The following is a 57,671-nucleotide window of genomic DNA, read 5'->3' as shown; positions in this document are numbered from 1 at the left end:
ATTATCAATAGCATCATTAGCTGGAAAGGAAAAAACTCCAATAGTGCTTACACAAAAAGATGGTGTAGACAATGAAGCTGAACAGTTTATTAAATCAAATAAGGTGTCAAATATATATTTTATTGGTGGAGTGGAAAAAATATCTAATAAAGCCATTGAACAAGTTGGGAAAATAGTAGACAAAGATATATCAAAAAATAGAGTTGCAGGGCAAAGTAGACAAGAGACAAATGCAAAAGTAATAGATAAATTCTATTCTCAATCTAAACTTGATGGAGTTGTAGTTGCAAATCAAGACAAGCTTATAGATGCTTTAGCAGTTGGTCCATTGGCAGCTAAGAATAATTCGCCAGTTGTGCTTGCTACAAATACGTTAGATAAATCACAAGAAATTTCGTTGAAAAATAAAAATTCATCAAAGCTATTTGAAGTAGGAGGAGGAATAGCTTCATCTGTAGTGGATAAGATTAAGAGTTTAATTGAATCAAAATAAATATCAAATTAAATATAAATAAGTAAGTTTAAAATAAGAATGTATTTAGATATAAATCATATGTCTAAGTACATTCTTATTTTTATTTATATTGTCTTAACAATATTATAGTGAAATATGTGTGATAATTTAAGTGAAATTAAATTCAACTTATAAAATGATGTGAATTATTTTTATTGATGAAATATATTTTATAAACATTAAAAATATAACTAGAGATAGTTTTTAAATTTTTAATAAAATAAAATATTAATATATAGACGAGATATATTTATATAAGATATACTTTATAATATACAAAAAATAACAAAATAATTAAAAAAAGGTAAAAATAATATAAATATAAAATATAAAAATCATCAGGGGGATATGAAAGTGAACAAAAAAATATTATCATTAGGTCTAGCAATATCATTAATCTTGGTAAACTTCAAAAGTGTAAATGCATCATCAGTAGTAGAAAAAATATATGGTAAAGATAGATATGAAACAGCAGCAAAGATAGCTGATAAACAAACTTATGAAACAGTAATTTTAGTAAATACAGAAAAATCACTTGCAGATGGATTGAGTGCAAGTGGATTGTCAGGTGCTACAAAAGCACCAATATTATTTACACAAAAAAATAAGATACCAACAGAGACAAATAGATGTTTAAAAAATATCAAAAAAGCATACATAATAGGTACAGAAGATACTATAAGTAAATCAGTAGAAAAAGAACTAGATTCTAAAAATATAGAAGTAAAGAGAATTGGTGGAGAAGATAGACTAAAAACAAGTTATCTAATAGCTAAAGAAATAGCAACTATAAAAAAAGTGGACAAAGTGCTATTAACTAATGCATATAGTGGAGAAGCAGATGCAATGAGTGTATCATCAGTAGCTAATAGAGATGGAGCTCCAATAATACTTACAGATGGAAAGAGTGTACCTTTTGATGTAAAAAATATTCTATCATATTGTATAGGCTCAGAAGAGATAATGAGTAACTCTCTAGTTAAAAATACAAACTCAGTAAGAATAGAAGGAACTGACCGATTTGAAACTAATAAAAAGGTAATAGACTACTTTTTTAAAAGTACAGATGGGTTTTATGTGTCAGATGGCTATCAGTTAGTAGATGCTATAGCAGCTGCACCACTTACTAAAGACTATCCAATGGTATTAGTAAATGATGGTAGTGATAAGAATATATTAGAAGGAGCTAAACATATAACTTCTATAGGTGAATTGAGTAATAAAGTGATACAACAATGTGTAAGTGCATCGGAATCAAATGGACAACCTCCAACAATCACAGTAGGGACTACAGAGATATATAAAGGCGAAAAGTTTGATAGTGGGAAATTGAATATAGTAGCTAAAGATAATACTGGGAAGGTATTGCCAATAAAAATTGATGGATTTATAGACACAAATAGAGTAGGTGCATACATATTGACATTAAAGGCTACAGATGAATGGGGAAAAAGCACAGAAAAAAGAGTAGAAATAAAAGTGCTAGATGATAAAACTCATGATTATAATAGCCCAGAATTTAAAACAATGGTGTCTACTGAAATGTATAACTTAATTAATTCTTATAGAAAAGAAAAAGGTAAAGTAGCTTTGGTAGTGTCTAGTAAGCTAGAGGGTATGGCAAATGCATGGTCTAAGTACATGATGGATAAAAAAGTTTTTGCACATTATATAGATGGTAAAAATGCTCCACAAGTATTTTCTGATTTTGGAATGAGAAGTGAGGAAAATATAGCATATATTTATATCAACTCTAAAAATGTCCAAACTACTCAAGATGCAAAAGATTTAGCAAAGGCTATATTTGAAGTATGGAAGAAGTCTCCTGAGTATAATGCAAATATGCTTAGTAATGAGTTCTATAGTACTGGATTTGGGATTTATATATTATCTGATGGTCAGGTGCATGCTACTCAAGAGTTTTTAAATGGCAATTAAGTCGTTTTGTAAAAATTTCCATAAATCTTGTTTTTTTATTAATTTACTGATATCATAAAATGAAAATCACATCTAATGTACTTTTTATAATCTGCTTTGTTATCATCTTACAGATTATGGTATCTTAGATGTTTTTTATTTTAGTAATTTATAAATTTTGAGGGAATCACTACTGAGGATGTAATTTATGATTAGCTGAATTATATAAAAAATTAGTAGGAGGGGTTCGATGAAAGCAAATAAGAGAATATTATCAATAGGATTGGCAGTATCATTAATAATGGCAGGAGCACTAAACATTAATGCACTTTCAAGTATAGAAAAGATACAAGGGAAAGATAGATATGAAACAGCCGCAAAAATTGCACAGAAGCAAACATATGAAAATGTGGTATTAGTAAACACAGACAATACTCTAGCAGATGGACTTAGTGCAAGTGGATTAGCAGGGGCAGTTAAAGCACCTATATTGTTAGCACAAAAAAATAATATCCCATCAGACACAGAAAATATGCTAAAAGATGTAAAGAAGGTCTACATAATAGGAACTGAAGATTCAATAGGGAAGTCAGTTGAAAATAAGTTAAAACAAAAAGGGATAGAAGTTAAAAGAATAGGTGGTAATGATAGAATAGAAACAAGTTATCTTATAGCAAAGGAAATAGCTTCAATAAAGACTATAGATAAGGTTTTTATAACTAATGGGTATAAAGGTGAAGCAGATGCTATGAGTGTATCATCAGTAGCATCAAGAGATGGTGCCCCTATAATTTTAACTGATGGGAAAAGTATTCCATTTGAGAAAAAAGAAGGTGTACAATGTTATGCACTTGGTTCAGAAGAGATAATAAGTAATGATTTAGTTAAGAAAGCCAATGCAGTTAGATTAGCTGGTGAAGATAGATTTGAGACTAATAAAAAAGTTATAAAACATTTTTATAGTTCAGCAAAAGAGTTCTATCTTTCTAAAGGATTCCAATTAGTAGATGCAGTTGCTGGTTCTTCTATAGCTAAAAATGCACCAATTGTATTAGTTGATGGAAGTAGTGATAAGTCTGTACTTAGAAGTGCTGATAAAATCACAGCACTAGGAGGCATAGATGAGAAAACACTACAACAATGTTTAAGTGCATCATCATTGGATGCAAGTGCACCAACAATAACAGTTGGAAATTTAAATGTATATCAAGGAGATAAGTTTGATATAGGTAAGTTAAATATAGTTGCGAAGGATAATAAGGGAAATGAATTAAAACCAGAACTTATAGGAGAAGTTAATACTGATAAGGTTGGTAAATATAAAGTTACTATAAAAGCTACTGATATTGGTGGAAAAACTACATCAATAAGTGTAGAGATAAATGTACTTGAATATAAGACTAATGACATGAATAGTGCTGATTTTAAAATGATGGTTTCTAGTGAAATGTACAATTTGGTAAATTCTTATAGAAAAGAAAAAGGGAAAGAGCCATTACAAGTATCTAAAAATTTACAAGGAATGGCAAATTATTGGTCTAAGTATATGGCTGATAAAGGAGAATTCGCGCATGTAATAAATGGTAAAAATGCTGCTGAAGTATTTTCTGGTGGAATGAGAAGTGAAGAAAATATAGCTTTTGTTCCACTTACTACAAAGAGTACTTATACAACAAAAGATGCTAGAGAAGTGGCAAATGTAATATTTACAGTTTGGAAGAAGTCTGATAAATATAACGAAAACATGTTAAATAGTAACTTTGCGTACACTGGATTTGGATTATATATATTACCAGATGGACAAGTGTATGCTACTCAAGAATTTCTAAATAAATAAAATTAAATTTATTAGGTTGTTACATCTTGAAGTTTTGGGTATAAAAATTCATATATCTGGAGAAAATAATAATTTAAAAAAATAGCTTGCAAAAAGAATAAAAATGGATTATTATAGAGATGTGAGAAATATTAGGAATATATGGATGATTATTCTATGTACATAATAAAGAGATGTAATTTTAATATAATGTTGGGAGGAATTTAAGAAATGAATAAGAAAAATATAGCAATAGCTATGTCAGGTTTAACAGTTTTAGCTTCGGCTGCTCCTGTATTTGCTGCAGTTGGAACACCAAGTAAGGAATATATAACTGTTCAAAAAGATTACAAAGATACACTTAAAAAAATACAAGCAGGTATTACAAGTGGTGCAATAACTGACTTAGTAGTAACTTATGACAAAGATAAGGTAGTAGGAACTTTTGATTATGCAGCTGCTACTACAGCAACAGCTAAAAAAGATGCAGCTACTCAATTACTTAATCTTGTTGATTCAAAATTAGATAACTTAGGTGATGGGGACTTAGTAACATTTACAGTGAAGTATGATGCTGCAGAAACAGTTCATACTGAAGAAGAAATTGATGCACTTCAAACTAAACTTGAAAATACAGTAGTTGCTAATCCAGCGACAGAAACTACAGCTGGTGTAGTAGTAGCAAATTCTACTAATACAAAAGCAGCAGATAGACCTATCTATCTTAAAGATTTATTTGGTTTTGTAAAAGCAGTTGATGGAGCAGGATATAAATTAACTGCAACTCCAAAGTCAGATGTAACTGCTATAAGTGATTATAAATATGCAGACAATACAAAAGGAACATGGGCAGCTGCTAAAGCTTTCGCTGCTGTTACACCAAGTGCTGCTGTAGATGTTGCAAAAGGAAAAGTATACAATGCTAAAGCATCATTTAAAGTTGATACAACAGGATCAGATGTTACTGTATCTACTCTAGTTGTTGATTCGCTTGATGAAGCAGCGACTGTAGATGTAAAAGTTATAAATGCAAAGGAAACAACTGTAGATATAGATTCTAGTACTAGCACAAGTGCTGAAGATTTAGCTAAAAAATATGTTTTTGATGAAGATTATTTAGATAAAGTATATAAAGAATTAACTAGTGATGAGCAGTATGGAAATCTAGTACAACTAGTAAGTGGTAGATACCAAGTAGCTCTTTATCCAGAAGGAAAAAGATTAGAAACTAAGGGAGCAACAGATGTAGAAAATACTCCTGTTAAATTCCTTCTTAAATCAGATAAGATAAAAGATATGAAAGATTATATAGATGATTTAAGAACATACAACAATAGTTATTCAAATGTTGTAACTGTAGCTGGAGAAGATAGAATAGAAACAGCTATAGAATTAAGTAATAAATACTATAACTCTGATGATAAGCATGCTATAACTGATTCAGCAACTGATTCAATAGTTTTAGTTGGTTCTCAAGCTATAGTTGATGGTCTTGTTGCATCACCTTTAGCATCAGAAAAACATGCTCCATTATTATTAACTTCAAAAGATAAATTAGATTCTAATGTTAAATCTGAAATAAAAAGAGTTATGGATTTAAAATCTACAAGTGGTATAAACACTTCTAAAAAAGTTTATTTAGCTGGTGGAGTTAACTCTATATCTAAAGAAGTAGAAAATGAATTAAAAGATATGGGACTTAAAGTTACAAGATTATCTGGAGATGATAGATATGAAACTTCTTTAGCTATAGCTGATGAAGTAGGTCTTGATAATGATAAAGCATTTGTAGTTGGTGGAACTGGATTAGCAGATGCTATGAGTATAGCTCCAGTTGCTTCTCAATTAAAGAAATCTAATGGAGATTTAGATGCTACAGATGGTGATGCTACTCCAATCGTAGTTGTAGATGGAAAAGCTAAAACTATAAACAATGAGACAGAAGATTTCTTAAACAATGCACAAGTTGATATAATAGGTGGAGAGAACAGTGTATCTAAAGATATAGAAAAAGCTATAGATGATGCTACTGGAAAAGAGCCTAATAGAACAAGTGGAGATGATAGACAAGCTACTAATGCAGAAGTAATGAAGGAAACTGATTACTTCGAAAAAGGTAGTGTAATAAACTACTTCGTAGCAAAAGATGGTTCTACTAAAGAGGATCAATTAGTAGATGCTTTAGCAGCAGCTCCAGTTGCAGCTAACTTTGGTTCTACTTATGATGGTAAAGATGCTAATGGAACTGTTTCTCCAGCTCCAATAGTATTAGCTACTGATAGCTTATCTGCAGACCAAAATGTAGGTGTAAGTAAATCAGTTCATGATGATGGTGGAAAGAACTTAGTTCAAGTTGGTAAAGGTATAGCTAGTTCAGTAATAAGCAAAATGAAAGATTTATTAGATATGTAATATAAGTTTTAATAAAACTTTAAATATAAAAAGACTTCTCTTATGAGGAGTCTTTTTTCGATAAAAAAATAAATGTAAAATAAAATAGAGGCTATAAATAGCCTCTATTTTATGTGAGAAATACCTAAATAAAAAGATGTTTAATTTATTTAAGTAAAATCATTATACTATAAATCAAAATAATTGTCTACTATTATGGATTTTTAATGTATAATAGTAATTGGACAATAGAAAAGGAGGTGCTTATATGTCAGTTATAGATGCAATACTTGACAAAGCAGATGAACAAGAAATAAAGAAATTAAATGTTATAGTAGATAAAATAGATGCTCTAGAAGACAGTATGAAAAACTCTTCAGATGAAGAATTAAAAAATATGACAGAGTTGTTTAAAAATAGACTTAAAAATGGAGAAACTTTGGATGATATACTTCCAGAAGCATTTGCTGTAGTTAGAGAAGTATCAAGAAGAAAACTTGGGATGCGCCAATATAGAGTACAGTTAATTGGTGGTATAGTAATACATCAAGGTAAGATAGCAGAGATGAGAACTGGTGAAGGTAAAACTTTAGTTGAAGTAGCGCCAGTGTACTTAAATGCTCTTACAGGCAAAGGGGTACATGTAATCACAGTAAATGATTATCTAGCAGAACGTGATAAGGAGCTTATGCGACCAGTTTACGAATCTCTTGGTATGACAGTAGGAGTAATTATAGCTAACCAAGACCCAAATATAAGAAAACAACAATATAAATGTGATATAACTTATGGTACAAATAGTGAATTTGGGTTTGACTATTTAAGAGATAATATGGTACCAGATTTATCTTATAAGGTACAAAGAGAACTAAATTTTGCCATAGTAGATGAGGTAGACTCAATATTAATAGACGAAGCTAGAACTCCACTTATAATTGCTGGAGATGGAGATGAAGATTTAAATCTTTATGAGCTAGCAAATAACTTTATAAAAACTGTCAAAGAAGAAGATTTTGAGATGGATAGAAAAGATAAAACTATAGCATTAACAGCAAATGGTATAAGTAAGGCAGAGTCGTTTTTTGGTATAAAGAATATTACTGATATAAAGAATATAGAATTATATCATCATATAAATCAAGCTTTAAGAGGTCATAAGCTTATGGAAAAAGATGTTGACTATGTTATTTCAAATGGAGAAGTAATGATAGTTGATGAATTTACAGGAAGAGTAATGGATGGAAGAAGATTTACAGATGGACTTCACCAAGCTATAGAAGCTAAAGAAGGTGTTGAAATAAAAAATGAATCTAAAACCATGGCTACAGTTACTTATCAAAATTTCTTTAGATTATATGGAAAACTTTCAGGAATGACTGGTACTGCAAAGACAGAAGAAGGCGAATTTGAGTCAATTTATAAATTAAATGTTGTTCAAATCCCAACTAATAAACCAGTTATTAGAGCTGATTTACATGACAAAGTATTTAAAACGGAAGAAGAAAAATACAATGCTGTTGTAGAAGAAATAATAAGGATACATAAGACTAGACAACCAATACTTGTTGGAACAGTTTCTGTTGAAAAGTCTGAAAAGTTATCTAAAATGCTTAAAAAACAAGGTATAAAACACCAAGTCTTAAATGCAAAACAACATGATAAAGAGGCAGAAATAATCTCTAAAGCTGGTAAATTGGATGCTATAACAATTGCCACAAATATGGCAGGTAGAGGAACTGATATTTCTTTAGGAGCAGGAGATAAAGAAGAAGAACAAGAAGTTAAAAATTTAGGTGGTCTTTATGTTATAGGAACAGAAAGACATGAATCAAGAAGAATTGATAACCAGCTTAGAGGACGTTCTGGTCGTCAAGGAGACCCAGGTACATCAAGATTTTTTGTAAGTCTCGAAGATGATGTAATAAAACTTTATGGTGGAAAAACTATAGAGAAATTAATGAAGAGAACAAGTTCAAATGAAAATAAAGCTATTGAAAGTAAGGCACTTACAAGAGCTATAGAAAGAGCACAAAAAGGTGTAGAAGGTAAAAATTTTGAAATAAGAAAAAATGTTCTTAAATATGATGATACTATAAATGAACAGAGAAAAGTTATATACAATGAAAGAAATAAAGTTCTAAATGATGAGGATATTCAAGAAGATATCCAAAAAATGGTTAAGGATATTATACAAGAAGCAGGAGAAACTTATTTAGTTGGAAGAAAAAGAGATTATTATGGATATTTTAAATATTTATATAGTACATTTATGCCAGCAGATACATTATTAATTCCTGGAGTAGATAAAAAAAGTGTTCAAGAAATAATTGATAGCACTTATGAAATTTCGAAAAGAGTTTATGACTTGAAAAAGATGATGGTTGGTATTGAAAAGGTTGCAGAGTTGGAAAAGACAGTACTTTTAAAAGTAGTTGACCAATACTGGATAGACCACATAGATGCTATGGAACAATTGAGACAGTACGTAGGTCTAAAAACTTATGCTCAAAAAGATCCATTTAAGGAATATGCTTTAGAAGGATACGATATGTTTGAAGAACTAAATAAAAATATAAGGGAAACAACAGTACAATATCTATATAAATTTAATTAAAAATGATAACTTAGATTACCTTCATTAAAAATAGGTAATAATAAGTATTTTGATTTATATATGATAAGATTATAATTAAATTAATAAATTCATATAAATGAAAAAGAAGCTGAAAATCAGCTTCTTTTTCTGTGTGAGAAATACGGAAAAAAGAGATGCTTGAAATTTCTTTCTTCCATTTAATATTATACTATAAAGAAGATGAAAAGTCTATCAGTTATAAACTGGATTATAAAAAAAAATTACAATTTTGTTACTTTTTTGTATACATAAATGTTTAAAAAATAAAGTATAAAAAAGAATTTAATACTAAATGGTTAATTATTACAATACAGCCTATTTATTGAAATAATATCAAATATATATTATAATTGGTAAATAAGGAAAAATTGAATTTTTTAGGGGGAAAATACTATGAATAGAAAAAATTTTTCTATAGTTATGGCAGCTGCAATGATAAGTACATCAGTAGCTCCAATTTTTGCTGCAGAAACTACACAGGTAAAAAAAGAAATAATAACTAAAAAAGAAGCTACAGAATTAGTTTCAAAAGTTAGAGACTTAATGTCTCAAAAGTACACTGGAGGTTCTCAAGTTGGACAACCAATATATGAAATAAAAGTTGGTGAAACTTCATCACAGTTAAAAATAATAACTAATATAGATGAATTAGAAAAATTAGTAAATGCCTTGGGAGAAAATAAAGAACTTCTAGTAACTATAACAGATAAAGGGCATACAACAAACAGTGCTAATGAAGTAGTTGCTGAAGCAATTGAAAAATATGAAAACTCAGCAGACCTTTCAGCTGAAGCTAATGCTATAACAGAAAAAGCTAAAACTGAAACTAACGGAATTTATGGAGTTGCAGATGTAAAGGCTTCATATGATAGTGCTAAAGACAAACTAGTTATAACTTTAAGGGATAAAAAAGAAACAATAACTTCTAAAACTATAGAGGTAAGTATTGGCGATGAAAAAATTGATTTAGTAGCAAATCCAGTTGATTCAACTGGAACAAACTTAGACCCATCTGTAGAAGGATTTAAAGTAAATAAAATAAATAAGTTAGGTTTAGCAGGAACTAAAGACATAGCTGATGTTAAATTAGCTGAAATAACTATAAAAAATAGTGACCTAAATACAGTTTCACCACAAGATTTATATGATGGATATAGATTAACTGTTAAAGGTAATATGGTAGTAAATGGTACATCAAAATCAATTAGTGATATTTCAGCAAAAGATTCAGAAACAGGAAAATATAAATTTACTGTTAAGTATACTGATGCATCTGGAAAAGCTATAGAGCTTACTGTGGAAAGTACTAATGAAAAGGATTTAAAAGATGCTAAAGCTGCATTAGAAGGAAATTCAAAAGTTAAATTGATAGCTGGAGATGATAGATATTCAACTGCTGTAGCTATAGCAAAACAAACAAAATATACTGATAATGTAGTTATAGTTAATTCAAATAAACTAGTTGATGGATTAGCAGCTACACCACTAGCTCAATCTAAAAAGGCTCCTATATTATTAGCATCTGATAATGAAATACCAAAAGTAACTTTAGACTATATAAAAGATATAATTAAGAAAAGTCCATCAGCTAAAATATATATAGTTGGAGGAGAATCAGCAGTATCAAATACAGCTAAAAAGCAATTAGAATCGGTAACTAAAAATGTTGAAAGACTAGCTGGAGATGATAGACATACAACTTCTGTAGCAGTAGCAAAAGCTATGGGTTCTTTTAAAGATGCATTTGTAGTAGGTGCGAAAGGTGAAGCTGATGCTATGAGTATAGCTGCTAAAGCTGCTGAACTTAAGGCTCCTATAATAGTAAATGGTTGGAATGATCTATCAGCAGAAGCTATCAAATTGATGGATGGAAAAGAGATTGGTATAGTTGGTGGCTCTAACAATGTATCTAGCCAAATTGAAAATCAACTTATTGACATTGATAAAGATAGAAAGGTTCAAAGAGTTGAAGGCGAAACAAGACACGATACTAATGCCAAAGTCATAGAAACATATTATGATAAATTAGATAAACTATATATAGCAAAAGATGGATATGGAAATAATGGTATGCTAGTAGATGCATTAGCAGCAGGTCCTTTAGCAGCAGGAAAAGGACCAATACTTCTAGCTAAAAATGACATAACAGATTCACAAAAAAGTGCTCTTGATAAAAAATTAAATCTTGGTGCAGAAGTAACTCAAATAGGTAATGGGGTTGAATTGACAGTAATACAAAAGATAGCTAAAATACTAGGTTGGTAATAATCTATACTGTGGAGAAGATTCCTTAATATATAGGAATCTTTTTCTACAGTTTAGCTATTTATTGTAGATTATAACATTTTATGAAATAGGAGGACATAATAGTGGTAGATGCAACTTTATTTTTTACACCACATCAAGATGATGAAACTTTAAGTATGGGTAGTGCTATAATTGAGCATGTTGAAAAAAGTGATACACACGTAATTTTGTGTACAGATGGTAGTAAATCAATAATAAGAAAAGTTTTAGATGATGGAGGTACATGTTCCTATCATATTAAAGATGTGCATAAGTATTCTCTATCAGAAAGTGAATTTTCAAAAAATAGAGATGAAGAATTCAAAGATAGTTGTGAAGCAATGGGTGTAAAAGAAAGCAATATACATATAGAAGATAATAGAGCTCATGATGGTGAGCTAAATAAAGAAAAAGCAAGAGAAATAATTCTTAAGTATCTAAAAGAATATCCAGATGCAAAAGTAAAGACAGTGACTCCATTTAAAGCTAGTGGAATACATGAAGACCATAGAGCATTAGGTGAAGCAGCTTTAGAATTATATGAAGAAGGTAAAATAAAAGACTTAAGATTTTATGTAGAGCCATATGACTACAATGATTTTAAAAAAGTTAATCCAAATGTAGAAGTATGGGAGGTATTACCTAGCCAAGAAGAGAAGTTATTAAGTGCAATGAATTCATATAAGAAATGGAATCCGGAAAGTGGGCATTATGCTATCGGGTATCATTCAGTAAAATCTCACTTTGATGAACTAGCTACAAGTAAAATACAGTATGTACATGCTCCATAAAATATTATTAAAGAATTAGGAGGTAAGAATTAATGAAAATATCAAAAAAGATAGTGTCATTATTAACTATAACATTTTTATCTATTACATTATATGGAAATACGTCTAATGCGTCAACCAAAGATACACTAACAGGTTCTGGGAGATGGGAAACTGCTATAAAAATAAGTCAAGCTGGATGGACAAAGTCTGATAATGCTATATTAGTAAATGATAATTCAATAGCAGATGCTTTATCAGCTACTCCATTTGCAAAAGCAAAAAATGCACCTATATTATTAACTCAAAGTAATAAACTGGATAGTAGAACAAAAGCAGAATTAAAAAGACTTGGTGTAAAAAATGTATATTTGATAGGTGGCTCAATTGCAATAGGTTCAAATGTTGAAAAGCAATTAGATGCAGATAATATAAACTTTGAAAGAATATCTGGGAGTAGTAGATATGAAACTTCTTTAAAATTAGCAGAAAAATTAGATAAGGAAAATTCTATATCTAAAATAGTTGTGGTAAATGGAGAAAAAGGACTTGCTGATGCTGTAAGTGTTGGAGCTATAGCAGCTCAAGAAAATATGCCAATAATACTTTCTGATTCAAATGATGGAATTGAAGTAGCAAATAATTTTATAGATAGTAAAGATATCAAAAAGTCATATGTAATAGGTGGTACATATTCTATTTCTAATTCTGTAGAAAGAAGTTTACCAAATGCTACAAGAATAGCAGGAGAGAGTAGAAGTGAGACAAATGCAAAGATAATAGAAGAATTCTATAAAGATACTGATATAAAAAATATTTATGTTACAAAAGATGGTACAAAGAATAAGAATGATTTAATAGATTCTTTAGCAGTAGGAGTATTAGCTGCAAAAAATAGTTCTCCAATAATTTTAGCTGGAAATAAACTTGATACTACACAAAAAGAGATTTTAAATACTAAGATTATAGATAAAGTTACTCAAATTGGTGGTTTAGGGAATGAAGATGCTGTAAAAAGCATAATAGATATGCAAGAGAAGACTAAATATACTGTAGAAACTATTGATGAGTTAAATGTTGCTATTAAAAAGGCTGATGCAAATGATGTAATAATATTTGAGCCAGAGAAAGATACTAGTATAAGTGATTCATTTAAGATAGAAACAAATAAGGCTATAACTATAGAATTTGATGGAGTATTCAAAAAATCTATAACTATAGACATGCCTAATGGAGATGTAAAGAATTTTGGAGAAATCTCAGATGATATTAGAATAGATAATATAAAGAAAGGTACTTTAATTAATGAAGGTAGTATACAAGGTATAGATATTTATTCTAAAAATGGATGTAAAATAGAGAATACAAGTGATGGGGATATATGGATTATAACTATAGACTCTGAAGCTAAAGATGTATATATAGAAAATGATGGAGATATAACGAAAATATCAAATAATGCACCAGGTGTTGTAGTAAAAAATTCTGGAAAAATTGATTTAGTAAATGGTAATGAACAACCTGCAATTAGTGGAAAGAAACCAACAACTAATGATACTGAATATAATGATGAAAGGGCGCGTGGATTGTCTGTTAGTACAAAACCTTGTTCAATACCTGAAAAAGACCATGTGAGAGTCACAATATCTAGTGAACCTAAGAATTCAAGATATAAGATTTATTATAGAGTTGTAGAAGATAAACCTTCTGCTATGTATGTAGGAGAAAAAATTAGTGTGAGAAATTGGGATTTGGCATCAAGATCAGATGGTTCATTTGTAGAAAAGGCTAAAAATGGATCATATATAGAAGTTGTTGAAATAAATACTTCAACTAATAAAGTTACTAGATGGGGAAGATCAAATGTAACTGATGATGGATTCTAAGGTGTAAATAAAATTTTTAAAAGTAGATTACTATTTCTAGTAGTCTACTTTTTATTTCCTAAAAATTATCATCTTACTAAATAAATAATTTAAAACGATAACAACTATATTAGTAAAAATCTTCACTATAACATCATTTACAAAAAGTAAATCAACCATTATATACATAATAACCATTTCTATAATACCAGAAATCAACCTAAAACTAACAAAAGACAAAAACTCCTTAAACAAGAACTTTAACTCAACTCTTCTACTTTCAAACACAAAAAACTTATTAGTAACATAAGCAAATAAAACAGCAAGAATCCATGCCAAAGCATTTGCAACCATAAAATTAAATGAAATAACTCTAGTAAAAAATAAATAAGAAACTATATTCACAAGGGTAGTAAATGCTCCAAAAAATAAATATAATATTGTCTCTTTATGTTTTTTTAAAATCAAATATAACCCTCCCAAACTAATCAAATATAACTATTATTGAAGATTCTAACATACTTTAGTATAACATATCCATTAATCAATAAAATCAATACATTATAAAATATCATAAAAAACAAAATTATAGCACTATACAATTAATATGCACTTATAATCCATATTTTATCAAAATAAAATATGACCTTGATTTAGAAATCTGATATAATAAAAATTAAATACATACAAGGGGGTAAATATGAGAAAGTACAAATCAAAAAAATTGTCAAAGCTACTGGCATTGTTGACAGTTTGTTTTTTAATAGTGTCAACAGTACCTGTATCAGCAGAAAACAATAAAACACTAGATGGAGTAGAAACTGCAGAATACTCTGAAAGCTATCTTCAATATCTAGAAGATGTCAAAAATGGAGATACAGCAAAATATAATGGAGTAATACCAGTTCCACATGAAATGGAAGGTACAATACTTCAAAATAAGGGAAGAAGCACTCTTCCATCATCATACAAAGCGAGTGCATCGTACAATCCAATAAATTTAGGATTGACTACACCAGCAAAAAATCAAGGAAATCTTAATACATGCTGGGCATTTTCTAGTATGTCAACTTTAGAATCATACTTAAAGTTAAAAGGTTATGGAACTTATGACCTTTCAGAAGAACACTTTAGATGGTGGTCAACTGGTGGAACATATGGATGGAACTTAGACGATATGTCAGGTAGCTCAAATGTAACAGCTATAGGATATTTGACTGCATGGGCAGGGCCTAAATTAGAAAAAGACATACCATATAATCTTAAATCTGAAGAACAAGGTGCAACTAGACCTTCAAATATGGATACTGCACCAACACAATTTAATGTAACAGATGTTATTCGTCTTGGTAAAGATAAAGAAACTGTAAAAAATGCTATAATGCAATATGGTTCTGTTACATCAGGATATGCACATTATACAAATTACTTTAATGATGATGAAACAGCATATAACTGTACAAATAAGAGAGCACCTTTAAATCATGCTGTAGCTATAGTAGGATGGGATGACAATTATTCAAAGGACAACTTTGCTTCTGATGTTAAGCCAGAATCAAATGGAGCCTGGTTAGTAAAAAGTAGTTGGGGAGAGTTCAACTCTATGAAAGGATTCTTCTGGATTTCTTATGAAGACAAAACTCTTTTAACAGATACAGATAACTATGCAATGAAATCAGTATCAAAACCAGACAGTGACAAAAAAATGTACCAACTTGAATATGCTGGTCTTAGTAAGATAATGTCAAATAAAATAACTGCAGCAAATGTATTTGATTTCAGTAGAGACTCTGAAAAGCTTGACTCAGTTATGTTTGAAACAGACTCTGTAGGAGCAAAGTATGAAGTATATTATGCACCAGTAGTAAATGGAGTTCCTCAAAACAACTCAATGACAAAACTTGCAAATGGAACAGTATCATACTCTGGATACATAAATGTATCTACTAACTCTTATAACCTTCCAAAAGGGAAAGGAGCAATAGTAGTAGTTATAGACAACACAGCAAATCCTAATAGAGAAAAATCAACTTTAGCATATGAAACTAACATAGATGGATACTATCTATATGAAGCTAAAGCAAACTTAGGTGAAAGTTACATACTTCAAAACAATAAATTTGAAGATATAAATACATATAGTGAATTTTCTCCTTGTAACTTTGTTATAAAAGCTATAACAAAAACATCTTCTGGACAAGCTACCTCAGGAGAATCTTTAACTGGAGCAGACAGATATGAAACAGCAGTTAAAGTTAGTCAAAAAGGATGGACTTCTTCACAAAATGCAGTATTAGTAAATGGAAATGCAATAGTGGATGCTTTAACAGCTACACCATTTACAGCAGCAATTGATTCTCCAATCCTTTTAACAGGAAAAGATAACTTAGACTCAAAAACTAAATCGGAATTACAAAGATTAGGAACTAAAAAAGTTTACTTAATAGGTGGAGAGAATTCTTTAAGTAAGAATGTACAAACTCAACTTAGCAATATGGGTATATCAGTAGAAAGAATTTCAGGTAGTGATAGATACAAGACTAGTATATCTCTAGCTCAAAAACTAAACAGTATAAAATCTGTTTCACAAGTTGCAGTGGCAAATGGTGTTAATGGACTTGCAGATGCAATAAGTGTTGGTGCAGCAGCAGCTGATAACAATATGCCAATAATACTTACTAATGAAAAGAGTGAGTTACAAGGTGCTGATGAGTTTTTAAATTCATCAAAAATAACTAAGTCTTATATAATTGGTGGTACAGCTACTTTATCATCAAACTTAGAAAGCAAGCTTTCAAATCCAACAAGACTTGCAGGAAGTAATAGAAATGAAACTAATGCTAAGATAATAGATAAATTCTATACTAATTCAGATTTAAAATATGCTTTTGTTGTTAAAGATGGTTCAAAAAGTCAAGGTGACTTAATAGATGGACTAGCAGTAGGAGCATTAGGTGCTAAAACTGATTCACCAGTAGTTCTAGTTGGAAATAAATTAGATGAAAGTCAAAAAAATGTTCTTAAATCTAAGAAAATAGAAACTCCTATTAGAGTTGGTGGAAATGGAAATGAAAGTGCTTTTAATGAATTAAATAGTCTTTTAGGAAAATAATAAATATAAAGATAGTAAAGCTATACATTTTATTATTAGAAAATATTTAATATAAGTTTATAGATATAAAGTAACAAAATGGAGTGTCTCAAAATGAACTTTTTAGTTCATGAGGCACTCTTTTTGTATGAAATAAAATATATTTTTAGCATTTCAACAATGAAAAAGAGGTTTATCTCTATTTTGAGATAGCTCTTTTTTTATTGGGTGAGGAAAAATGTAATAAATTTAAACTGTAAAATAGTGTAAAGATATTTTATAATATAAATATAGTAAGATTTTAAACAAAATAAGGGGGAAATGATAATGAAAGCACCAAAAACTATCTTAACAACATTAACAATAGCGCTTACTTTAAGTAGCATTTCTATAACTTCATCATATGCACTTACAGAGGAAAAAATAATAGGTAATGGAAGATATGAAACTGCTGTAAAGATAAGTCAAAAGGCGTATGGTTCTAGTACTAATGTAGTACTGGTTAATGATAAGTCATTAGCAGATGCTCTTTCAGCCACACCATTTGCAAAAGTTAAAGGAGCACCAATACTTTTAACAGAAAGTAATAAATTGGATGATAGAACTAAAGCAGAGATAAAACGCTTAGGAGCTAAAGATATTTATTTGATAGGTGGTACTGTTGTTTTAAGTAAAGATATAGAAAATCAATTGAAAAGTGAAGGATTTAATGTAGAAAGAATTAGTGGTAACGATAGATATGAAACTTCATTGATTTTGGCTAATAAATTGAAAGATATAAAAGATATTAAGGAAGTAGCTGTTGTAAATGGAGAAAAAGGTCTAAGTGATGCTGTTAGTGTTGGAGCACCATCTGCTCAAAATAATATGCCTATAATATTATCTAGTCCCAAAGATGGAGTAGAAGCATTTGAAAAATTTATAAAAGATGAAAAAGTTATAAAGGCATATGTAATAGGAGGTACAAATTCTGTCTCAAGAGCAGTAGAAAAGAGTCTTCCTAATGCAGAAAGGTTGAGTGGAAAAGATAGAAATGAAACTAATGCCAAAGTTGTAGAAAAGTTTTATACTGATACAAGTTTAAATAATCTATATGTTACCAAGGATGGAAGTAAAAATGAAAATCAGCTTATAGATTCATTAGCAGTTGGAGTATTAGCAGCTAGAAATGAGTCACCAGTAGTTTTAGTTGGAGATAAACTAAATACAAAGCAGAGAGATGTACTTAGTACGAAAAAATTAAGTACTGTAACACAAGTTGGTGGAAATGGAAATGAAGAAGCTTTTGATGAGATTAAGAGCCTACAAGATAAGACTGTTTTTGAGGCGAAAACTGTTGAAGAATTAACTGACATGATAAATATTGCAAGTCCTAACGATATTATAAACTTTAATCCAAAAGAGGATACTGTAAATGAAGCTTTTAGAATGGTGACAAATAAGCCAATAACTATTAACATAAAAGGCGATTGCTCAAAAACTGTTACAGTAGATATGCCTAATGGTGAAGTAAATAACTATGCTACTTTAGTAAATGTTATAGTTAGAAATATTGGAGAAGGTGGATTTAATAATCATGATACAATAACTATATTGTCAGTTCGTGACAAAAATGGTAGAGTTATAGAAAATACTAGAAATTCAGATATAGAAACAATGATGATATTGGCATCTGCTAATGATACAAAATTAATTAATGATGGCTATATAGGAAAGCTTATAGATAACTCATCTAATAGTGACATCACTAATCATGGAACTATAGATAAAAAAGTAAATCAGGTTGAGGATTTAGAGGCTAAGGTTGATTCAATAGAAAAAACTATAGATTCTATAAGCCAGAAAATTAATAAGATACAAGATATATTAGATAAACTTGGATTTCTAAAGAAGTTTCTTAATTAAAAAGATGTGTATTTAAGAAAGCTATATTTTAGACTTATATCTGAAGATATATAGTTAGATAGATTCATAGCTAAATCTAAATATACAGTTAAATCTTGGGGGAGGTAATATGGAAAGTGGATTTGAAGGTAAATTAGATACAAAAATTATGAAAAACAGAGTTAAATCAATAGATATAATAAGAGGGCTATCGATAGCCCTCATGATAGTTTGTAATAATCCTGGAACTTGGATGAGAATGTATCCTCAACTAAGACATGCTATATGGCATGGTGTAACACTTGCAGATTTTGCATTTCCTTTTTTTGTTATATCTTTAGGTGTTACAATTCCAATATCAATAAATAGTAAACTAAAAAACAATAAGTCTACATTAAGCATAGTACTCAGTATATTTAAGAGAAGTATTTTACTTATATTATTTGGATTTTTCTTAAATTACCTAGGAAATCATGACTTAAATACTGTAAGAATACTTGGAGTACTTCAACGTATGGGACTAGTTTATTTTGTAACTAGTTTAGTATACTTACTACTAAAAAAATTAAATGCAGGAAGCACTATGACTATAATTATATTTATATGTATATCTGCATTTATAATAATAGGTTATTATGTAGTGGCAAAACCATATGGATTTGAGTTAGAAGGTTCTCTTGCACAATTAGTGGATTTCCGTTTTTTTAAAGGTCATTTATATAAACCAGAGTTTGAGCCAGATGGATTCCTAACTAGTATAGTAGCAATTTCTTCAGGAATGTTGGGTTGTACTATGGGATGTGTACTTTTAAAAGAAAACATAGGAGAATACAAAAAATTCTTTAAAATATTAGTTATGAGTATTCTTTTACTAATATGTGCTTTTATATTTAATCAATATTTTCCATTTAATAAAAGATTATGGTCTAGCTCATTTGTACTTTTAATGGCTGGAAGTTATGGTATATTACTGGCAATATTTTACTTCATATGTGACATCAAAAATAAAAGTAAAATATTCACACCAATAATAGCACTTGGGAGTAGCCCTATTTTTACATATATGTGCCTTGAGATATTAAGCCATGTTTTTTGGAATCTTCCAAAACTTACAGATAAAGTCGATTATCCAACTACTTTGGTAGAGTGGGTTACATATGAACTTATAACACCTTGGGCAGGTACAACTTGGGATTCACTTGTATTTTCTTTATTGTATGTCTTATTCTGGGTTATAGTAATGTCTATTATGTATAAGAAAAAAATATTTATTAAAATTTAGTGTGATATTTTTTTAGATAAGTATTCCTTTGTTTTGTTTAAATATACAGAAAGTATCGGATATAACCCAAATTTCCTCTAGATAAAATTTAAAAATCATGCCATAAAAGATTACAAAAAGATTACAATTTGTAATTTTTTGTGCTATAATGAAAAAAGATTTACATAATATTGAATTTATGTAATATAAAACAAATTCAAGACGAATTAAAAAAGATTTAAAGGTCTAAAAAATCTAGGGGGGATATAATGAAAAAGAGTACAAAATTATTGGCAACAGGAATGTTGTCTGTAGCAATGGTGGCACCAAACGTGGCTTTAGCGGCGGAAAATACTACTGCAAATACAGAATCTAATTCAGATATTAATATAAATTTACAAAGAAAAAGTGTAGTGTTAGGAAGTAAATCGAATGCAAGTGTGAAATTTAAAGAAAAATTAAATGCTGATTCAATAACATTAAACTTTATGTGTTATGATATGCCACTTGAAGCTACTTTAAATTATAATGAAAAGACAGATACATATGAAGGTGTAATAAACTATAATAAAGACCCAGAATACTTAAATGTATGGGAACTTCAAAGCATAAAAGTAAATGGTAAAGATGAACAAAAAGTCTTAAACAAAGAAGATTTAGAATCTATGGGATTAAATCTTAAAGATTATGATGTTACACAAGAATTTATAATAAGTGATGCAAACTCAACAAAAGCAGTAAATGAATATATGAGAAAAACTTCTGCACCAGTAAAAAAACTTGCAGGAGCTACTAGATTTGAAACTGCTGTTGAGATAAGTAAACAAGGTTGGAAAGATGGAGCTAAGAAGGTTGTAATAGTTAATGGAGAACTGGCAGCAGACGGAATAACAGCTACTCCACTTGCTTCTACTTATGATGCACCAATATTACTTGCAAATAAAGATGATATACCAGAAAGCACAAAGGCAGAATTAAAACGTCTAAATCCAAGTGATGTAATAATCATTGGTGATGATGGTTCAGTTTCACAAAAGGCAGTATCTCAAATTAAATCTGCTGTAGATGTGAATGTAACTCGTATTGGTGGTGTTGATAGACACGAAACATCTTTACTTATAGCAAAAGAAATAGACAAGTACCATGATGTTAATAAAATATACATAGCAAATGGTTATGCTGGTGAATACGATGCTCTTAATATCTCACCAAAAGCAGGTGAAGACCAACAACCTATAATATTATCTAATAAAGATTCCGTACCACAAGGTACATATGATTGGTTATCTTCACAAGGTTTAGAAGAAGCTTATTACATAGGTGGTAGCCAAAGTTTATCATCAAAACTTATAGACCAAATATCTAAAATAGCAAAAAATGGAGCTTCAAAAAATAGAGTTTCTGGTGCAGATAGACATGAAACAAATGCAAATGTAATTAAGACTTTCTATCCAGACCAAGAGTTGAGTGCAATGTTAGTTGCAAAATCTGACATAATAGTTGACTCAATAACAGCAGGACCTTTGGCAGCTAAATTAAAAGCTCCAATACTTATAACTCCAAAAACTTATGTTTCTGCATATCATACTACAAACTTATCAGAAAAAACAGCAGGAACAGTATACCAAATTGGTGATGGAATGAAGGATAGTGTTATAAGCTCTATAGCATCTAGCTTATCAAAGCATAATGCACCTACAGAACCAGAAAATCCAGGAGATGCTGCAGGAAAAACTGTAGTGATAGACCCAGGTCATGGGGGTTCTGATTCAGGAGCAACAAGTGGATTAAATGGTGGTGCACAAGAAAAGAAATATACTCTTAATACAGCATTAGCAACTACTGAATATTTACGTTCAAAAGGTGTAAATGTTGTTATGACTAGAGATACAGATAAAACAATGGCTTTAGGAGAAAGAACAGCACTATCAAATACTATAAAACCAGATTTATTTACAAGTATACATTACAATGCATCTAATGGAGCTGGTAATGGTGTAGAAATCTATTATAAAGTAAAAGATAAAAATGGCGGAAAAACTAAGACTGCTGCATCAAATATATTAAAAAGAATATTAGAAAAATTTGACATGAAAAATAGAGGAATCAAGACAAAAACACTTGCAAATGGAAATGATTACCTATATGTTTTAAGAACTAATAATTATCCAGCAATACTTGTTGAATGTGCATTTATAGACAATAAGAGCGATATGGATAAGTTAAATACAGCTGAAAAAGTAAAAACAATGGGAACTCAAATTGGTATAGGAATAGAAGAATCTGTAAAATAAAACAAAAAATATTAAAGCAAAATATATCATCTCCTGTTATAATGTAAAATATAGCAAGGGATGATATATTTTTGTAAAGAATCAAATTGTTTACAATGACGTTTATTGTATTGATAATCTGCTCATTATTGAGTATAATATAGAAATAAGTCAAAAATAAGATAGAAATAAGTTGAAATTAAGAATTAAAAAAATTTTTATTCCAATATGGAGGTAACTATGTCTGGATATACTAATGATGAATGTGAAATACCTAAAGTTAAAAGCTATCCAGGGGCAGATAAAGAAATTGCAAGTGAGATTGACTATAGCATAGTAAAAGGAACAGTTTTATTCGACTTGTACCAAAGAATTATGGATTTAGTTTTATCTATAATAGGACTTGTGATAGGTTTACCTTTAATAGCAATATTTGGAATTCTTATTAAAATAGAGGACAAAGGACCAATAACTTATAAGCAAGAAAGACTAGGAAAATGCGGGAGAAGATTCTATATATATAAATTAAGATCTATGAGAACAGACGCAGAAAAATTTGGCGCACAATGGGCTGAAAAAGATGATCCTAGAATAACTAAGGTTGGAAAGTTTATTAGGAAAACTAGAATTGATGAGATTCCACAGCTGTTTAATATATTAAAGGGGGACATGGGTTTAATAGGCCCTAGACCAGAGAGACCAAACTTTACTGTTCAATTTAATGAGGAAATACCTGGATTTATCAACAGGCTTGCTATAAAACCTGGACTTACAGGTTGGGCACAAGTAAATGGTGGATACGAAATCACTCCTGAAGAAAAACTTAAAGAAGATATTTACTATATAAAAAATAGGAGTATATTACTTGACTTTAAGATACTCTTTAAAACTGTTAAAGTAGTATTGACAGGAGATGGAGCTAGATAATTTTAAAATATTAGATTACTAATCAATGAAAAAGCTCTTTAAAAAGAGCTTTTTTATTGTCAAAAAATACAAAAAAAGAAAAGGAATGAGAACTTATGATTAAAAAAATTTCTACTATATTATCGTTAGTTTTATTAATCTCTATTTCTAGTACGATAGGAGTATTTGCAGATGCAAATCCTAAAGAAGAGTTGATAGAAGGCAGTATACCAGAGATTTCTACAGAGTTAAATAAAAGAGTATTTAAGAGTTCTAAGGAAGTAATTCTTGTAAATGAAGATTCAATTGTAGATAGTATAAGTGCAACACCTTTAGCCTATGTAAAAAATGCCCCAATAGTTGTAACTAAGAATAAAAATCTTGGGAGAGTAACAAGAAATTATCTAAAAGAACTGGGTACAGAGAAAGTTACAATAATAGGTGGTTTAAAAGCAGTATCTAAAGATGCTGAGCGTACTATAGAAAGAATGGGAATGAAAGTTGAAAGAATAAGAGGAAAAGACAGATATGATACATCCTTAAAGATAGCTAGAGAAATGTATAGAACAGTAGGATTCGATAAAGCATTTTTACTTAGCTCAACTGTAGGATTAGAGAATGCCATATCTGTATATTCTTATGCCGCTAAAAATGGAATGCCAATAATATGGGCTAAAGATGAAGGTTTTGAAGAACAAATTGATTTCCTAAAAGGTAAAGACCTTGAAACAATATATGCATTAGGTGATTCAAAAGAGTTTATTGCAGAAGTTGATTCTAGCTTAAAGAATATAGAAGGTATAAAGCAAATAAATAAATCAAGTACGAATATCGATTTAATAAAGAAGTTTTATAATGAAAAGGATATAAAGAAAATATATACTGCTAGTTTAGACTTTGGTAGTAGGTCTGATGTAAATGAATATATTTCTTTGGGAGTAGTATCAGCTAAAGAAAATATGCCAATACTGATTTGTAGTGATAATTTAAGTAGTACACAAGATAAATTCTTAAAAAGTAACAATATAAATGAGGTAGTTGAAGTTGGATATGCAGTAGGGGATTATAGTCTATTAAAGAGTGTATTTAATCTAACATCCTTATCTTGTATAATATTAATACTATTATTGTTATTGATTACATTTAGGGCACTTAGATATGATTCAATATAGTCTTTAATTTATAAGGAAGCTTTTCATAGGTTAGATTTATTTAATCAGAATAATGTTTATAAGCAGTTTTAAAAGTTCTACTTTTAGAGTTTAAATAGATAAGGAGAAAGAAAATGTCAAAAACAGCTAAAGCAGCATTGTGGATTATGGCAGCCACTATGTTTTCAAAAGTATTAGGTTTCCTTAGAGAACTTGTACTTGCAAATTTCTATGGGACAGGTATGTATGCAGACGTATTTGTATTAACATTAAATATACCTGGTTTAATCATAGCAGTCATAGGCTCTGCAATTGCTACAACTTATATACCTATGTACTTTGAGACAAAGAAAAGACTCGGAGATGAAGGTGCCTTAAAATTTACTAATAATGTTTTAAATATATGCTATATAATGGCTATAATAATAGCTATTCTTGGGCTTTTATTTACAGAGCAATTTGTTACAGTATTTGCAGCTGGATTTAGAAATGACCCTGCTAAGTTCCAAGCAGCAATATTATTTACTAAAATAATGATTTCAGGAGTTTTGTTCCTGAGTGGAAGTAAAATATTTAGTTCATTTTTACAGGTGAATGATAGTTTTGTAATTCCTGGACTTATAGGAATTCCATATAACATTATAATAATAGCAGCAATAGCACTAAGTGCAGGAAAAAATGTATGGATACTACCAGCAGGAGCACTACTTGCTATGGCGAGTCAACTATTATTTCAGTTGCCATTTGCATTTAAGAAGTCCTATAAGTATAAGCCTTATATAAATTTAAAGGATGAGTCTATAAAAGAATTAGTTAACCTAGTATTGCCTATGTTAATAGGAGTAGCTGTTGGACAGTTAAATATATTTGTTGACAGGTTATTGGCAACGACTTTGGGGGATGGAAAGTTGTCTGCTCTTAACTATGCAAATAGACTAAATGAGTTTGTTATGGCGTTATTTGTTACATCTATAATAACTGTTATATATCCTAAACTAGCAAAAATGTCAGGTAAAGATAATAAAGAAGGATTTATAAGTACTATTGTAAAATCATCAAACTGTATTATATTGGTGGTGCTTCCTATATCTATAGGAGCTATCATATTAGCAGAACCTTTAGTTAGAATCTTATTCCAAAGGGGAAAATTCGATGCATTATCAACAGATCTTACATCTATAGCACTTAGATTGTATTCGCTAGGCTTATTAGCTTGTGGAGTAAGAGATGTTTTATATAGAGCATTTTACTCTCTTGCAGATACAAAGACACCAATGATAAATGGAAGTATAGCTTTGATAATAAACATAGTTCTTAATTTGATACTGATAAGACCACTGGGTCATGCAGGTATTGCTATATCAACTAGTACATCTAATATAATTACAGTTATATTACTATTTATATCTCTTAAAAAGAAAAATGGATATTTTGGAGGAGATAAAATTATAAAGACTGGTATAAAAAGTTTGGTAGCATCGGGCGTAATGGCAGTAGTTACTTTATTGATATATAATAATCTATATGTATTTATGGGTGCAGGAACAATCAAAGAAATTATATCAGTTGGAGTTGGAGTATTAGGTGGAGCTTCTGTATATACGATATTGATAGTTTTATTTAAGGTAGAAGAGATGGATTTAGCTTTTGAATTTTTAAGAAAAGGAAAACAAAAACTACTTAAAAGATAGATATTTACATTAAAAAATTAAAATAAAGTCAGAAAGGATGAAAATATGGATTATAAGAATAATTATGAAATGTGGTTAAATTCTCCTTATTTTGATGAACAAACAAAAGATGAGCTATTAAACATAAAAGATGATGAAAAAGAAATACAAGATAGATTTTATAAGAATTTAGAGTTTGGGACAGGTGGTTTAAGAGGTATAATAGGAGCGGGAACTAATAGAATTAATATTTATACTGTTAGACGTGCGACACTTGGGATTTTAAATTATATCATGAAGACTCAAGGAGAAGAAGGAAAACAAAAAGGAATAGTTATAGCACATGATAGTAGATACATGTCGAGAGAGTTTTGCATAGAAGTAGCAAAGACTTTAAGTGCTTATGGTGTAAAGGCTTATGTTTTTGAAGAATTAAAGCCTACTCCAGAACTTTCTTTTGCTGTTAGATACTTAAAGTGTGCTATGGGAATAGTAATAACAGCAAGTCACAATCCTAAAGAGTATAATGGATATAAGGTATACGACTCAGATGGAGGCCAAATCTGTATAGATATGGCAAATGATATAATAGCAGAAGTTAATAAGATTGATGATTATAGTATTATTAAAAGTTTAGATTTTGAAGAAGCCTTATCTAAAAATTTAATAACTATATTAGATAATGAAGTAGACGATGAGTTTATAAAGGCTGTTAAGAAACAAGTTTTAAGACAAAATATAATAAATGAATACGGAAAAAAATTAAAAATAATATATACACCTATTCATGGAACTGGAAATAAGCCAGTAAGAAGAGTCTTAAGTGAATGTGGTTTTGAAAATGTAATGGTAGTTACAGAGCAAGAATTGCCAGATTCTAATTTTTCAACAGTTAAGTATCCTAATCCTGAAGAAAAGTCAGTATTTAATATAGCTATTGAAATGGCAAAGCGTAATGATACTGATTTGATAATAGGAACAGACCCTGATTGTGACAGAGTAGGTGTTGTTGTAAAAGATTCAAGTGGTGAATATGTAGTTTTAAATGGAAACCAAGTGGGCTCACTTTTAGTTAGATATATATTAGAGAGTTTAGTTGAAGAAAATAAACTTCCTAAAAACAATCCTACAATAATAAAAACTATAGTTACATCAGAACTAGGTGCCAAAATAGCAAAGGCTTATAATGTAGATTGTTTAAATACTTTAACAGGATTCAAATTTATAGGAGAAAAAATAAAAGCATTTGAAGAAAGTAATGATAGAAGCTTTATAATGGGATATGAGGAAAGTTATGGTTACTTAATTGGAACTCATGCTAGAGATAAAGATGGTGTTGTATCTTCACTTATGATATGTGAAATGGCAGCATACTATTCTTCAAAAGGTATGAACTTGTATGAAGCTTTGATAGATACATATAATAAATTTGGATATTATAAAGAAGAATTAAAGTCAGTGACTTTAAAAGGTATAGATGGAATAAAAAAAATAAAAGAGATGATGCTTTACTTTAGAAGTGTTAAAATAGATAATGTGGCTGATGTAAAAGTAGATAAAATTTTAGATTATAAAGATGGAGTCGATGATTTACCCAAATCAGATGTACTTAAATTTTTACTTGAAGATGGTTCTTGGATAGCTATAAGACCTTCAGGTACAGAACCTAAAATTAAATTTTACTTTGGAGCAAATTCAGACAACCAAGAAGATGTAGAATTTAAATTGAAAAATTTAATATCTTATATATTAAATGTAGTGGATTCTATATAAAAAGCTAAGGGGAGATAAACAATGAAAGTATACAATGTCATAATGGCTGGAGGAGGCGGAACTCGTTTCTGGCCACTTAGTAGACAAGAAGTACCTAAACAGCTTATAAATTTAAGTGGAGAAGATGCTTTAATAAATGAAACTATAAATAGAATAGATTCTCTAGCAAAAAAAGAAGATTTATTTATAGTAACTAACGAGAAGCAAATGGATGCTTTAAAAGATACAGTAAAAGATAAATGTTTAGATGACAATATTTTACCAGAACCATGTGCCAGAAATACTGCTGCAGCTATAGGTTTTGCAGCTTTTAATATAATGAAAAAATATGGTGATGGTGTTATGTGTGTATATCCAGCTGACCATTATATAAAAGATGAAAAAGAATTTAAATCTATTTTAGAAAAAGCTATCTATATAGCAGAAAATAATGATAAACTAGTAACTATTGGGATAACTCCTACATTTCCATCAACAGGGTATGGATACATAAATTTTAATAGAGAAAGCACAATAGAGAATGTTGCATATGAGGTAGTGGAGTTTGTAGAAAAGCCAAGCTATGAAATTGCTAAAGAATATGTAAACTCTAAAAAATATGTCTGGAATAGTGGAATGTTTGTATGGAAGGTATCTAAAATATTAGAAGATTTTAAGAGATACTTACCTAAAGTATATGAAAAGTTAGAGGAAATCAGTAATTACTTAGGAACAAAAGATGAAATAGAAAAAATAAAAGAAATATATCCAACAATACAATCAATCTCTATAGATTATGGTATTATGGAAAGAAGTAATGATGTTATAGTAGTTCCTGGTGATTTTGGATGGAATGATGTTGGTTCTTGGGATTCTCTGGGTGCAATATACCCAACTGATAATGAAGGTAACATCAAAAGAGGTGAAAATATTACTATAGATACTAAAAACTCAATTATATATTCAGATGATAAATTAATATCTACAATAGGTATTAGTGATTTGATAGTAGTATCTACGAATGATGCAGTTATGGTTTGTAGAAAAGATAAAGCTCAAGATGTCAAAAAGATAGTAGAGCAATTAAAAGAAGAAGATAGACAAGAATATATGTAGGAGGTGTTCATTTGATTCCTAAAAAAATACATTATGTATGGTTTGGTGGTCCAAAAGGAAATATAGAAAATATATGTATAAATTCTTGGAAAGAAAAACTTCCAGAATATGAGATAGTAGAGTGGAATGAAAAAAACTTTGATATAGAAAAAGAGATAAAAGGAAATAAATTTTTGGAAGAATGTTATAAAAGAAAGCTTTGGGCATTTATATCAGATTACACAAGAATAAGAGTACTCTATGAACAAGGTGGAGTTTATATGGATACAGATATGCAAATCTTAAAGGATATAACTCCTCTTTTGGAAAATAATAGACTAATCTGTGGGTATGAAGATGATAGAGAATATATAAATGGAGCTATAATAGGTGCAGAAAAAGGACATCCTTTTTTAAAAGACTTATTGGAGTATTATGAAAAAGAAGTGCTTACTTCTTCATTGTTTACAATACCAAAGATTATGACTCATCTTATGGAAAAAAATTATAAGAAGATTGACCCAAATAATTATGAAGAGGGCATATGTGCCTATGATAAAGAATATTTTTATCCTTTTGGATTTAAAGAAGACTTTACACCAGAATGTATAACAGAAAATACTTTTGGGATACATTGGTGGGGAAAAAGTTGGGCTAAAAAGAGAAATTATTTCTTAGAAAGCAAACACTTAACAGGTGCAAATAAGATATGGAAGTGTTGTAAAATATTTGCAAGTAATACTTTACGAAACTAAAAGGGAGAAAGTAAAATGAAGACTTTAAACGATGATAGAAATATTATGATGAAAAAATATCTTTATATATTTGTTTTGTTTATCATAGTACTTAGAAAGTATATGATATCATTTATTGACCCAAATATAAATCTAGGGATGATTAAATCAGCGTTATTTTATTCTTCAATAGGAATACTAATGCTACTTTTTTTATTTGATAAGAGAAAAAGTATAACAGAAATGTTTCTAGTTGGAGCTTGTGTCTTACTTTATGTATTAAATAGAGAAGGAGCTATATTATTAATTGTCTTACTAGCTGTATCAGCTAAACAAATAGATGATAAATATATAGTTAAAAGTTACTTAATAATATCTGCATGTTTTTTAATAGCAGCTATATTATTATTTAATTTATTTCCTTCATTAGTATTTAATCAAGAAGTCCACTATAGATATATAGAAAATATAGATATGCTTGTTACAAGAATGGATTTTGGGCTTGGCAATCCAAATAGTGTATTTTATCATATGGTTACTATATATGCAGCATATATATTCTTAAGATATAAAAACTATAATAAATGGGATAGAATAATTTTATTTGGTTCTGCATTTTTTGTTTATCAAACTACATATAGTAGAACTGGTTTTTTTACTATATTAGCAGGATTAATATTTGTAGAAATAATAAGATTAATAAACATAAAAAAAATAAAAGGTCTACCAACACTTGTAAAGATATTGCCAATACTACTTACTTTATCTAGTGTGGCTATTGGTATAATGTTTTCTAAAAGCAGTATATTAAATAGATTATTAGCAAGTAGACCTAAGTATTGGCACGTATACTTAGCTGAAGCAGGAAATTTTATGAAACCTTTTGGAAATTCATATAGTGCAGCTATAAAAGCAACTAATCCATTAGATAGTTCTTATATATATATAATTAGTGTGCTGGGAGTAGTTGCTTGTATATTATTTATGTATTTGATGTATAAAGGCATAGGAAGTTTTATAGAAAAAGATAAAAAGGAGTATTTAGTAGCTTTATTCATATTTTTACTATACTCTTTTGCAGAAAACTTACTATTAGAGGCTTCATTTAGTTTTGTAATAGTGTTACTAATAAAAGAAGTTATATTAAATGATAAAAGAGAGGTAGACTTGTGGAAAACGAAAAGTAGGAGGTAGTAATGTTAATATCATTAATAATGCCAACATTAAATAGATATGATGATATATACTTACTTATGGACAGCTTAAAAAGTCAAACTTACAAAAACTTTGAACTTATAGTAGTAGACCAAAATAATAATAACAAAGTTAAAGATATAGTTGATAAATATGTTGATAAGTTAGACATAAAGTATATAAAAAGTGATAAGCCAGGATTAAGTTATAACAGAAATGTAGGCATAGACAATGCTAAAGGGCAAATTATAGGCTTCCCTGATGATGACTGTGTTTACGAAAGTGATACATTAGAAAAAGTTATAAATTTCTTTAATCAAAATAAAGATTATAAAATATACAGTTGCAAAACTATGGATGCAAATAAAATTGATGCATTTAAAAAAATGGCGGATGGAACTTGTGATATTACAAGTTCCAACGTTTTAAATACTATAACATCTATAACTTTTTTTGTTGATTTTGAAGAGAAAGAATATACAAGATTTGATGAAAAATTAGGTGTTGGTGGAGAATTTGGTGCTGGTGAAGAGATAGATTATGTTTTAAATTTATTGAGCTTAGGATTTAAAGGAAAATACTTTGGAGATGATATAATTTACCATCCTGCAAAAAAACATTCTAAATCTAAAGAAAAGTATCAAAAAGATTATAACTATGGAAGAGGTTTTGGAGCACTCTGCAAAAAAGAAATAATCTATAGAAAGAATTATAAGTTTGTAAAGGTTATGGCATCAAAACTTGTAAGAAATATAGGCGGTCTTATATTGAGTTCCAACAGAGATTATCATAGTGCCACTATAAAAGGAAGAATTAATGGATTTAGACAGTATAAGTTATAATGAGGATGGTGTTTATGGACAAGGTTAAATTTTTAATAAATATGCTTTTGGCTTTTTTTATGTATCCATTTAATAAGCATAAGTTTAATGGTAGAAATATCTGGCTTATAGGTGGGCATTCAGGAGATATATACAATGATAATGCGAAGTTCTTTTATGAGTATATGTTGAAGGAGCATAATGATGTAGAAACTTATTGGGTAGTAAATAAAGACAGTAAAGTATTCGATAAAATTCCAGGCAAAAAATTAATAAGAGGAAGTGTAGAAAACTATCTATATTATTACAATTCAAAAGCTATAGTATTTTCACATGCGCCATCAGCAGATATAGCACCATATAATTTTGCTGTACCTGTTCTTAATTATTTTCATAAAAAGACGGTAAAAGTGTTCTTAAATCATGGGACTATAAGTTTTAAAAAGAGAAAACCAATGAATAAAAAATTCAAAAATATTATAGATAATCTATATAAAAGCTATAATATAGTTACAGCAAGTTCTGAGTTTGAAAGAAATGTTATGGTAAATGACTGGGGAATGTTGGATGACTCAGTTTATATAATTGGAAATGCAAGATACGACAATTTACCAACAAATGAAGTTGCACAAACACGAGATATACTATATACTCCTACATGGAGAGATTGGATAAAATTTAGTTCAGGAAAATTTACAGATACAGATTATTTTAAAAGTATAATGAATTTTTTGAATGATGACAAGTTAAATAAAATACTAGATGAGAAAGATATAAATGTAAAAATTTATATGCATCATCTTATGCATGAGTTTATAGATGACATAAAAGAAAATATAACGGGAAAACGAATTGTGTTTTTAGATAAAGGGGTAACTCTAGCAAATGAAATTAGAAAATCAGCTGCAAATATAACTGATTATTCAAGTGTAGCTATAGACTTTTTATATATGAATAGACCTATATTGTTTTACCAATTTGATTTGGAGGAATATATGGAAAAAGTTGATTCATATATAGATTTAAAAGGTGAAATGTTTGGGTCTTTAGCTTATAATAATGATGAAGCTGTGAATAAACTTATTGATATTATTGAAAATAATTTTGAGGTTATGGATAACCAAAAAAATGAGAGAAATAAGTTTTTCAGATATAATGACAATAAGAACTGCAAGAGGATATATGATTGTGTAATAAGTAAAATTAAATAAATATTTTATAAATGATGAGGAAGGTAATATGAAGAAGAATTTAGTATCTATAATTACTCCCATGTATAATTCTGAAAAATTTATTGAAGCAACCATAAAATCAGTATTAAACCAAACTTATCAAGAATGGGAAATGTTAATTATTGATGATTGCTCAACAGATAATAGTCCTAATATAGTCAAATCTTATATGCAACAAGATAGTAGAATAAGATGTATAAAGACTGAGACTAATAAGGGTGTCTCTAATGCTAGAAATTTAGCACTAAGTAAGGCAACAGGACAATTTATAGCTTTTTTAGATAGCGATGACCAATGGAATAGTAGTAAGTTAGAAAAACAAGTAAACTTTATGTTAGAAAATGATTATGTAATCTCATTTACTTCATATGAACTGATGGATGAAAATGATAAAAAATTAAACAAAGTTATAAAAGTACCACCTAATGTAGATTATAAAAGATTATTAAAAGGAAATATATTAGGATGTCTTACTGTTGTAATTGATAAGTCTAAACTAGATTTTGAAATCAAAATGAGTGGTGTAAGACATGAAGATTATGTTTTATGGCTATCTATATTGAAAAAAGGGCATATTGCTCACGGAATAAATGAAGTTCTAGCATTATATAGAAAGTCTAGTAATTCACTAAGTGGTAATAAAATAAAAGCTGCCATGTGGACTTGGAATATATATAGAAATATAGAAAAAATACCTCTATACAAAGCTATATACTACTTTATTAATTATGGAATAAATGGAATTAAAAAAAGTTAGATAGAGAGGAAGATTTAATTAATGTATAAATATAAATTTACTGTATTTACTCCAACATATAATAGAGCTCACTTACTTGAAAATTTGTACAATGATTTAAAAGCTCAAACTTATGACTTCAATGATTTTGAATGGTTGATTGTTGATGATGGAAGTAGAGATGGTACTAAAGAATTAGTTGAAAAATTTATATCAGAAAATAAATTAAATATAAGATATATATACAAAGAAAATGGAGGAAAGCATACTGCAATAAACCTAGGTGTAAAAAATGCAGATGGAGAACTATTTTTTATTGTAGATAGTGATGATGGTTTAATTAAAGATTCTCTTGAAATTGCTAATGATGAATGGAATTCTGTAGAGAATAAAGTAGGGTTTAGTGGAGTTGTTGGCCTTTGTGTATATCCAAGCGGAGATTTAATAGGTACAGAAATGCCTGAAGATAAGAAAATATGTCACTTTGCAGACCTATATTTTAAGTATGGCGTTAAGGGAGATAAAAGTATAGTATTTGTAACTGATGAGCTTATAAAATTTCCTTTTCCAGAAAGAAAAGAAGTGAGATTTTTACCAGAAAGTGTAGTATGGAATGAAATGTCTAAATACTATAAAGTTAAATGTGTAAACAAACCGATGATAATAAGAGATTATTTGGATGATGGTTTGACTAAAAATATATTAAATAAAAATGCATTAAAAGGTAGAGCATTAGAGTTTTTATATTTAATAAATCAGAATACATATCCATTAGGTAGATATCCATATATGTGGATAAAAAATTACATAAATTTAGCTAGATATTCGTTATTGTCTGACAGCCATTATTTTGGAGAAATCAATAAAATATCTGATAAATTGTTGTATTTAGTATTATTCCCGTTAGGATATTACAAATATATTGGACAAAGAAAATTAGTATCTAAGTAAACTTGTTGGTATAGTACTGCTAGTTGCTATATAAGGAGAGTAAAAATATGAATGAGCCTTTAGTATCGATAATCACTCCTGTATATAATTCAGAAGAGTTTTTATCAGAGACAATAAAGTCAATCCAAAATCAAACTTATAAAAATTGGCAGCTTTTATTAGTGGATGATTGTTCTAAGGACAATTCAAGTGAAATTATAAAAAGTTTTCAAAAAGAAGATGCTAGAATAAAATATATAGAACTTGAAAAAAATTCTGGAGCTGCAGTATCTAGGAATGTTGGTATTGAAAATGCGGAAGGTCGATTTATTGCATTTGTAGATAGTGATGATTTGTGGGATAGTAAAAAGTTAGAAATTCAGATAGGATATATGTTAAAAGAAAAAATCGGGTTTTCTTTTACATCTTATAGATATATGAGACAAGATGGAACAAAAACGAGCAAAGTTGCAAGAGCACCTAAAAAGATTGACTATGAAGGATTACTTAGAAATACTATAATAGGGTGTTCTACAGTGGTCATTGATAAGGAGATTGTAGGAGAGTTTAGTATGCCTTTAGTAAGAAGAGGACAAGATACTGCAACTTGGTTACAGTTACTTAAAAAGGAAAAATATGCATATGGAATTCAGGAAGATTTAGTTAATTATAGGCTAGTTGGAAATTCTATATCAAGTAATAAGATAAAAGCATTAAAACGAACTTGGAATACTTATAGGAATGTTGAAAATTTAAGTTTGCCAAAAAGTCTATATGTATTTTGTTTTTATGTTTTTAATGCTATCAAGAAGAGAGTATAAGTTTTATATACTTGGAGGTAAAGATAATGAAAATAGCTATAGCTGGGACTGGATATGTAGGATTGGTTACAGGCGTTTGTCTAGCAGAAGTAGGTAATGAGAATGTAATCTGTGTTGATGTAGATGAACAAAAAGTTAAATCAATGAAGCTGGGAATAGCTCCTATATATGAAGAAGGCCTAGAAGAACTTATGGTTAAAAATTACAATAGAGGAAGAATAGATTACACTACTGACTATAAAAAAGCTTATGAAGATGTAGATGTAATATTAATAGCTGTAGGTACTCCAGAGAGAAGTGATGGTTCAGCTAATTTAGATTATATAAAGGCAGTTGCTAAGCAAATAGCTGAAACTGTAACAAAGGATACTCTAGTGGTAATAAAATCTACAGTGCCAATTGGTACAAATGAAGAGATAGAAGATTATATAAGTAGAAACTTAAAAAATGATGTCAAAATAGAACTTGCATCTAATCCAGAGTTTTTGTCACAAGGGACAGCAGTAAAAGATACTTTACATGCTTCAAGAATCGTTATAGGTGTAGAAAGTGAATGGGCTAGAGATATATTACAGCAAATTTATGAACCATTTAATCAACCTATAATAGTTACAAATAGAAATAGTGCTGAAATGATAAAATATGCATCAAATAATTTCTTGGCACTTAAGATATCATTTATGAATGATATTGCAAATCTCTGTGAAATAGCTGGAGCTAATGTAGAAGATGTAGCTTTAGGAATGAGTTATGATGATAGAATCGGAAGTAAGTTTTTAAAAGCAGGAATAGGGTATGGAGGTTCTTGTTTTCCAAAAGATACAAAAGCACTTCATTGGTTATCTGAACATAATGGCTACGAACTAAAAACAGTAAAGGCTGCAATTGAAGTAAATGAAAGCCAAAAGCTTAAATTAGTTAGAAAAGCATCAAAATTAGTTGAGAGTTTCCAAGATATGAAGGTTGCTGTCTTAGGTTTGACTTTTAAACCAGAGACTGATGATATAAGAGAAGCACCATCTATACCAAATATAAAATATTTGCTTGAAAGAGGAGCAAGAGTAACAGTATATGACCCAATTGGTGTAAATAATACTAAAAAAATATTTGGTGACTCTATACTTTATGCAAATTCTATAGATGATACAATAGAAGATGCAGAGATATGTTTTATAATGACAGAATGGAAAGATGTCTTAAATTATGATATACATAAGTATAAGGAAAAGATGAAAAATCCTCTTGTTCTTGATGGAAGAAACTGCTATAAGGTTAAAGATATGGAAGAACTTGGGATTGAGTATTATTCGATAGGAAGGTAAATATTATGAAGACTGTTTGTTATTTAGCTGATGGGTCAAATCCTCATACTTTAAAATGGTGTAGTTTTTTTAAAAATAAAGGATACGACATTCATGTAATTTCTCTAAATGGAGGTCACATGGAAGGGATAAAAATTTATGACTTTAGTTCTAATGTAGAAGAACTAAAAAATGAAAATATTTCTAAAAAAACAGGATACTTAGGCTCAATAAAAAAAATAAAGAAGCTAGTAAATGAAATAAAGCCAGACATATTGCATGCACAGTATGCAAGTAGTTATGGATTTATAGGAAGCCTACTTGGGTATCATCCATATATTATTTCTGTTTGGGGTACTGATATTTACGATTTCCCTAACAATGGTTTTATACAAAAACAAATTATAAAGCATAACTTTAGAAAAGCTGACTATATTTTTTCAAATAGTAGAGATATGGCTAAAGAAGCTAATAAATATACAGCAAAACATGTGGATGTAACCTTTTTCGGAGTAGATATGGATAGATTTAAACCTATGGAAGTAGAAAAAGAAGATGCTTTTGTAATAGGAATTATAAAGAGTCTAGAAAAAAAATATGGAATAGAATATTTAATACAAGCATTTAAGATGCTGAAAGATGAATATAAAGAAAAGAAAATAATTCTTAAAATAGGTGGTTCTGGGAGCCAGATGGACAACCTAATAAATTTAACTAAGGAATTAGGAATAGAAGAAGATGTTCAGTTTTTAGGAAGAATATCTCCAGAGAATGTCAGCAAGACTTTTAATTCTTTTGATGTAACTGTATTTCCTTCTTTAAGAGAGGGATTTGGTGTGGCAGCTATAGAATCAGAATCATGTGAAGTACCTGTTATAGTTACAAATGTAGGTGGACATCCAGAATCTGTATGGGAAAATGAAACTGGCTTAATTGTAGAGCCAAAACAACCAGAAGAAATAAAAAATGCCATAATAAAACTAATGGAAAATGACGAACTTAGACTTAGAATGGGTAAAAAAGGTCGTCAATTCGTTAAAGATAATTATGAAGTTAATTTAAACTTTAATGATATAGAAAAAATTTATGACTCTATATTGGATAAACATAAAAAATAAAATTAAAAATATACAGCAAAAGATAGATGTTGTTGGCTATGCTTAGGTGCGTAGCTTTTGCTGTTTAATGGAGGGCTTCTAGTTATGCGAGAAAGTATAGATTTAGAGAAAGAAAGCTTTTTAAATAAGCTTTTTAAAAAATATAAATTTAGACAATTAACATTATTAATTCTAGATATTTGTAGCGTGCTAGTAGCATTTCGAATGTCTTTGAGTTTGACAGGTAATTTAAATGTATTTACTATCAATGATGTAATAATTTCAGCTTGTATATATATTGTACTTCATATAGTATCATTTAGATTATTTAAGTGTTACAACACATTATGGAGATATGCAGGAGAAGAAGAAATTATCTCTATTTTTATTGCAACCTTAGCTTATTTAATACCAGCTTATATAATCAATAAATTATTAGGTTTTGATTATCCCATAATGTTTTATGTATTAAATACAATATTTATTATAATGTTTACAAGTGGTGCTAGAATAGCATATAGAGCTATAAGAATAGTCATGAATAAGACATATTCTAGAGGTAAGGTTTCAAATATCCTTATAATTGGAGCAGGAGATGCTGGAGAAATGGTTATACAGGAGTTAAAAAGAAATTCAGAACTTAAAAAGGTAGCAGTAGCTATAATTGATGATGATGAAAATAAAGTTGGAAGAATAATTCATAATGTAAAGATTGTAGGGACAACTTCAAATATAAAAGATGTAGTCGAAAAATACAATATAGATGAAATAATCTTTTCAATTGCAAATATAGAAAAATATAGAAAAAAAGAAATTATTGATATATGTAAGAATACTAACTGTAAAATAAAGACAATACCAGGAATTTACGAAATTATAGACGGAAAAGTGGATATAAAACAGATTAGAGAAGTAGACATAGAAGATTTGTTGGGTAGAGAGCCAATAAAAACAAATTTAAGAGAGATAAGTAATTATATTGAAGGAAAAGTAATTCTAATAACTGGAGGCGGAGGCTCAATTGGTTCAGAGCTTTGCAGACAGATTGCAGGATTTAATCCTAAAGAACTTATCATAGTTGATAATTATGAAAACAATGCTTATGCAATACAACAAGAATTGCTTAGAAAATACAGAAATAAATTGGATTTAAAGACAGTAATAGCATCAATAAGAGAAGAAAAAAGAATGGATGAGATATTTAATAAATATAAGCCAGAAGTAGTATTTCATGCAGCAGCACATAAACATGTTCCTCTTATGGAATCAAGTCCTGGTGAAGCTATAAAGAATAATATATTTGGTACTTTAAACATAGCTGGATTGTCTTCAAAATATAGAGCTAAGAAATTTGTCCTTATATCAACAGATAAGGCTGTAAATCCTACTAATATAATGGGAGCTACTAAAAGAGCTGCTGAAATGATTATCCAGACTATTAATGCTGAAAGTGAGACTGAATTTGTTGCTGTTAGATTTGGAAATGTACTTGGTAGTAATGGAAGTGTAATTCCACTTTTTAAAAAGCAAATAGAAGATGGTGGACCAGTTACAGTTACACATCCAGATATCATTAGATATTTTATGACAATACCAGAGGCAGTAGGTTTGGTTATACAAGCTGGAGCTATGGCTAAAGGTGGAGAAATATTTGTGCTTGATATGGGAGAGCCTGTAAGAATATTGGATTTAGCAAAAAATTTGATTAAATTTAGTGGGTTTGAACCAGATGTTGATATAAAAATTGAGTTTTCTGGTCTTAGACCAGGAGAAAAGTTATATGAAGAACTACTTATGTCAGAAGAAGGTCTGTTAGATACAGAGCATAAAAAGATTTTTATTGGTAGACCAATAGATGTTGATAGAGAAAAAATAACAAAATACTTAAAACTTTTAAGAGAAATTACTAACAATGAAGAAATTGAAAAAATAGATAGTGTTATGAGAAAATTAGTGCCAACTTACATTAAACCAGAAGATGCTAATGTCAAGGAAATTGCAACAACTCGGGAGAAGTAGAATATATTTCTAATTTGTAACCAGGGGGAGCAAAAAGAAACAAATATATACGAAAAAGAAACAAAAGATTACAAAAAGATTACAAAAAGATTACAAAAAAGGTTGCAATTTATTTTGATGTAAGTTAGAATGTTAATTAGGAATTGGAAACAAATGAAAAAAATGTTAAATTTTCGAAAGGATTAGGTATTTGAGATTATGATGAATATTAAAAATAAAAAACATATATTAAAAAAATTTATAGCTATGGTGTTAATAGCAGGAGTTGTCACAGTAGAAGCAGGAGCAATAACAGCTAGTGCAGCAGAGTTAACTAATTCACCTATGACTGCAACAGTAGACCAATGTGATTTCTTAAATATGAGAAGTGGAGCTAGTGCAAATGACTCAGTAGTAGGAAAGATAAACACAGGAGACAAAGTTGAGGTTTTAGAATTACATTCAAATGGATGGATTAAAATAAAATCAGTTGATAATGTTACAGGATGGGTAAATGGAGACTATTTAACTATTGAAGGTGGAAATGTAGACGCAAAGGTACAAAATGTTTTAAACTTAGCATTTAAGCAACAAGGTAAGCCATATAGATGGGGAGCAACTGGACCAAATTCTTTTGATTGTTCTGGGTTCACTTCTTATGTCTATAAAAATGGAGCAGGAGTTAATTTACCAAGGGTATCAAGATCACAAGCAACAGTAGGAAAGAAAGTATCAAGAGCAGAATTAAAACCAGGAGATTTAGTTTTCTTTGGTTCAGGTGGTTCAATAAATCATGTTGGATTGTATGTTGGAAATTCTAAATTCATACATTCACCACAAACAGGAGATGTAGTAAAAGTTACTAGTATGGCACCAGGAACTAATTATGCAAAAAGACTTATAACTGCTACTCGTGTTTTACAATAATAATAGAAATTGATTTACATAGGATTGAATATTAACATTAAGTATGTAGAGTTACATTTAATGTTTTACATATATATTGAAATGGTTAGTAATATTAAAATAGTGATGGACGTTATAAAAACAGCAAAGAAGATAAATTTCTTTGCTGTTTTTTTTATAATAAATTATTTCATATTATAATCAAATATCAAATATAAATTTTAACTATATTATTCAATATTTGACAGATAATATGAATTTTAGATATACTTAGTAAGGAGTATATTGTAAAAAAAATAAATTTTAGAAATTAAGGGGGATGAAATGAAAAAAATAAGTATATTAGTATTATCACTTATAATGACACTTACAATGTGTAGTGTAAGTTCATTTGCAGATTCATCAAATGATAAGGAAATGAGAGCTGCTTGGATATCTACAGTTTATAATTTGGACTGGCCTAAGACTAAAAATAATGAAGCCAAGCAAAAAAAGGAATACACAGATTTGTTGGACAAGTTAAAAAGTTCAGGAATAAATACAGCAGTGGTTCAAGTAAGACCAAAATCAGATGCTTTATATAAATCAAATATAAATCCATGGTCTGAATATCTTACAGGTACACAAGGTAAAGACCCTGGATATGACCCATTACCATTTTTAATAGAAGAAGCACATAAAAGAGGGATGGAATTCCATGCATGGTTTAATCCATACAGAATAACTATGGCAGATGAGAGCATTGATAAATTACCAGCTAACCATCCAGCAAAGAAAAATCCAAGTTGGGTAATTAAGCATGGAAATAAGTATTACTATGACCCAGGTTTGCCAGAAGTTAGAAAATACATAGTTGATAGTATAGCAGAAGTTGTTCAAAATTATGACATAGATGGTGTTCATTTTGATGATTATTTCTACCCAGGAGTAAGCTTCAGTGATAATGCAACATATCAAAAATATGGAAATGGACAAAATAAAGACAATTGGAGAAGAGAGAATGTAAATACTTTACTTAGAGATGTAAAAGCATCTATAAAGAGTATAAAATCTAATGTTGTATTTGGTGTAAGTCCAGCTGGAATATGGAGAAATAAGAGTAGTGACCCAACAGGTTCAGATACATCAGGTAATGAAAGTTATGTAGGTACATATGCAGATACAAGAGCATGGATAAAACAAGGGTTAGTTGATTATGTAGTTCCACAACTTTATTGGCCAATTGGTCTTAAAGCTGCAGATTACTCTAAATTAGTAGCATGGTGGGCTAATGAAGTAAAAGGAACAAATGTAGACTTATACATAGGACAAGGTATATATAAGCAAGGTCAATCAAGTTATAATGGACAAAATATAGCAAAAGAAATAGTAAAACAAGTAACATTAAATAGAAAATACAGTGAAATAAAAGGTAGTATGTATTTTTCAGCTAAAGATATAGCAAATAGTACTTCTATACAAAACGATTTAAAGAGTTTATATTCTAGTAGTAATGAAGAGCCAGTTACTCCACCATCAAATGTTAAAGTAGAAAAATTAAGAGGTAATGAAAGATATGATACAGCAGTAGCAATAAGTAAAAAAGGTTGGGCTACAAATTCAGATACAGTAGTATTAGTAAATGGATATTCTATAGTTGATGGGATAACATCAACACCACTTGCTACAGCAAATGATGCTCCTATATTATTAGTAAATAAGGACAATATACCTACATCTACTAAGAATGAGATAAAAAGACTTAATCCAAGTAAAGTTGTCCTAATAGGAGGAAATAGCTCTATTGGAGATAAAGTTGAGAATGAGATAAAAGATACAATATCAAATGTATCAATAAATAGAGTTGGTGGTTCAGATAGATATAGTACATCTTTATTAATAGCAAAGGAATTAGTAAAAACTAATCCAGTAGAAAAATTATATATAACAAGTGGAACAGGTGAGGCTGATTCTCTTTCTATAGCTTCAAAAGCAGGAGAGGAAAAGCAACCAATAGTATTAGTATCAAAAGATAATGTAAGTGATGATGTTTATAATTGGATATCAGACTTAAAAGTAAAAGATGCTTATTTCATAGGTGGTAATCTAAGTATATCTGATTCAGTAATAACTAAATTAGATAAGGTTATTACAAACGATGTGTCTAAAAATAGAATAGCTGGAGAAAACAGAGAAGAAACAAATGGAAAAGTAATACAAAAATTCTATCCTAATGCTGAATATCCATCAATGTTTGTAAGTAAAAGTAATCAGCTAGTAGATGCATTAACATCAGGTCCTTTAGCTGCTAAATTAAAATCACCAGTAGTTATGCTTGGAAATAGTGTGACATCTGCTCAGAAAACAGCTTTAGAGCCTAAGAAAACAACTCTAGTATATGAAGCTGGTGATGGCATAAATCAAAATTCATTAAATACTTTCCTAAACTTAGTTAAGTAATAGAAAAGTTTGTTTAAGATATAGGTTGGTTTATAAAAATAGAGTCAAATAAAATCATAAATATACATTAGAAAATAAAAAAGAACTATATGCATTTTGTAATCAAGTGTAAATAATAACTTGAAAATAATTATGCGATATAGTTCTTTTTTAATATTTAATCTTATATTTCCAGTAAACTTTATGTTAAATTTCTTATTGTTTATATTCTATGTCATTAAATATAAAATCATGTAATATGTCTAAAGTATCTGGGTCAAATCTAAGAACCCATCCAGCTTTTCCATATATACCACCTGTACTGTGAATTTCATCATCAATAGGGAATTCAAATTGCTTAACATTTAAGTCACCCATTTTTAAAACTTGAGCTCCTAAAGAAAGTATTGCATTAGGTTTCATGTTAGTTTTAACATATGGAAGAACAGCATCTAATAAACCTGGATATTTAGTGACAGGTAAAGTTTCTGTTTTCTTGATTATAGCTTGTATAATCTGTCTCTGTCTACCATCTCTAGCAAAAGCTGTATCGTTGTGTCTGATACGTGCAAAAGATAGTGCTTGATATCCATTTAAAGTTTGTTCTCCTGATTTTTTAATGTATTGTATGCTACCTTTATCATCACTTTTATTCCAACCATAAGTTTCAGGAATAAATTTATTTAATTCTCGTATTTCTCCTTTTTCAATGGTAACTTCAACGCCACCAATAGCATCAATTATATACATAAATGATTCGAAATTAACACAAGCATAATTCTGAATATCAATATTAAAGTTCTCTTCAATTGTTTGTATTAATAAATCAGCTTGTCCATAAGCATAAGCATGAGTAAGTTTTTGTTTACCATGACCAGGGATGTCTACATAGCTATCACGAGCTAATGATGTAAGTTTGATATCATTATGCTTGTTATCAATAGTAAGTATCATCATAGCATCTGACCTTGAAGAATCTTCATTTGGTCTAGCATCTGTTCCCATAAGTAGTATGTTAGTTATTCCATTTTCATTTTTATGGTCATTATTATTTAACAAATCACTATTTATGCTCGAGTCATGAATAGAAGATAATTTATAATAAAAATATCCATAGACGCTTATAGGGAATATTACTACCAAGAAAGCCAGTAGTATAACAAATTTCTTTAATTTTGACAAAAGTACCCCTTCTTTCTTCTTTTTCCTGTATATTTTTTAATAGCATACACTTAATTATATTAAAGTATTGAGATATATTCAATACTTGTTTCAGTTACAAAAAAAAGACAATGATATAATTTATAAGAAAAATTGTCAATTTATATATATAATTAAAAGTACATGTAATATATTTTTTGAAAAATAAATTTATATTTTAAAATAAAAACACACCCCACAATTGCAAAGTAATTTGCCTTTGAGAGGTATGTACTTACTATAAAATTATTAATTTGTTTTGTTTTAGATAAATATTTACTCTTCAACCATAATATCTTCAAATATAAAATCATGCATCGCATCTAATTCATATTCTTCAAAAGGAATTACATATCCTGCATCACCTATTTTTCTACCATTTTCAGTAGAAAGAGGGAATTCCATAGACTTAAGGTCTAAATTTCCTATGCTTAAAAGGTCTTTTCCTAAAGATATTATTTCATTAGGGTTCATATTAGTTTTTACATATGGAAGTATTGTATTAACTAGATTAGGATATTTAGTAACTGGTAAATCCTTAACACCATTTATTAAGCTTTGTATAACACTTCTTTGTCTTCTATCTCTTTGGTCTGTGCTATCATTTTTTCTTATACGAGAAAATGCAAGTGTCTGATATCCATTTAATTTTTGTTCACCTGAGCTTCTTATATATTTAAGAGAACCTTTGTCATCGCTTTTATTCCACTTATAAGTTTCAGGTATAAATTTGTTTAATTCTCTTATTTCACTCTTGTCAACAGTAACCGTAACTCCACCTAGAGCATCAACTATATCCATAAAAGAGAAGAAGTCAACTACAGCATAGTTTTGTATGTCAATTTGGAAGTTTTCCTCTATAGTTTCTATCAATAAGTTAGCTTGTCCATATACATAAGCATGTGTTAGTTTTTCATCTCCATGTCCTGGTATATTAACATAAGTATCTCTATTTAATGAAGTTAATTTAAGGCTTTTATTTTTATTATCAATAGTCAGTATCATCATGGCATCTGAACGAGAAACTTCTTCTCCAGGTCTAGCATCTGTACCTAACAATAATATATTTGTGATACTTTCTTCATTTTTATAGTCATTACTACTCAGCGCCTCTGTATTTATACTATCATCTTGGATAGTTTTTAATTTAGTAAAAACATATCCATAGACACTAACAGGAAATGCTATAACTAAAAGGGCTAGAAATATAACGAACTTTTTGAGTCCTGACAATAATATCCCCTACTTTCTAAATTTTTTAATTACACATAGTTAATTATATTAAAAATTTGTTATATAAGCAATAAAAAACACAATAAATTAGCATAAGTTTGTCATAATATAATTATTTTTATGGTATTTTATATAAGAAAGTGTGTAGTTATTATGAATTCACTTGGAATATAATTATATGAAGATTTAAATTTTTATAAATTGATGTATATATTGAAAAAAATATTTTCCTACATATGCTTAGAACATCTTACAAAAGGAGTAAATTGTAATTTAGAAATTTTAGTGTATAATAGGAATTGAAAATTTAAACTGATAAAAAATAATCATAAATAATCATAAATTATATAATTTGGGGGAGGAAATGTATGATAAAATTAATAGCAACAGACTTAGATGGAACTTTGTTAGATGAGAAGAGCGAAATAAATCCAGAGTTTTATAAAGTATTTAAAAAATTAAGAGAAAGAGGGATAATGTTTTCTGCGGCAAGTGGTAGGCAGTATCAAAATCTTATAAAAAAATTTGAAGATATAAAAGATGATATGATGTTTATCTCAGAAAATGGAACATTGGTAGTATATAAAGGAAAAGAAATATTATCAAATCCTTTGGAGAAAGAATTAGTAAATGAAATTATAGAGACAACAAGAAGTATAAAAGGAAAAAAAATTGTGATGAGTGGTAAAAAATACGCTTATATAGAAAGTAAAGATGAAGCATTTATAGAAGAAGTTAGTACTTACTATGCAAAGTTTAAAGTTGTAGATGACTTGACTAAAGTAGAAGGCGATATATTAAAGATAGCTGTATTTGACTTCAAAGGTGCAGAACATAATAATAGTATCTACTTTGAAAAGTTTTCTGATAGAGCTCAAGTATGTATTTCTGGAGTAGAGTGGCTTGATTTAACTGCAAAAGGTGCTAATAAAGGAAGTGCAATAAAAAAAGTACAAAGAATGCTAGATATAAAATATGAAGAAACTATGGTATTTGGTGACCAATTGAATGATGTAGAAATGATGAAGAGTGCTTATCATAGTTACGCCATGGAAAATGCAAATGAGTATTTAAAAGAAATTGCTAGATTCAGAGCAAAAAGAAATACTGAGAATGGCGTTGTAGATAAGATAAAAGAGGTCATGAAAATAGGATAGCCATTTATAGTGGGGGTCTAAATGAAAAAGATTATTTTAGCTGGTATAAATGATAAGTTGAAAGTAGCATATAAATTGCAACTTGAAGAGGTATTGGGAGATGTTGCAAAAATAGAAACTTATGATATAGAAGATTTGAACTTGTCAAATTGTGATGTTATAGTAGCGATGAATTATTTAGATGAACAAATAGTAGACCAATGGATAAAAAGAAATAAAGAAAAATTAGTTTTAGTAAAAACTATGTATACTAAAGATGTAGTAGAAAAATTGAGAAAAATTCAAAGAGGAAAGAGAGTTCTCCTTATAACTCCTGAATGGATATATACACTAGAATGTATAGCAATATTAAAGAAATTAGGAATAAATCATATTGAATTTATACCATATAACAAAGAGCTATTTGGGGTGTATATAGAAAATGTAGATACAGCAGTTTATTTGGGAGAACTTTTTTACACACCAGATTTTGTTACAAATTTTATTGATATTGGTTGGAGAGAAATCGTATATAATGGATATTTAGAAATATTGGAAAAATTAGAAATAGACCCTAGTATAGTAGCATCTAAGTTAAAAGTAGTGAAAGAAAATGTGTATAGTGAAGATGAGATTGATATTAAATCTATAATGGAAGATTTGAAATATAAAAATCGAGTAAGACATTTAATTGATTCCATACCAATAGGGATGATTATTTTAAATCAAGATAAAACTATAGAGCTATATAATGAATATGCAAGAAAATTACTCAATATAAAAGAAAGTAATATAGGAAAAGATTTAAGTACAATTAAGCCACTACTAAATATATACAACTTATTTAAACGTACAAATCTTAAAAAAAATATATATTACTCAGATAAAACGCTAAATAAAGAATTTATAGTCAGTAAAAACAATATAAACTTTATGGGTAAAAACTATCAAGAGTCTATATTTATAGATGAAGTGTTTGAAGCATATGAAGGAAATACTGGAAAGATAAATAAATCTTATTTGGCTAAATATACGTTTGATGATATAGTAGGAAACTCTAATAAGAATAAAGAAGTTATAGAATACGCTAAGAAATACGCTAAAATAGACTCAACTGTACTGATATTAGGTCAAACTGGAACAGGAAAAGAGTTATATGCTCATTCTATTCATAATTGTTCAAATAAAACTAATAGACCATTTATATCTATAAATTGTGCAGCAATACCAGATGAATTACTTGAAAGTGAATTGTTTGGTTATGAAAGTGGAAGTTTTACAGGTGCTAGGTCTCAGGGTAAAAAGGGTTTATTTGAAATAGCTAATGGTGGAACTATATTTTTAGATGAAATAGGAGATACAAGTCAATTATTTCAAGTAAAGCTTTTGAGAGTATTACAAGAGAAGGAAATAGTTAAAATTGGTGGATATGAAAAAATTAGACTGGATATAAGAGTAATTGCTGCTACTAATAAGACTATAGATGAACTTAGAAATTCTTGTAATTTTAGAAAAGACTTGTTTTATAGACTTAGTACTTGCATACTCAGTATACCTCCACTTGAAGAGAGGAAAGAAGATATACCAGTGCTATGCAATTATTTTTTAGGAAATATGGGATGTCATTATAAAAAAATCGATGACAAATTAGGAAAATTTCTGTATACATACAAATGGGATGGAAATGTAAGAGAATTAAAAAATTGTATTGAATATGTTGGAAATTTTGGTGGTGAACTACTTACAATAGATGATTTACCTATGATATATAAAGACTCTTGCCAAAATAAATATATTGAAGATAAAGAAAGTACTTCAAATACATATAGCAATAATCAAAACAGAGCATATGAAAATAATATAATTAATGATACAGGTTTTGAAATTAATGATAATATAGAAAAATCTTATAATGTATATTTTGAAAACTTAAGCCATCGAGATAATATTATAGCGTGTGAGATTATGAGAATCTTATATAAAGAAAATTGTGGAAGAAGAATGTTAGTAAAGAAATTACAATCAAACAATGTAGATTCGAGTGAGCATAGTGTTAGAGTAATTATGAACTTTTTAGAGTCAGAGGGATATATTGGAAAGAGTATTGGGAGAAATGGGAGTCACCTTGAAGAAAAAGGGGAGAAATGGGTTACTAAAAACTTATAAATATAAAATAAATGGGATATTGATTTAATAATATCCCATTTATTTTTTTGTTTACAATATTATTTATTTAATCAGAATAATTAAAATTTTAAAATAGAGTATTCATAAGTCTTATAAGACTTATTGAGATTAAAACCTACTTACTTGGCATAATCATTGCTTATATAGTAAGTCACAAGTAAAAATTAATTACTATGAGGAGGGTTTTAAATATGAAAAACGATTTAATTAATTGTGTTAATAAAAATAAAGAAGATTTAGTAGAAATGGCAAAAGGAATATGGGAAAATCCAGAGACTTCATATGAAGAATATTTTGCAAGTGGTGTACAAAAGAAATACTTAGAAGAAAATGGATTTAATGTAAATACTGTACAAGGAATAGAAACTGCCTTTGTAGCAGAGTTTGGAGAAGGTAGACCTGTCATAGGGATATTAGGAGAATACGATGCCTTACCAGGATTATCACAGAAAGTATCTTTAACTAAAGAAGCTATAACTGAATCTGCCCCAGGTCATGGGTGTGGTCACAATCTGTTGGGAGTAGGGGGAGTAGGAGCAGTAGTAGCATTAAAAGAAGTTATGGAGAGAGAAAATATCAAAGGGACTATAAAATATTTTGGATGTCCAGCTGAAGAAGGTGGCGTTGGAAAATGTAATATGTATAAAAAAGGATGTTTTAGAGATATAGATTGTGCATTTAGCTGGCATCCTTTTGATGTAAATAGTCCTTGGAGACCAACTAGTTTGTCAAATTTCTCTATGAAATTTAGATTTAAAGGAATTACTTCTCATGCGGCACAATCTCCACATACTGGTAGAAGTGCACTTGATGCTGTTGAACTTATGAATGTAGGTGCTAATTATCTAAGAGAACACATATTGGATTCTATTCGAATGCATTATGTAATAACGAATGGAGGAGAAAGACCAAATATAGTTCCTGGTTCTGCAGAATCATGGTATTTCTTAAGAGGTAAAAAAGCATCAGATGTAAAGAGTACTCTTGATAGATTGGTAAAAGTTGCTAAAGGTGCAGCAATGATGACAGAAACAGAGATGGAATATGAAGTTATAGATGCAATGTATGATTATTTGCCTAATCAAAGTCTAACAGATGTTGTATCTGAGAATATGAGATTAGTAGGAGCACCTAACTTTAAAGCTGAAGATTTAGAGTTTGCTCACAAATTAGCAAATACAATTACAAAAGAAGAAAGAAGAAATGTAGCAACTTCATTTCAAGGTAATCCTAATATAGCAGAAAAATATCTACATGATGATATTGCTGACTTTGAAGATTATAAATACAAAAATGTATCTGGTTCAACTGATGTAGGAGATATAAGTTATATAGTACCAACTGCACAATTTGCTATGGCGGCATGGCCTATTGGTACAGCAGCTCATACTTGGCAAGCTTGTTCATCATCTGGTTCTAATGTAGGTTTTGAGGCAATGTTAAGTGCGGCAAAAGTACTTGCCTGTTCTGCATATGATATCTTGATGGACAGAGAAAAGCTTGAAAAATCAAAAGAAGAGTTTACAAAATCTTTGGATGGATTTGAATATAAACCATTGGTATAATCTTTATTTTAAAAATAGAACTATACATTAAATAATAAAATAATCTTAAATTTACTAAAATTGGGGGGTAAAAAATGGAATCAAATAATATATCTAATTCACAAAAAGGATTTTTTAGAGGATGGTTAGTTGTATTTGCTGGCTTAATACTAATGATATCTGTTTATGGAATAGTAAATAATTGTGCAAGTTTATTTATAAAACCTGTAACAGAAGACTTAGGTTTTTCTAGGTCTGAGTTTTCTCTTTATTATACAGTAATTGCTTTATCTACTATGGTAATAGCACTTTTTATGGGGAAATTAGCAAAAAAATTTAAACTAAAAAATATAATGCTTGTGGGATGTGTATTAGCAGGAATAGGTTATATAGGATATTCATATGCAAATAGTATATATGTTTTTTATTTAATGAGTATATTTTCAGGTTTGGGGTTAGGTATGACAACTCTAACTCCTCTATCAATAATAATAAGTAATTGGTTTGTAGAAAAAAGAGGTCTGGCGTTAGGTCTAACTTTTATGGGAAGTGGAGTAGGTGGTATGATATTTAATCCTATAGCTAACTATATAATATTAAACTACAGTTGGAGACAATCATATTTAGTATTGGGAATAATAATCTTAGTTACAACTATACCAGTAGTTTTGATATTTATGTCTGAAAAACCAAGTGATAAAGGTTTACTTCCATATGGATATAGTAATTCTTCTGAAAACGTTTTAGATAATTCTGCAAAAGGAATCATGCTTGGAGATGCTGTAAAAACTAAAATATTTTGGATTATGGTTGTAGGGTTAATTTTGATTACAATAATAGCTATGGGAGTACAAATGCATATTGCATCTTATTTGACTGATATAGGGTATTCTCCAACTTTTGCAGCAAGTGTTATATCTATAAACATGGGAGTAGTTATATTAGGTAAAATACTTCTAGGTTACGTATTTGATAAAGTTGGATGTGAAAAAGGTGTTATATTTGTTGGATTGCAGGTATTTTTAGGGGTATTGGCTCTATTATTTGCTAGTAAGTATCCAGCTATAATAGTATTTATTATATGTTGGGGAATTGGAAACTGTATGGGAACTATTGTACCTGCTCTTATCACATCAGAGATATTTGGTAAAAGAGATTATTCAACAATAGTTGGTGTAGTAAATGCAGTGGTTTTATTGGGGGCGGCTTTAGGGTCAGCTGTTACAGGAAAATTATATGATATGTCTGGAGGATATACATTAGCATGGATGACATACTTGGTATTGACTGTAATTATGGTCGGATTGATATTAATAAGTCTAGTTTTAGGAAAAAAGAAAAAGCTAAAAGAGATTTAAATTATACTAATTAAGTAAATAAAAAATATCAATGTAATTTTTAATAAAATAAATTTATTTATATAAAAATTACATTGATATTTAATAAACATCAATAATGATATTTATTTTTTTATTATACTCAGTATTTTGTTTTCTATTTGAGAGGCATTTTCAGCAGAAATTAGATAAACATATCTGCCTGCTTTCTCAACTATAGTATTATTTGCTATTTCAGAATTGCTTTTTTCTCCATGTCCTTCTCCAAAAGGTGCTTGTATCATGTCTTTTTTATAATTTTCTAGAGTTTTATAAATTTTATCTACATCGTCAGTTTTTATGACGATAATATCTTCTAGAGATAATTTTTCAGAAGAATTAATTACAAAACCTTGAATGATGTCTTCTTCCACATCATTGAAATAGTTAAATTCCTTTGCATCAAAGACCTTTGATTCCTTTGTAAGTAAATCAGAAGATTTTAATGACCTTTCAATTTTCGATGTAGAAACGTTTTTGTAATCACCACTTGAAGAACAACTAACCATTCCAAATGATAAGATTATCGAAAAAAACAATATTAAAATTTTTTTCATGATAAACCTCCAAGTTTTTTAAACTCTATCTTAAATTAGTTTACTACATAATTATATAAAAATAAATGTATTTAATGTTACAGTTTTGATTAATAATGTAATATTTTGATAATAATACCTATTAAGAGGTGATTATAAATGAGAATACCAAAACATGTAGGAATTATCCCAGATGGAAATAGAAGATGGGCGAGCCAAAATGGTATGACAAAAGATAGAGGATATGAAAGTGGAATAAATCCTGGACTAGAATCTTATAGATTATGTAGAGATTTAGGTTGTGAAGAAGTAACTTTTTATGGATTTACAACTGATAATACAAGACGTCCATCAGTTCAGACAAAAGCTTTTACAAAAGCATGTATTGATGCTGCAAATATACTAATAGATGAAGGTGCGGCTTTATTAGTTGTTGGAAATACGAAATCTCCAATGTTTCCAGAAGAATTATTACCATATACTAATAGAATTCAAGCAAAGGAAGGCCAAATAAAAGCAAATCTATTGGTAAATTATGGATGGTATTGGGACTTAAATAATATATCAGGAGTAGAAAATGTAAATAAAAATAACATACAAGATTACATACAGTCATTTGATGTATCAAGATTAGATTTGATAATCAGATGGGGTGGAAGAAGGAGATTAAGCGGTTTTTTACCTGTGCAATCGATTTATGCAGACTTTTATGTTATAGATAACTATTGGCCAGATTTTAGAGGTGATGATATAAAAGATGCCTTTAGCTGGTATGACACACAAGATGTTACTTTAGGTGGATAATTAGAAAATTTTGAAGTTTTAGATTGTAGAATGTTTTAAATTATTGAAAAAAAACCTTCTTGGTGGTAAAATAACACTAATATTATGAAAAAATAACACTAATATTATAAAAAAATGTAAAAATCTATACCAAGAAGGGTGAAAAAATGTCAAAAAGCAATAATAACAATAATTCAAGAAACAAATCTAAAAATACCAGCCATCTGAATAGAAAAAAAAGAAAATTAAATAAGAAAAAATTAGTAGCGTTGGTTTGCTTTACGATGTTATTTTTATTTATTGCATTTAAAGTTACTCAAGGTGTAGTAGCTTTAGTAAAAGGGATGGATAAAAGCAATAAAACCAACCAACAACAAAACGTTGAGTCAGAGCAATTTGACCTTGGCACTGAGGAAGAAAATAAAAATAAAAAATACACTGTATTCATAGACCCAGGTCATGGAGGACATGATAACGGAACTGAAAGTAAGACTAGCAAAGAAAAAGACCTAACTTTACAGATTTCAAAAAAATTAGCAAATAAATTAGCCAAACAGAAGGATATTCAAGTCGTAGTATCTAGAACTGATGATACATATCTAACATTGATGGATAGAGTTAATTTAGCGAATAATAGTTCTGCTGATGTACTTGTTTCTATCCATTTAAATGCAGAGAAAAATGGACATACAGCAACAGGTATAGAAACCTGGTATAGGAATAAAGCTACAGATGGTTCAAAAGATCTTGCACAGTCAGTGCAAAGTACGATAGTATCCTATGTTAAAGTAAGGGATAGGGGTATAGTTGAAAATAATTTTGAAGTACTTAGAGAATCAAAGATGCCTGCCATATTAGTAGAGTGTGGATTTTTAACAACACCATCAGAAGAACAAAAAATAATAAATGCAAAATATCAAGACCAACTTACAGAAGGAATTGTTCAAGGTATACTTTCATACTTAGATTCTAAAGGTAAAAAATAAGGTAAATTCATTTTTGTGTAAGTATTTACTTAAGTATGAAACTATATAGATAGTATTAAATTTATTCTGTTATGTTGTATTAAAAAACACTATTTGAATTTAAAAACTATGAAATTAGAAATTATTTTACATATACCTAATCTCATAGTTTTTTTTGCCAATAAAGTTAATATTTATGAAATTTGGAAAAGTTAATTTAAGTATGACATAGTTATTTATATGTGATTTCAACATACATTGATTTACTATCAATTGTGCTTTATAATTAATATAGAAAAAGTTTGACTGTAAGATAATTTAAAAATAATATAGGGGAATTTATATGAATAAAAATAGTATGACAAAAATTTACAGTTTAAATAAAATAATTTTTATCATAATCGGAATTTTGGGAATAGTTTTACTTACAAGACATGTCGGGATAGATATAAAGGCTTTAATTTTACTTTTATTAATATTATTTACTATAAATGTATTTATTTCGTATCTTAAAATCAAGCTATATGAGGATAAAATTAATTTAGAGATGGTAAATAATTCAGATAAGATTATGAATATTACTAAGGATGAGAACTTTTTAAAACATATTCAAAATTATATTATCAGCAATAAGAAAGAGAACTGTGTTATGGCTTGTTTTGATTTATGTAGACTTAAACTTATAAATGATATATATGGTTATGAGCTAGGGGATGAAGTATTAGATAATATTTCAAGTAATCTAAAAAGTTATTTTGGTGAAGAGGCTATTTATGGAAAGTTAAAAAGCGACGTTTTTATATTAATAATAAAGCTTGAAGATAGAGAACAAAAGATTCCTTATTTGGTAAATCTCATTAGGAATAAAATTGTGACATTAAGTCAGATTGATAGTTTTAAAATGAATATAAATGTTGAAGCATCAATTGGAATTTATAGATTTAATGATGATAAAATTGATATAAAAAAAGCTATGGATAATGCAGATATGGCGAGGGTTAAGTCAAAAGGACTAAAGCATATAGAATATGTAGAATTTGATTCTGCAATGGAAGAAGAAATACAATCACTTATGAAAATAGAGCAAGATTTATTCTTAGCTATAAAGAATAAGGAATTTGTAATCCATTATCAACCTAAAGTTGATTCGAGTACAGGTAAAATTATAGGTTCAGAGGCATTAATAAGATGGATACATCCATCTTTAGGTATGGTTGGACCAAATAAGTTTATCCCTATAGCTGAAAGAAGTGGTTTGATAAATAATATTGGTAGATGGCTAATTCAAGAAGTATTTGTTACTATTGATAATTGGATTTCAGAAGGTATAAATGTCTTACCAGTTTCAATAAATCTTTCCAGAGTAGAACTATATAAAAATGATTTAGTAGATTTTTTTAAATCAATGTTTAATACATATAATGTGCCTAAAGAACTCATAGAAATAGAAGTTACAGAAACAACAGCACTAAGAGATGTAAAATTTATAAGTGAGAGGCTTTATGAGATTAAATCTTTAGGTATAGACATATCATTAGATGATTTTGGAGTAGGCAACTCAAATTTTATCAATCTTAAGGGGATACCACTAGATGTTATAAAAATTGATAGGTCACTTATAATGGATATAGTTACAAATACAAAGACAAAGTTTATGGTAAAAGCAATTGTTAATCTTTCACAAGATTTAAACTTAACTGTTATATGTGAGGGTGTGGAAGATATGGAGCAGGTTAAAGTTTTAAACGAAATGGGATGTAATTTAATACAGGGTTACATATTTTTTAAGCCTTTAGATGAGAGTAGCTACAAAAGAATTCTTACTGACATAAATTATGTAAATTTAGGAAATACTCTCTTAGATAAATACATGGCAGTTGAGGAGGCGGAAGAATGATTTCAGAAGATGTAGATTATTCAATAAGAATTATAAGAGCTATATTTAATAATGGGGAAGATAATCCAATAGATGTTAAAACGATATTAAAAAGCGAAGAGATACCAATACTAACACTGTATAAGCTTCTTAGAAAACTTTGTGCAAATAATGTGCTTACTTTTAATAAAGAAGATGGCAAGAAATACATGTTAAATGTATCATTGGATACAATAAGTCTAAGGACTATTGTAGAAGTAATTGATGGAAAAATATATATAAATAAATGTACGAGATATGTGTCTAATTGCAGTAATTGCTTAAAAGGTTGCAAAGTAAATCGTGAGTTACTAGAAATAGAAAAAGAAATCTATAAACTTTTATCAAGAAAATCTATAAGACAAATACTAGAATAATAAATTTTCAGCTATGATAATAATTGGAGGTTTTCAGCTATGGATGATATATCTCAAGATAATTTTCTACTATCTAAAGAGTATGAGAATAGTTTAGATGTAGATACTAAAAAAGCAAGTGGAATATACTATACGCCTAAAATCATTGTCGATTATATTGTAAAAAAAACTTTAAAAAATCACGATATAATTAAAAATCCATATCCACGGATACTCGATATTTCTTGTGGGTGCGGAAATTTTCTTTTGGAAGTATACGATATTTTATATGACTTATTTGAGGAAAATATCTATGAATTAAAAGAGAAATATGATGAAAATTATTGGACTGTTAATAATATACATAGTCATATATTAAATTACTGTATATATGGTGCTGATATTGATGAGAAAGCTATAAATATATTAAGAGACAGCTTAATAAACAAAAAGGCAGTAAATGACTTAGAGGAATCTGATATAAAGATTAATCTATTTTGTTGTGATAGCCTAAAAAAGAACTGGCGATATAAGTTTGATTACATAATTGGTAATCCACCATATATTGGTCATAAAAAACTTGAAAAGAAATATAAAAAATTTCTTCTAGAAAAATACAGTGAAGTTTATAAAGATAAAGCTGACTTGTATTTTTGTTTTTATAAAAAGATTATAGATATCTTGAAACAAGGAGGAACTGGTAGCGTTATAACTCCAAGATATTTTTTAGAAAGTTTATCTGGTAAAGATTTAAGAGAATATATTAAATCAAATGTCAGTGTTAAAGAAATAGTAGATTTTTTAGGTGCAAATATATTTAAAAATATAGGGGTATCTAGTTGTATACTTACTTTCGATAAGAAAAAATCAAAAGACAAAGCTATAGATGTATTTAAAATAAAAAATGAAGATATATGCATAAATAAATTTGAAACGCTAGAAGAACTTTTAAATAGTAATAACTTTAATTATTTT

At 28.8% G+C, this 57,671-nt stretch carries 42 protein-coding genes (2 of these 42 running past the window's edge); 38 read left to right on the top strand and 4 right to left on the bottom strand.

What is annotated here, in order from left to right:
* The 8 genes from ACTG45_RS15500 to ACTG45_RS15465 form a co-directional block, all read left to right on the top strand.
* Positions 1-493: the 3' portion of a cell wall-binding repeat-containing protein gene (locus ACTG45_RS15500; protein WP_479919318.1), read on the top strand. 1,382 nt of this gene lie to the left of the window's left edge; 493 of the gene's 1,875 nt are visible here — the last part of the coding sequence; the start codon falls outside the window, past its left edge; the stop codon is at positions 491-493.
* Between the two features lie 369 nt (positions 494-862).
* Positions 863-2,452 (top strand): cell wall-binding repeat-containing protein, encoded by a 1,590-nt coding sequence (locus ACTG45_RS15495; RefSeq protein WP_479919317.1) that lies wholly within the window; start codon positions 863-865, stop codon positions 2,450-2,452.
* A 229-nt stretch (positions 2,453-2,681) separates the two neighbouring features.
* Positions 2,682-4,268, top strand: coding sequence for a cell wall-binding repeat-containing protein (locus tag ACTG45_RS15490; RefSeq protein ID WP_479919316.1), 1,587 nt, complete (start codon positions 2,682-2,684; stop codon positions 4,266-4,268).
* A gap of 210 nt (positions 4,269-4,478) precedes the next feature.
* A complete protein-coding gene (gene slpA, locus ACTG45_RS15485; RefSeq protein WP_479919315.1) occupies positions 4,479-6,659 on the top strand; it encodes an S-layer protein SlpA in 2,181 nt (726 codons plus the stop codon).
* A gap of 247 nt (positions 6,660-6,906) precedes the next feature.
* Positions 6,907-9,252, top strand: coding sequence for a preprotein translocase subunit SecA (gene secA / locus ACTG45_RS15480; RefSeq protein WP_479919314.1), 2,346 nt, complete (start codon positions 6,907-6,909; stop codon positions 9,250-9,252).
* 414 nt (positions 9,253-9,666) lie between these two features.
* Complete coding sequence (locus ACTG45_RS15475) at positions 9,667-11,538, top strand: cell wall-binding repeat-containing protein (RefSeq protein WP_479919313.1); 1,872 nt, start codon at positions 9,667-9,669, stop codon at positions 11,536-11,538.
* 104 nt (positions 11,539-11,642) lie between these two features.
* Positions 11,643-12,350 carry a PIG-L family deacetylase gene (locus ACTG45_RS15470; protein ID WP_479919312.1) on the top strand — a complete coding sequence of 236 codons (708 nt, stop codon included), beginning with the start codon at positions 11,643-11,645 and terminating at the stop codon, positions 12,348-12,350.
* A gap of 32 nt (positions 12,351-12,382) precedes the next feature.
* Positions 12,383-14,215: a cell wall-binding repeat-containing protein gene (locus ACTG45_RS15465; protein ID WP_479919311.1), complete on the top strand. Its 1,833-nt coding sequence runs from the start codon at positions 12,383-12,385 to the stop codon at positions 14,213-14,215.
* A 51-nt stretch (positions 14,216-14,266) separates the two neighbouring features.
* Here the strand turns inward: ACTG45_RS15465 and ACTG45_RS15460 are convergent, their stop codons facing one another.
* Entirely contained in the window at positions 14,267-14,662 is a 396-nt protein-coding gene (locus ACTG45_RS15460; RefSeq protein ID WP_479919310.1) for a GtrA family protein, read from the bottom strand.
* Between the two features lie 232 nt (positions 14,663-14,894).
* Here ACTG45_RS15460 and ACTG45_RS15455 point away from each other — a divergent pair, with 232 nt between their 5' ends.
* From ACTG45_RS15455 to ACTG45_RS15355, 21 genes are all read left to right on the top strand, one after another.
* Entirely contained in the window at positions 14,895-17,306 is a 2,412-nt protein-coding gene (locus ACTG45_RS15455) for a cell wall-binding cysteine protease Cwp84 (protein ID WP_479919309.1), read from the top strand.
* A gap of 306 nt (positions 17,307-17,612) precedes the next feature.
* Entirely contained in the window at positions 17,613-19,190 is a 1,578-nt protein-coding gene (locus ACTG45_RS15450) for a cell wall-binding repeat-containing protein (RefSeq protein WP_479919308.1), read from the top strand.
* 109 nt (positions 19,191-19,299) lie between these two features.
* Entirely contained in the window at positions 19,300-20,451 is a 1,152-nt protein-coding gene (locus ACTG45_RS15445; RefSeq protein WP_234781137.1) for a DUF5009 domain-containing protein, read from the top strand.
* 248 nt (positions 20,452-20,699) lie between these two features.
* A complete protein-coding gene (locus ACTG45_RS15440; RefSeq protein ID WP_479917338.1) occupies positions 20,700-22,724 on the top strand; it encodes an N-acetylmuramoyl-L-alanine amidase in 2,025 nt (674 codons plus the stop codon).
* 219 nt (positions 22,725-22,943) lie between these two features.
* Positions 22,944-23,630, top strand: coding sequence for a sugar transferase (locus tag ACTG45_RS15435; RefSeq protein ID WP_021385677.1), 687 nt, complete (start codon positions 22,944-22,946; stop codon positions 23,628-23,630).
* Between the two features lie 95 nt (positions 23,631-23,725).
* Positions 23,726-24,781, top strand: coding sequence for a cell wall-binding repeat-containing protein (locus ACTG45_RS15430; protein ID WP_479919307.1), 1,056 nt, complete (start codon positions 23,726-23,728; stop codon positions 24,779-24,781).
* A 113-nt stretch (positions 24,782-24,894) separates the two neighbouring features.
* Positions 24,895-26,451 carry a murein biosynthesis integral membrane protein MurJ gene (murJ, locus tag ACTG45_RS15425; protein WP_479919306.1) on the top strand — a complete coding sequence of 519 codons (1,557 nt, stop codon included), beginning with the start codon at positions 24,895-24,897 and terminating at the stop codon, positions 26,449-26,451.
* A 45-nt stretch (positions 26,452-26,496) separates the two neighbouring features.
* Positions 26,497-28,203, top strand: coding sequence for a phospho-sugar mutase (locus ACTG45_RS15420; protein ID WP_479919305.1), 1,707 nt, complete (start codon positions 26,497-26,499; stop codon positions 28,201-28,203).
* A 21-nt stretch (positions 28,204-28,224) separates the two neighbouring features.
* Entirely contained in the window at positions 28,225-29,298 is a 1,074-nt protein-coding gene (locus tag ACTG45_RS15415; RefSeq protein ID WP_479917336.1) for a mannose-1-phosphate guanylyltransferase, read from the top strand.
* A gap of 11 nt (positions 29,299-29,309) precedes the next feature.
* Positions 29,310-30,032 (top strand): glycosyltransferase family 32 protein, encoded by a 723-nt coding sequence (locus ACTG45_RS15410; RefSeq protein ID WP_021385663.1) that lies wholly within the window; start codon positions 29,310-29,312, stop codon positions 30,030-30,032.
* A 15-nt stretch (positions 30,033-30,047) separates the two neighbouring features.
* Complete coding sequence (locus ACTG45_RS15405) at positions 30,048-31,205, top strand: polysaccharide polymerase (RefSeq protein WP_479917335.1); 1,158 nt, start codon at positions 30,048-30,050, stop codon at positions 31,203-31,205.
* Between the two features lie 2 nt (positions 31,206-31,207).
* Positions 31,208-32,047: a glycosyltransferase family 2 protein gene (locus ACTG45_RS15400; RefSeq protein ID WP_479919304.1), complete on the top strand. Its 840-nt coding sequence runs from the start codon at positions 31,208-31,210 to the stop codon at positions 32,045-32,047.
* A 14-nt stretch (positions 32,048-32,061) separates the two neighbouring features.
* A complete protein-coding gene (locus ACTG45_RS15395; protein WP_479917333.1) occupies positions 32,062-33,237 on the top strand; it encodes a CDP-glycerol glycerophosphotransferase family protein in 1,176 nt (391 codons plus the stop codon).
* 28 nt (positions 33,238-33,265) lie between these two features.
* Complete coding sequence (locus tag ACTG45_RS15390; RefSeq protein ID WP_021385701.1) at positions 33,266-34,015, top strand: glycosyltransferase family 2 protein; 750 nt, start codon at positions 33,266-33,268, stop codon at positions 34,013-34,015.
* Positions 34,016-34,036: 21 nt separating this feature from the next.
* Entirely contained in the window at positions 34,037-34,945 is a 909-nt protein-coding gene (locus ACTG45_RS15385; RefSeq protein ID WP_021385664.1) for a glycosyltransferase family A protein, read from the top strand.
* Between the two features lie 47 nt (positions 34,946-34,992).
* Complete coding sequence (locus tag ACTG45_RS15380) at positions 34,993-35,745, top strand: glycosyltransferase family 2 protein (RefSeq protein ID WP_021385696.1); 753 nt, start codon at positions 34,993-34,995, stop codon at positions 35,743-35,745.
* Between the two features lie 26 nt (positions 35,746-35,771).
* Positions 35,772-37,067 (top strand): UDP-glucose dehydrogenase family protein, encoded by a 1,296-nt coding sequence (locus ACTG45_RS15375; RefSeq protein WP_021385715.1) that lies wholly within the window; start codon positions 35,772-35,774, stop codon positions 37,065-37,067.
* Between the two features lie 5 nt (positions 37,068-37,072).
* Positions 37,073-38,164 (top strand): glycosyltransferase family 4 protein, encoded by a 1,092-nt coding sequence (locus tag ACTG45_RS15370; protein ID WP_479917332.1) that lies wholly within the window; start codon positions 37,073-37,075, stop codon positions 38,162-38,164.
* A gap of 84 nt (positions 38,165-38,248) precedes the next feature.
* Complete coding sequence (locus ACTG45_RS15365; protein WP_021385672.1) at positions 38,249-40,162, top strand: polysaccharide biosynthesis protein; 1,914 nt, start codon at positions 38,249-38,251, stop codon at positions 40,160-40,162.
* Positions 40,163-40,363: 201 nt separating this feature from the next.
* Positions 40,364-41,068, top strand: a complete 705-nt coding sequence (locus ACTG45_RS15360) for a C40 family peptidase (protein WP_479919303.1) — start codon at positions 40,364-40,366, stop codon at positions 41,066-41,068.
* A 303-nt stretch (positions 41,069-41,371) separates the two neighbouring features.
* Positions 41,372-43,486 (top strand): cell wall-binding glycosyl-hydrolase Cwp19, encoded by a 2,115-nt coding sequence (locus tag ACTG45_RS15355; RefSeq protein WP_479919302.1) that lies wholly within the window; start codon positions 41,372-41,374, stop codon positions 43,484-43,486.
* Positions 43,487-43,681: 195 nt separating this feature from the next.
* On the opposite strand, the gene ACTG45_RS15350 is transcribed toward ACTG45_RS15355, so the two are convergent.
* Both ACTG45_RS15350 and ACTG45_RS15345 read right to left on the bottom strand, forming a co-directional pair.
* Positions 43,682-44,647: an LCP family protein gene (locus tag ACTG45_RS15350; protein ID WP_021385667.1), complete on the bottom strand. Its 966-nt coding sequence runs from the start codon at positions 44,645-44,647 to the stop codon at positions 43,682-43,684.
* 294 nt (positions 44,648-44,941) lie between these two features.
* On the bottom strand, positions 44,942-45,898 hold the full coding sequence (locus ACTG45_RS15345) for an LCP family protein (protein WP_479919301.1): 957 nt from the start codon (positions 45,896-45,898) through the stop codon (positions 44,942-44,944).
* Between the two features lie 368 nt (positions 45,899-46,266).
* Between ACTG45_RS15345 and ACTG45_RS15340 the strand changes: the two genes are divergently transcribed.
* The 4 genes from ACTG45_RS15340 to ACTG45_RS15325 all read left to right on the top strand — a co-directional run bounded on the left by ACTG45_RS15340 (position 46,267) and on the right by ACTG45_RS15325 (position 52,123).
* Positions 46,267-47,055, top strand: coding sequence for an HAD family hydrolase (locus ACTG45_RS15340; RefSeq protein WP_021385704.1), 789 nt, complete (start codon positions 46,267-46,269; stop codon positions 47,053-47,055).
* 21 nt (positions 47,056-47,076) lie between these two features.
* Entirely contained in the window at positions 47,077-49,200 is a 2,124-nt protein-coding gene (locus ACTG45_RS15335; RefSeq protein ID WP_479919300.1) for a sigma-54 interaction domain-containing protein, read from the top strand.
* Positions 49,201-49,412: 212 nt separating this feature from the next.
* Positions 49,413-50,786 (top strand): M20 family metallopeptidase, encoded by a 1,374-nt coding sequence (locus ACTG45_RS15330; protein WP_479919299.1) that lies wholly within the window; start codon positions 49,413-49,415, stop codon positions 50,784-50,786.
* A 74-nt stretch (positions 50,787-50,860) separates the two neighbouring features.
* A complete protein-coding gene (locus ACTG45_RS15325) occupies positions 50,861-52,123 on the top strand; it encodes an MFS transporter (protein ID WP_479917325.1) in 1,263 nt (420 codons plus the stop codon).
* 104 nt (positions 52,124-52,227) lie between these two features.
* Here ACTG45_RS15325 and ACTG45_RS15320 read toward each other — a convergent pair whose 3' ends face one another.
* Positions 52,228-52,698, bottom strand: a complete 471-nt coding sequence (locus ACTG45_RS15320) for a DUF4358 domain-containing protein (protein WP_021385671.1) — start codon at positions 52,696-52,698, stop codon at positions 52,228-52,230.
* Positions 52,699-52,836: 138 nt separating this feature from the next.
* Here ACTG45_RS15320 and ACTG45_RS15315 point away from each other — a divergent pair, with 138 nt between their 5' ends.
* The 5 genes from ACTG45_RS15315 to ACTG45_RS15295 all read left to right on the top strand — a co-directional run.
* Positions 52,837-53,481: an undecaprenyl diphosphate synthase family protein gene (locus ACTG45_RS15315; RefSeq protein WP_021385732.1), complete on the top strand. Its 645-nt coding sequence runs from the start codon at positions 52,837-52,839 to the stop codon at positions 53,479-53,481.
* 146 nt (positions 53,482-53,627) lie between these two features.
* Complete coding sequence (locus tag ACTG45_RS15310) at positions 53,628-54,446, top strand: N-acetylmuramoyl-L-alanine amidase family protein (RefSeq protein ID WP_479919298.1); 819 nt, start codon at positions 53,628-53,630, stop codon at positions 54,444-54,446.
* Positions 54,447-54,768: 322 nt separating this feature from the next.
* The gene (locus tag ACTG45_RS15305; protein ID WP_021385700.1) at positions 54,769-56,322 is read left to right on the top strand and encodes a putative bifunctional diguanylate cyclase/phosphodiesterase; all 1,554 of its coding nucleotides are present in this window, start codon (positions 54,769-54,771) and stop codon (positions 56,320-56,322) included.
* Complete coding sequence (locus ACTG45_RS15300) at positions 56,319-56,717, top strand: RrF2 family transcriptional regulator (protein ID WP_021385699.1); 399 nt, start codon at positions 56,319-56,321, stop codon at positions 56,715-56,717. Before ACTG45_RS15305 ends, ACTG45_RS15300 begins: the two co-directional genes overlap by 4 nt.
* Before the next feature lie 39 nt (positions 56,718-56,756).
* Positions 56,757-57,671: the 5' portion of an N-6 DNA methylase family protein gene (locus tag ACTG45_RS15295; protein WP_479919297.1), read on the top strand. Its footprint extends 819 nt past the window's final position; only the first 915 of its 1,734 coding nucleotides appear in the window; its start codon is at positions 56,757-56,759; its stop codon lies beyond the right edge, outside the window.

It is taken from the genome of Clostridioides sp. LIBA-7602, from assembly GCF_056688945.1.
This window is presented reverse-complemented; position numbering and strand designations above follow the sequence as displayed.

Bases quoted from the DNA above. Each gene is read 5' to 3' on its own strand.
- ACTG45_RS15315 (WP_021385732.1), top strand. From the start codon at position 52,837: ATGAGAATACCAAAACATGTAGGAATTATCCCAGATGGAAATAGAAGA.
- ACTG45_RS15435 (WP_021385677.1), top strand. From the start codon at position 22,944: ATGTCTGGATATACTAATGATGAATGTGAAATACCTAAAGTTAAAAGC.
- ACTG45_RS15365 (WP_021385672.1), top strand. From the start codon at position 38,249: ATGCGAGAAAGTATAGATTTAGAGAAAGAAAGCTTTTTAAATAAGCTT.
- ACTG45_RS15340 (WP_021385704.1), top strand. From the start codon at position 46,267: ATGATAAAATTAATAGCAACAGACTTAGATGGAACTTTGTTAGATGAG.
- secA (WP_479919314.1), top strand. From the start codon at position 6,907: ATGTCAGTTATAGATGCAATACTTGACAAAGCAGATGAACAAGAAATA.
- ACTG45_RS15455 (WP_479919309.1), top strand. From the start codon at position 14,895: ATGAGAAAGTACAAATCAAAAAAATTGTCAAAGCTACTGGCATTGTTG.
- ACTG45_RS15420 (WP_479919305.1), top strand. From the start codon at position 26,497: ATGGATTATAAGAATAATTATGAAATGTGGTTAAATTCTCCTTATTTT.
- ACTG45_RS15355 (WP_479919302.1), top strand. From the start codon at position 41,372: ATGAAAAAAATAAGTATATTAGTATTATCACTTATAATGACACTTACA.
- ACTG45_RS15405 (WP_479917335.1), top strand. From the start codon at position 30,048: ATGAAGACTTTAAACGATGATAGAAATATTATGATGAAAAAATATCTT.
- ACTG45_RS15305 (WP_021385700.1), top strand. From the start codon at position 54,769: ATGAATAAAAATAGTATGACAAAAATTTACAGTTTAAATAAAATAATT.
- murJ (WP_479919306.1), top strand. From the start codon at position 24,895: ATGTCAAAAACAGCTAAAGCAGCATTGTGGATTATGGCAGCCACTATG.
- ACTG45_RS15445 (WP_234781137.1), top strand. From the start codon at position 19,300: ATGGAAAGTGGATTTGAAGGTAAATTAGATACAAAAATTATGAAAAAC.
- ACTG45_RS15465 (WP_479919311.1), top strand. From the start codon at position 12,383: ATGAAAATATCAAAAAAGATAGTGTCATTATTAACTATAACATTTTTA.
- ACTG45_RS15310 (WP_479919298.1), top strand. From the start codon at position 53,628: ATGTCAAAAAGCAATAATAACAATAATTCAAGAAACAAATCTAAAAAT.
- ACTG45_RS15475 (WP_479919313.1), top strand. From the start codon at position 9,667: ATGAATAGAAAAAATTTTTCTATAGTTATGGCAGCTGCAATGATAAGT.
- ACTG45_RS15335 (WP_479919300.1), top strand. From the start codon at position 47,077: ATGAAAAAGATTATTTTAGCTGGTATAAATGATAAGTTGAAAGTAGCA.
- ACTG45_RS15320 (WP_021385671.1), bottom strand. From the start codon at position 52,698: ATGAAAAAAATTTTAATATTGTTTTTTTCGATAATCTTATCATTTGGA.
- ACTG45_RS15450 (WP_479919308.1), top strand. From the start codon at position 17,613: ATGAAAGCACCAAAAACTATCTTAACAACATTAACAATAGCGCTTACT.
- ACTG45_RS15415 (WP_479917336.1), top strand. From the start codon at position 28,225: ATGAAAGTATACAATGTCATAATGGCTGGAGGAGGCGGAACTCGTTTC.
- ACTG45_RS15400 (WP_479919304.1), top strand. From the start codon at position 31,208: ATGTTAATATCATTAATAATGCCAACATTAAATAGATATGATGATATA.
- ACTG45_RS15495 (WP_479919317.1), top strand. From the start codon at position 863: ATGAAAGTGAACAAAAAAATATTATCATTAGGTCTAGCAATATCATTA.
- ACTG45_RS15330 (WP_479919299.1), top strand. From the start codon at position 49,413: ATGAAAAACGATTTAATTAATTGTGTTAATAAAAATAAAGAAGATTTA.
- ACTG45_RS15490 (WP_479919316.1), top strand. From the start codon at position 2,682: ATGAAAGCAAATAAGAGAATATTATCAATAGGATTGGCAGTATCATTA.
- ACTG45_RS15385 (WP_021385664.1), top strand. From the start codon at position 34,037: ATGTATAAATATAAATTTACTGTATTTACTCCAACATATAATAGAGCT.
- ACTG45_RS15390 (WP_021385701.1), top strand. From the start codon at position 33,266: ATGAAGAAGAATTTAGTATCTATAATTACTCCCATGTATAATTCTGAA.
- slpA (WP_479919315.1), top strand. From the start codon at position 4,479: ATGAATAAGAAAAATATAGCAATAGCTATGTCAGGTTTAACAGTTTTA.
- ACTG45_RS15440 (WP_479917338.1), top strand. From the start codon at position 20,700: ATGAAAAAGAGTACAAAATTATTGGCAACAGGAATGTTGTCTGTAGCA.
- ACTG45_RS15325 (WP_479917325.1), top strand. From the start codon at position 50,861: ATGGAATCAAATAATATATCTAATTCACAAAAAGGATTTTTTAGAGGA.
- ACTG45_RS15360 (WP_479919303.1), top strand. From the start codon at position 40,364: ATGAATATTAAAAATAAAAAACATATATTAAAAAAATTTATAGCTATG.
- ACTG45_RS15430 (WP_479919307.1), top strand. From the start codon at position 23,726: ATGATTAAAAAAATTTCTACTATATTATCGTTAGTTTTATTAATCTCT.
- ACTG45_RS15395 (WP_479917333.1), top strand. From the start codon at position 32,062: ATGGACAAGGTTAAATTTTTAATAAATATGCTTTTGGCTTTTTTTATG.
- ACTG45_RS15375 (WP_021385715.1), top strand. From the start codon at position 35,772: ATGAAAATAGCTATAGCTGGGACTGGATATGTAGGATTGGTTACAGGC.
- ACTG45_RS15380 (WP_021385696.1), top strand. From the start codon at position 34,993: ATGAATGAGCCTTTAGTATCGATAATCACTCCTGTATATAATTCAGAA.
- ACTG45_RS15370 (WP_479917332.1), top strand. From the start codon at position 37,073: ATGAAGACTGTTTGTTATTTAGCTGATGGGTCAAATCCTCATACTTTA.
- ACTG45_RS15300 (WP_021385699.1), top strand. From the start codon at position 56,319: ATGATTTCAGAAGATGTAGATTATTCAATAAGAATTATAAGAGCTATA.